At 67.2% G+C, this 43,806-nt stretch carries 42 protein-coding genes and 2 pseudogenes (1 of these 44 cut by a window edge); 16 read left to right on the forward strand and 28 right to left on the reverse strand.

What is annotated here, in order from left to right:
- Together NF4_RS18685 and NF4_RS18690 are read right to left on the reverse strand one after the other, a co-directional pair.
- Nucleotides 1-650 carry the 5' portion of a fumarylacetoacetate hydrolase family protein gene (locus NF4_RS18685; protein ID WP_063128588.1) on the reverse strand. 235 nt of this gene lie to the left of the window's left edge, so only the first 650 of its 885 coding nucleotides appear in the window; its start codon is at nt 648-650; its stop codon lies beyond the left edge, outside the window.
- Nucleotides 651-684: 34 nt separating this feature from the next.
- Entirely contained in the window at nt 685-1,902 is a 1,218-nt protein-coding gene (locus tag NF4_RS18690; RefSeq protein ID WP_063128589.1) for an FAD-dependent monooxygenase, read from the reverse strand.
- Nucleotides 1,903-1,950: 48 nt separating this feature from the next.
- Between NF4_RS18690 and NF4_RS18695 the strand changes: the two genes are divergently transcribed.
- A complete protein-coding gene (locus NF4_RS18695; protein WP_063814628.1) occupies nt 1,951-2,757 on the forward strand; it encodes an IclR family transcriptional regulator in 807 nt (268 codons plus the stop codon).
- Between the two features lie 84 nt (nt 2,758-2,841).
- On the opposite strand, the gene NF4_RS18700 is transcribed toward NF4_RS18695, so the two are convergent.
- From NF4_RS18700 to NF4_RS36605, 11 genes are read right to left on the reverse strand one after another with little or no spacing between them, the layout of a single operon-like run.
- Complete coding sequence (locus NF4_RS18700; protein WP_063128591.1) at nt 2,842-4,290, reverse strand: aldehyde dehydrogenase; 1,449 nt, start codon at nt 4,288-4,290, stop codon at nt 2,842-2,844.
- Nucleotides 4,291-4,303: 13 nt separating this feature from the next.
- Nucleotides 4,304-4,624 carry a hypothetical protein gene (locus tag NF4_RS18705; protein WP_063128592.1) on the reverse strand — a complete coding sequence of 107 codons (321 nt, stop codon included), beginning with the start codon at nt 4,622-4,624 and terminating at the stop codon, nt 4,304-4,306.
- Between the two features lie 39 nt (nt 4,625-4,663).
- Entirely contained in the window at nt 4,664-5,917 is a 1,254-nt protein-coding gene (locus NF4_RS18710) for a metal-dependent hydrolase family protein (RefSeq protein WP_063128593.1), read from the reverse strand.
- Nucleotides 5,914-6,243 carry a hypothetical protein gene (locus NF4_RS18715; protein WP_063128594.1) on the reverse strand — a complete coding sequence of 110 codons (330 nt, stop codon included), beginning with the start codon at nt 6,241-6,243 and terminating at the stop codon, nt 5,914-5,916. Before NF4_RS18715 ends, NF4_RS18710 begins: the two co-directional genes overlap by 4 nt.
- Entirely contained in the window at nt 6,240-7,514 is a 1,275-nt protein-coding gene (locus NF4_RS18720; protein ID WP_063128595.1) for an aromatic ring-hydroxylating oxygenase subunit alpha, read from the reverse strand. Before NF4_RS18720 ends, NF4_RS18715 begins: the two co-directional genes overlap by 4 nt.
- A gap of 46 nt (nt 7,515-7,560) precedes the next feature.
- Nucleotides 7,561-8,403, reverse strand: coding sequence for a TauD/TfdA dioxygenase family protein (locus NF4_RS18725; RefSeq protein ID WP_063128596.1), 843 nt, complete (start codon nt 8,401-8,403; stop codon nt 7,561-7,563).
- Between the two features lie 52 nt (nt 8,404-8,455).
- On the reverse strand, nt 8,456-8,791 hold the full coding sequence (locus tag NF4_RS18730) for a hypothetical protein (RefSeq protein ID WP_063128597.1): 336 nt from the start codon (nt 8,789-8,791) through the stop codon (nt 8,456-8,458).
- A 5-nt stretch (nt 8,792-8,796) separates the two neighbouring features.
- Nucleotides 8,797-10,065, reverse strand: coding sequence for an aromatic ring-hydroxylating oxygenase subunit alpha (locus NF4_RS18735; RefSeq protein ID WP_063128598.1), 1,269 nt, complete (start codon nt 10,063-10,065; stop codon nt 8,797-8,799).
- A gap of 1 nt (nt 10,066) precedes the next feature.
- Nucleotides 10,067-10,675, reverse strand: coding sequence for a carboxymuconolactone decarboxylase family protein (locus NF4_RS18740; RefSeq protein ID WP_063128599.1), 609 nt, complete (start codon nt 10,673-10,675; stop codon nt 10,067-10,069).
- Nucleotides 10,672-11,475, reverse strand: a complete 804-nt coding sequence (locus tag NF4_RS18745) for an SDR family NAD(P)-dependent oxidoreductase (RefSeq protein ID WP_084533227.1) — start codon at nt 11,473-11,475, stop codon at nt 10,672-10,674. Before NF4_RS18745 ends, NF4_RS18740 begins: the two co-directional genes overlap by 4 nt.
- An 11-nt stretch (nt 11,476-11,486) precedes the next feature.
- A complete protein-coding gene (locus tag NF4_RS36605; RefSeq protein ID WP_063128600.1) occupies nt 11,487-11,843 on the reverse strand; it encodes a 2Fe-2S iron-sulfur cluster-binding protein in 357 nt (118 codons plus the stop codon).
- 295 nt (nt 11,844-12,138) lie between these two features.
- Here NF4_RS36605 and NF4_RS18755 point away from each other — a divergent pair, with 295 nt between their 5' ends.
- On the forward strand, nt 12,139-12,756 hold the full coding sequence (locus tag NF4_RS18755) for a TetR/AcrR family transcriptional regulator (RefSeq protein WP_084533229.1): 618 nt from the start codon (nt 12,139-12,141) through the stop codon (nt 12,754-12,756).
- Between the two features lie 108 nt (nt 12,757-12,864).
- On the opposite strand, the gene NF4_RS40270 is transcribed toward NF4_RS18755, so the two are convergent.
- From NF4_RS40270 to NF4_RS18775, 5 genes and pseudogenes are all read right to left on the reverse strand, one after another.
- Complete coding sequence (locus tag NF4_RS40270; RefSeq protein ID WP_439956761.1) at nt 12,865-13,026, reverse strand: hypothetical protein; 162 nt, start codon at nt 13,024-13,026, stop codon at nt 12,865-12,867.
- 41 nt (nt 13,027-13,067) lie between these two features.
- Nucleotides 13,068-13,394, reverse strand: a pseudogene (locus tag NF4_RS40275) (cytochrome P450); the annotation flags it as partial.
- A gap of 260 nt (nt 13,395-13,654) precedes the next feature.
- Nucleotides 13,655-15,355: a nitric oxide reductase activation protein NorD gene (locus NF4_RS18765; protein WP_063128602.1), complete on the reverse strand. Its 1,701-nt coding sequence runs from the start codon at nt 15,353-15,355 to the stop codon at nt 13,655-13,657.
- Nucleotides 15,352-16,164 (reverse strand): CbbQ/NirQ/NorQ/GpvN family protein, encoded by an 813-nt coding sequence (locus NF4_RS18770; RefSeq protein WP_063128603.1) that lies wholly within the window; start codon nt 16,162-16,164, stop codon nt 15,352-15,354. The genes NF4_RS18765 and NF4_RS18770 overlap by 4 nt, the downstream gene beginning before the upstream one ends.
- A 1-nt stretch (nt 16,165) precedes the next feature.
- On the reverse strand, nt 16,166-17,335 hold the full coding sequence (locus tag NF4_RS18775) for a spirocyclase AveC family protein (RefSeq protein ID WP_063128604.1): 1,170 nt from the start codon (nt 17,333-17,335) through the stop codon (nt 16,166-16,168).
- Between the two features lie 215 nt (nt 17,336-17,550).
- On the opposite strand from NF4_RS18775, the gene NF4_RS18780 reads away from it, so the two are divergent.
- Nucleotides 17,551-18,153, forward strand: a complete 603-nt coding sequence (locus tag NF4_RS18780; protein ID WP_063128605.1) for a TetR/AcrR family transcriptional regulator — start codon at nt 17,551-17,553, stop codon at nt 18,151-18,153.
- An 86-nt stretch (nt 18,154-18,239) separates the two neighbouring features.
- Nucleotides 18,240-18,722 carry an NAD-dependent epimerase/dehydratase family protein gene (locus NF4_RS18785; RefSeq protein WP_157120437.1) on the forward strand — a complete coding sequence of 161 codons (483 nt, stop codon included), beginning with the start codon at nt 18,240-18,242 and terminating at the stop codon, nt 18,720-18,722.
- Nucleotides 18,723-18,743: 21 nt separating this feature from the next.
- Here NF4_RS18785 and NF4_RS18790 read toward each other — a convergent pair whose 3' ends face one another.
- Nucleotides 18,744-20,339, reverse strand: coding sequence for a GMC oxidoreductase (locus NF4_RS18790; RefSeq protein WP_063128607.1), 1,596 nt, complete (start codon nt 20,337-20,339; stop codon nt 18,744-18,746).
- A gap of 179 nt (nt 20,340-20,518) precedes the next feature.
- A complete protein-coding gene (locus NF4_RS18795) occupies nt 20,519-21,802 on the reverse strand; it encodes a lipase family protein (RefSeq protein WP_063128608.1) in 1,284 nt (427 codons plus the stop codon).
- A gap of 234 nt (nt 21,803-22,036) precedes the next feature.
- On the opposite strand from NF4_RS18795, the gene NF4_RS18800 reads away from it, so the two are divergent.
- The 3 genes from NF4_RS18800 (at nt 22,037) to NF4_RS18810 (ending at nt 25,428) form a co-directional block, all read left to right on the forward strand.
- On the forward strand, nt 22,037-22,708 hold the full coding sequence (locus NF4_RS18800; protein ID WP_063814629.1) for a TetR/AcrR family transcriptional regulator: 672 nt from the start codon (nt 22,037-22,039) through the stop codon (nt 22,706-22,708).
- Between the two features lie 478 nt (nt 22,709-23,186).
- Entirely contained in the window at nt 23,187-24,539 is a 1,353-nt protein-coding gene (locus NF4_RS18805; protein ID WP_232330541.1) for a GDSL-type esterase/lipase family protein, read from the forward strand.
- Between the two features lie 400 nt (nt 24,540-24,939).
- Nucleotides 24,940-25,428 (forward strand): STAS domain-containing protein, encoded by a 489-nt coding sequence (locus tag NF4_RS18810; protein ID WP_157120438.1) that lies wholly within the window; start codon nt 24,940-24,942, stop codon nt 25,426-25,428.
- Between the two features lie 44 nt (nt 25,429-25,472).
- Here NF4_RS18810 and NF4_RS39325 read toward each other — a convergent pair whose 3' ends face one another.
- The 3 genes and pseudogenes from NF4_RS39325 to NF4_RS40280 all read right to left on the reverse strand — a co-directional run.
- Nucleotides 25,473-26,219, reverse strand: a complete 747-nt coding sequence (locus tag NF4_RS39325) for a zinc-binding dehydrogenase (RefSeq protein ID WP_232330542.1) — start codon at nt 26,217-26,219, stop codon at nt 25,473-25,475.
- Nucleotides 26,155-26,646 (reverse strand): alcohol dehydrogenase catalytic domain-containing protein, encoded by a 492-nt coding sequence (locus tag NF4_RS39330; RefSeq protein ID WP_232330543.1) that lies wholly within the window; start codon nt 26,644-26,646, stop codon nt 26,155-26,157. Before NF4_RS39330 ends, NF4_RS39325 begins: the two co-directional genes overlap by 65 nt.
- Nucleotides 26,647-26,934: 288 nt before the next feature.
- A pseudogene (locus NF4_RS40280) lies at nt 26,935-27,033 on the reverse strand (HpcH/HpaI aldolase/citrate lyase family protein); the annotation flags it as partial.
- A gap of 118 nt (nt 27,034-27,151) precedes the next feature.
- Between NF4_RS40280 and NF4_RS18820 the strand changes: the two are divergent.
- Nucleotides 27,152-28,591, forward strand: a complete 1,440-nt coding sequence (locus NF4_RS18820) for a cytochrome ubiquinol oxidase subunit I (RefSeq protein WP_232330544.1) — start codon at nt 27,152-27,154, stop codon at nt 28,589-28,591.
- Nucleotides 28,592-28,594: 3 nt separating this feature from the next.
- Nucleotides 28,595-29,629 carry a cytochrome d ubiquinol oxidase subunit II gene (locus NF4_RS18825; RefSeq protein ID WP_063128611.1) on the forward strand — a complete coding sequence of 345 codons (1,035 nt, stop codon included), beginning with the start codon at nt 28,595-28,597 and terminating at the stop codon, nt 29,627-29,629.
- Nucleotides 29,630-29,864: 235 nt separating this feature from the next.
- On the opposite strand, the gene NF4_RS18830 is transcribed toward NF4_RS18825, so the two are convergent.
- A complete protein-coding gene (locus NF4_RS18830; RefSeq protein ID WP_063128612.1) occupies nt 29,865-31,205 on the reverse strand; it encodes a family 1 glycosylhydrolase in 1,341 nt (446 codons plus the stop codon).
- A 168-nt stretch (nt 31,206-31,373) separates the two neighbouring features.
- On the reverse strand, nt 31,374-31,526 hold the full coding sequence (locus NF4_RS37860) for a hypothetical protein (RefSeq protein WP_157120439.1): 153 nt from the start codon (nt 31,524-31,526) through the stop codon (nt 31,374-31,376).
- Between the two features lie 112 nt (nt 31,527-31,638).
- Here NF4_RS37860 and NF4_RS18835 point away from each other — a divergent pair, with 112 nt between their 5' ends.
- From NF4_RS18835 to NF4_RS18855, 5 genes are all read left to right on the forward strand, one after another.
- Nucleotides 31,639-32,853 carry a PucR family transcriptional regulator gene (locus NF4_RS18835; RefSeq protein WP_063128613.1) on the forward strand — a complete coding sequence of 405 codons (1,215 nt, stop codon included), beginning with the start codon at nt 31,639-31,641 and terminating at the stop codon, nt 32,851-32,853.
- Between the two features lie 147 nt (nt 32,854-33,000).
- Nucleotides 33,001-34,458 (forward strand): dihydrolipoyl dehydrogenase, encoded by a 1,458-nt coding sequence (gene lpdA, locus NF4_RS18840; RefSeq protein WP_063128614.1) that lies wholly within the window; start codon nt 33,001-33,003, stop codon nt 34,456-34,458.
- 9 nt (nt 34,459-34,467) lie between these two features.
- The gene (gene pdhA, locus NF4_RS18845) at nt 34,468-35,682 is read left to right on the forward strand and encodes a pyruvate dehydrogenase (acetyl-transferring) E1 component subunit alpha (RefSeq protein WP_232330545.1); all 1,215 of its coding nucleotides are present in this window, start codon (nt 34,468-34,470) and stop codon (nt 35,680-35,682) included.
- Complete coding sequence (locus NF4_RS18850; RefSeq protein WP_198165379.1) at nt 35,669-36,652, forward strand: alpha-ketoacid dehydrogenase subunit beta; 984 nt, start codon at nt 35,669-35,671, stop codon at nt 36,650-36,652. Before pdhA ends, NF4_RS18850 begins: the two co-directional genes overlap by 14 nt.
- 16 nt (nt 36,653-36,668) lie before the next feature.
- Nucleotides 36,669-37,934, forward strand: a complete 1,266-nt coding sequence (locus NF4_RS18855) for a dihydrolipoamide acetyltransferase family protein (protein ID WP_198165374.1) — start codon at nt 36,669-36,671, stop codon at nt 37,932-37,934.
- A gap of 194 nt (nt 37,935-38,128) precedes the next feature.
- On the opposite strand, the gene NF4_RS18860 is transcribed toward NF4_RS18855, so the two are convergent.
- From NF4_RS18860 to NF4_RS18870, 3 genes are read right to left on the reverse strand one after another with little or no spacing between them, the layout of a single operon-like run.
- Entirely contained in the window at nt 38,129-38,878 is a 750-nt protein-coding gene (locus NF4_RS18860) for an SDR family NAD(P)-dependent oxidoreductase (RefSeq protein WP_084533232.1), read from the reverse strand.
- On the reverse strand, nt 38,875-39,882 hold the full coding sequence (locus NF4_RS18865) for a phosphotransferase family protein (RefSeq protein WP_084533243.1): 1,008 nt from the start codon (nt 39,880-39,882) through the stop codon (nt 38,875-38,877). Before NF4_RS18865 ends, NF4_RS18860 begins: the two co-directional genes overlap by 4 nt.
- An 11-nt stretch (nt 39,883-39,893) precedes the next feature.
- Nucleotides 39,894-41,102 carry an acyl-CoA dehydrogenase family protein gene (locus tag NF4_RS18870; RefSeq protein WP_063128618.1) on the reverse strand — a complete coding sequence of 403 codons (1,209 nt, stop codon included), beginning with the start codon at nt 41,100-41,102 and terminating at the stop codon, nt 39,894-39,896.
- Between the two features lie 133 nt (nt 41,103-41,235).
- Between NF4_RS18870 and NF4_RS18875 the strand changes: the two genes are divergently transcribed.
- Complete coding sequence (locus tag NF4_RS18875; protein ID WP_063128619.1) at nt 41,236-42,165, forward strand: TetR-type transcription factor C-terminal domain-containing protein; 930 nt, start codon at nt 41,236-41,238, stop codon at nt 42,163-42,165.
- Nucleotides 42,166-42,310: 145 nt separating this feature from the next.
- Nucleotides 42,311-43,387: a hypothetical protein gene (locus tag NF4_RS18880; protein ID WP_063128673.1), complete on the forward strand. Its 1,077-nt coding sequence runs from the start codon at nt 42,311-42,313 to the stop codon at nt 43,385-43,387.
- Nucleotides 43,388-43,806 lie beyond the last annotated feature (419 nt).

Consider the following 43,806-nt stretch of genomic DNA (forward strand, 5'->3'; position numbering starts at 1 on the left):
AGCTCGGCGGTATCGGTCTGCTGGCGCAGCTCGTCGCCGACCCAGCAGCGCAGCGGCAGGTTATCGGGATCGCCGATTTCGTCCGCGGTCACGATCCACGGCCCCAGCGGAGTGAAGGTGTCGAACGATTTGCGGGTCGAACGGTCCTCGGTGGAGCGCACGGTGATATCGAGCACCCCGGTGTAACCGAAGACGTGGTCGAGCGCGTCGTCGACGCTCACGTTCCGGGCCGTACGGCCGATGACGATCGCGAGCTCGCCTTCCTGGTCGGTCCGCATATCGCGGTACGGGAGCACGACCTGCTCCCCCGGGCCGATCACCGAGGAATTGGCCTTGAGGAAGACCCCGTATTCGGCGATGGTCTTCTGCTCGTGCATCTCGACCTTGTGATCGAGGTAGTTCACCGGCGCCGCCACGATTTTGCCCGGACGCGAGATCGGCGCCCGCAGCGCGGCGCCGTCCAGCGGTTCGGCGGGGCATGTGGACAGGTCGATGCCGGCGAGGTCCGCCGCGCGACCGCCCTGTTCGAGCCACGGCAGCCAAGGTCCGCCGTAGGGGCCGGGTGAGCTGGGCAGGTGCGCGGTGACGTCGTAGACGTCGGTACCGGAGACGACGGCGGCGCGACCGCCGTCGAGAACTGCGAGACGCATGGATGAAAAGCTTTCTCTGAAAAAGTGTTCGGGCTCAGGAGTGGACCGGTTCGGGTACCGGGTCGAAGAGGGGGCCGCGGTAAACCCAATCCGCGTGGTCGTAGAGGTCGGCGGTGTCGAGCCGGTTGAGCAGTGCGTTGCGGACATCGCGGTGCACACCGCGGGCGTGGCAGATCTCGCCGAACATGCGCGCCTTGGTCTGCACCTCGGCCGTGCGCGGAATCCTGGCTTCGGTGAATCGGCGGATCACCTCCGGCCATTCGATATCGCCGGCGCCGCCCCGGAGCAGCGTTTCGAGGGTGTTCGCATCCTCGAGCGCCTGGCAGCAGCCCTGGGCCAGGTACTGCAGCATCGGATGGGCCGCGTCACCGGTCAGGACCAGGCGGTCGTGACCCCAGTCGTCGGCCGGCAACCGGTCGTAGAGCGGCCACCGGCGTTGTTTACCGATATGCGCGATCGCGGCCCACACCTGCGGATGACACTGCGCGAAGGCCGCGTCGAGTTCGTCGACCCCGCCGAACTCCGCCTCGCCGCGCAGAAAGCCCGGCGATTCGAAGACCGCGACCTGGTTGAGCATCTCCCCGGACCGCAGCCGGTACTGCACCAGATGGCAGCCGGGGCCGGCCCAGACCAGCACATCGTCGAGTTCGCGATCACCCGCGGGCACCTCGTCGACGGGGACGGTGCCGCGGTAGGCGACGTACCCGGACGGCTGGAGTTCGTCCCCGACAATGGCCTGCCGCAGGACAGAATGCAGACCGTCGGCGCCGATCGTGGCCGCCGCGGCGAAGGTCCGGCCGTCGGCGGCATGGGCAACCGTCCCGCTCTCGGTGGTGTCGACCCGTTCGATCCGCACATCGGTCAGCAGTTCGACGCCCGCTCGACGGCACGCTTCCAGCAGAATCGCGTGCAGATCGGTCCGGTGGATCACCACGTACGGGGTGCGGTAGCGGGTGCGGAACTCGGCGCCCAGCGGGAGCCGGGCGATCTCCGCACCGGAGATCGCGTCCCGCATAGCGATATTGTTCGGCACCACGCCGGCCGCCCGCACCTGGTCCAGCAGCCCCCACGAATCCAGGATCCGGGTGGCGTTCGGGCCGAGCTGCAGACCCGCGCCGATCTCCCCGAACTCGCCGGCCTGCTCGACTACCACGACTTTCCGGCCTGCCCGCACGAGGCCGAGTGCGGTGGCAAGACCGCCGATGCCTCCACCGACCACCAGGACACCGTTATCCAGGTCACACTCAATCATGCGAGAAAGCTAAAGCGCATCGCCCGATGGACGGAATAAGATTCCGCTATGCGCAACCCGCCATTGCCCGAACGTCCGTCCAGTGCGGTGGGCTCGCTCGACCGCGGACTCCGCCTGCTGCAACTGCTGCGCGATTACGGCAGCCTGCGGGTGATGGACGCCGCGGCCGATCTGGACATCTCCCGCTCCAGCGCCCACCGGCTGCTGCAAACCCTCGCCTACCGCGGCTTCGCCGTACAGGACGAATCCCACGTCTACTTCCCCGGCCCCTCGCTCGACGCCGCCCCGGCCCGGCTCGCCTGGACCAAGACCTTCCGCGCCCTCTGCCAGCCACATCTCGAGGTGCTGTCCCGGCGCAGCGGCGAATCGGCGAACCTGATGGTCCGGGTCCGCGACACCGTCCGGTTCCTCGGTACCGTCCGCGCCCAGTCCGTGTACGCCACCAACGATCGCGACGGCGTGGTGATGCCGGCGCACCGGGCGTCGGGCGGAAAGGCCTTGCTGGCGACCCTGCCCGAGGAAGAACTACGCCAGCTGTACCGCCGCTCGGGCCCGGGCGGCAACCCCGGCCTCGACGAGGACGAATTCCGTTCCCTGACGAAATCTCTCGCGCAAGTGTCGGCGCGCGGGTTCGCCGTCAACTTCGAGGAGACCGAACGCGGCGTCGCGGCCGTCGGGGTCGCGATCAACGACCGCGCCGGTCACGCCGTCGGTGCGGTGTCGCTGTCCAGCCATGCCGCCCGCTTCACCGGCCTGGTCGACCGGACCTTCATACCGTTGTTGCTCGACACCAGAACCCAGATCGAAAAAGACCTGATGATCATCGACCTGGATATCCGGGATCATTCGAAATAGCCGGTTGCCGATTCCCGGCCGGTGCGGACCTGCCCGGTCGCGAAACGCGGGCAGCAGCGCCGGTCGTGACTTCGCTTACCGGACTCATCCGCCGAGTCCGGAGATCGACTGCGTTTCCAGATACTCCGCCAGCCCTTCACGGCCGAATTCCCGGCCGATTCCGCTGGCCTTCATACCTCCGAACGGTGCGTGCGGATCCATGCTGTAGGCCTGATTGATACCGAAGGTGCCGGCGCGGATCCGGCCGGCGACCGCGCGCCCGCGGTCGGTATCCGGTGTCCACACCGAGCCGGACAGCCCGTAGGCGGTATCGTCGGCGAGTCGTACCGCGTCGTCGATATCGGTGTACTGCAGCACCGTCAGGACCGGACCGAAAATCTCCTCCTGAGCGATACTCATGGTGGAGTCGACATCGGCGAACAGAGTCGGCCGCACATACCAGCCCCTGTCCATACCTGCCGGCGGGCCCGCTCCGCCGGTGACGACACGTGCACCCTCACCGATCCCCTGCTCGATGTACCCGCGCACCCGCTCGCGCTGCCGGACGGAAACCATCGGGCCGATGCGCGTGTCCTCGTCGAACGGGTCTCCCACCGCCAGCCCGTCGACCATGGCCACCAACGCGTCCACGAATTCCGGCGCGCGGCGGCGTGGTACCAGGATCCGTGTCTGTGCGACGCAGGCCTGGCCGCTGTTCATCAGTCCGGCCACCTGCACACCGGCGGCGACAGCGGCCGGGTCGGCGTCGTCGAGGACCACGGCCGCCGATTTGCCGCCGAGTTCCAGCCCGACGCGTGTGAGCCCGGCGCCGCACGCGGCCGCGACCTGTCGGCCGGCCGCGGTGGACCCGGTGAACGAGACCTTGTCGATTCCGGGGTGGGTGACGAGATACTCGCCGATCGCACGGTCGCCCGGCAGGATCGACACGACGCCGGGCGGCACCTCGCTCTGCTCGAGCAGTTCGGCCATGAGGTGGGCGTCCAGCGGTGTCTCGGGTGATGGTTTGATCACGATGGCGCAGCCGGCGAGCAGGGCGGGGACGAGTTTGGCGACGACCATGAGCATCGGCATGTTCCAGGGCGTCACCGCCGCGACGACGCCGACGGGGCTACTGCGGACCAGGATGCCGGATCCGTAGTAGCCCGGCCGGGTCTCCTGCCACGGGTAGGTTTCGGCGAGGTCGGCCAGCGCGCGCATCATCACCCCGGGTAGCCGGGCGTGCGCCGACCGGGAGAAGGTGATCGGCGCACCCATTTCCGCGGTCACGATCCGGGCTATCTCCTCCACCCGTTCCTCGTAGCGGCGGGCGAGGTCCCGGACGATCCGGATCCGCTCGGCCGGATCGATCCGGGCCCAGGGCCCTTCGTCGAACGCCCGGCGGGCCGCCGCGACCGCGCGGTCGATATCGGCGGGCGCCGGCGCGGCGACGCGCGCGATGGGTTGTTCGGTATGCGGCGAGATCACCTCGATGGTCTCGCCGGTACTCGGTGCCGACCATTCGCCGCCGACGAAGAGCTTCGGGTATTCGTGCACGGGTGCTGCTTCCCTAGCGGGCGTGGGTGCTCAGTTCGCGGAGTAGCCGGACTGTGGGCGGCGGATCCGATTGCACCCCGATCGGTTTCGACATCGCCCCCGACCGGGCCCGCGCGCCCATCCGCGCCTGCACCGCCTCGAGATCGTCGGCTTCGATCTCGTAGAGCGCGATGAAACTGCCGTCCCCGGCGAGGGGTTCGAGCCGGCGGGCCGAGACGATTCCGTCGATTTCGAGCATCTCGCCGATATGGGTTTCGGTATACCAGCGGTGGTATTCGGCGATGTCCTCCGGCGAGCTGGGCCGGGATTCGACGTAGAGAATTCCTTTGGGCATTCGTCTGCTCCTGTAGGTCGAGGATCGGGGCGGGTCGGTTCAGGCGGCGGGTTCGTTCTTGTGGACGATTCCGTCCTTCATCACGAATCGCACGGTGTCCAGGGCGGTGATGTCGTGCGAGGGGTCGCCGGGGACGGCGATGATATCCGCGAGCAGGCCGGGGGCGAGCCGGCCCCGGTCGTCGGCGTCGATGAGCTCGGCGCTGGTGACGGTCGCCGCGCGCAGCGCCTGCATGGGGGTCATGCCGCGGTCCACCAGCGCCCAGAGTTCCTTGGCGTTGTGGCCGTGGGGTACTGCCGGCGCGTCGGTACCGCAGGCGATCTTCACTCCGGCCTCGATGGCCTTGCTCAGCATCCGGCGGGCTCTGGGGAAGACTTCCGCTGCCTTGCGGCGCAACGCCGGTGGGGCTTTCGAGGTGTCGAGGCCTTCGGAGAGATAGCTGGTCGGCACGAGGAAGGTGCCGTGGTCGACCATCATCTGCACGGTGTCATCACTGGCCAGCGACCCGTGTTCGATACAGTCCACACCGGCCCGGATACAGGCGCGGATCCCGGCGTCGCCGTGCGCGTGCGCGGCCACCTTGATACCGGCACGGTGGGCCTCGTCGACGATGGCGGCGAGCTCCGCGTCGGAGTACTGCTGGGTACCGGGGGCGGTGCTGTGGGACATCACCCCACCGGATGCGGAGATCTTGATGACTCCCGCACCGTATTTGATCTGATATCGGGTCGCCGCTTGCACTGCCGGTACACCGTCTGCCATCCCCTCCTGTATCGACATCGGCATGATGTGCGGGGCCAGCTTCTGGAACATGGTGGGATCGAGATGCCCACCGGTCGGGGTGATCGCGTGCCCGGCCGAGACAATCCGCGGACCGGGGAACCAGCCCTGTTCGATGGCCAGGTTCAGGTCCACATCGAGGAGGTAGCCGCCGGTTTTCACCATCAGCCCGAGGTTGCGGACCGTGGTGAAGCCGGCCATGAGCGTAGCCCGCGCGTTGACCGTGCCACGAAGCGTCCGGTATACGGGATCGTCCTGGACACCGTGCATCGGGTTGGGCAGACCGGTCGGGTTGTCCGGTCCCCCGATGAGCAGGTTCAGCTCCATATCCATCAGGCCCGGCAGCAGCGTGCAGTCCCCGAGGTCGAGCACCGTGGCGTCGGCGGGTGTTTCCGAAGGGTCCACCGATTCGATCAGTCCGCCCCGCACCACGATCACCGCGGGCGCGCGGACGACGCCGGCCTCGACATCGACCCAGCGCGCGGCGCGCAGGACCGTTGCGCCCGTGCTCACGGCACCGGCTCGATGACGCAGTCCATCGACGCTTCGCTCGCGTCGGGGATCCACGGCTGGTTCCACACCTCCACCGGAAAGGACACCGTGATCATCGAATACAGCAGGCGCAGCAGATTGATCGCGTCGCCGGGCATATCGTCGAGGCCGATATCGTCGAGGTAGGTCAATGCGGCTTCGGCGCGTGGGGTGATCGCGTCGTAGAACCGCTGCATCTCCGCCATGGAACTGGCCAGCCGCTCGGCGTAACGTTCTCGTTCCGAGCCCAGGCACCATTTCTCGGCGTAGGGCTCCAGGTCCGCGAATTCTTCGGGCAGCAGGTTCATTTTCCGGACACCTCCGCACGGTGCTTCTGATGGTTCTCGACCCATTGCGCAGCGGTTCTGTGCAGGTGACGGAGCAGGATCTCCTGGTCGCACAGCGGGAATCGGGTGATCGCGCGGGATTCGAGCGTCATCTGGGTGGCTTCGAGGGTGCTGGCGTCCTGCAGGCCGTACTCCTTGAATGTCACCGCCGTCATTTCGTGGGCCACGCGGTCGCGCGGCGTCTTCGCGGGCATGAAATAGAGGTTGCCCTCGAAGATATGGGTGTTGTATGAGGTCGGCCAGTAGTGATAGGTGAGATACCAGCCGCCCGACCAGATCAGGATCACGAAATTGGGGAACATCTGGAACGAATCCAGCCCCCATGGTTCGCATTTCGCCGGATTGACGCCCGCCGGGAGCCCACCGAGGTCGGGCACATCCCAGGGCCCGAAGAGTCCGCCGCGGGTGATGTCTTCCATCGGTTTACGCATGGACGGGTCGAGTTCCCAGGTCACCACACCCGAGGTGCTGACCATGCGGTGCGGCCCCTGTAGCTGATAGTGCGGCGCTTCGAAACCTGCCGCCTGCGCGGCCGCGGAGAAATTGTCCGGCGACTGATTCCCGTGCAGTACGGCGGCATGGTAGAACTCCTGGAACGCGTCCATGTACAGCTTCCAGTTGGCGCCGACCTCGGAGCGATAGGAATAGCGTTCGGTCAGCTGATCGAAGGGGTAGCCCTCCAGATCGGTGATCATCGGGCCGAGGAATTCCCGCAGTGACTGTTCCGGCTCCGGGGCGAGATTGACGAAGATGAAGCCGGCCCACACCTCGCAGTGCACCGGTGCGAGTCCGTAGTCCTGCTTGTCCAGATCGAAGAACTCCCCCTCCTGCTGGACGAATGTCAGCTCACCGTCCAGACCGTAGCGCCAACCGTGATATTTACAGGTGAACTGGCGGCAGGTCCCGGACGTCTCTTCGCGAGGGAGTTCGTTCCACACCAGTTTGTTGCCGCGGTGGCGGCAGATGTTGAAGAATGCCCGGACCTGTTTTTCGCTGTCGCGCACGATGATCACGGAGCTCCGGGCGGCGTGGATCTCCTTGGTGAAGTAGCTGCCGACGCGCGGGACCTGCTCCACCCTGCCGACATTGAGCCAGGCCTTCGTGAAGATCGCTTCCCGTTCCAGTTCGTAGACCTCCGGTGAGATGGAATCCTCGTAGGACATCGGCTCGGTGCCGAGTTCCGGATAGTGTTCGGTCCAGCTGCCTTCGGGAGGTTTGGGCCAGCGCGGCATGGTTGCTCCTTGTGATGTGGATCGGGTTCGGGCCGGGCGGCGCGGGCTACTGGATCGGTTCGTCGCCCAGCACGGTGGTGCGCAGCATTTCGCGCGGTGAGTCCTCGGGATATGGTGCGGCTCGGTGGATGACGCCTCGGTTGTCCCAGATCACCGTGTCCCCGACCGACCATTCGTGCCGGTAGACGTATTCGGGTGCGGTGCAGCGGGCGAGCAGGTCGTCGAGCAGCGCGCGCCCCTGCGCCCGGTCCATACCCACGACATGATCGGTCGAGGTGCCGAGTACCAGTGAGCGACGACCGGATTTGTGTGTCCAGACCAGTGGATGCTCGCGGGTCGGCCAGCGGCGCCAGTACTCCAGCTGCTGCGGTGTGGGATCGGCGGTCACCGGCCGCTGGGACGCCTCGAGCGAATGCAGTACACGCAGGGCGGCCAGGCGCTTCTTCTCGTCGGCGCCGAGCCGGTCGTAGGCCCGGTAGGTGCTGGCGAATTCGGTTTCGCCGCCGCGGACGGCAACGGCCTTGGCGGACAGCACGGTGGCCATCTGGGGATAGGTGTCGTCCTTGGGCGTGCATCCGTCGATATGCCAGTCGAAGGTGCCGCGCAAATAGCTCGCCGAGGAGTTCTTCGAGGTGTCGAGGCTGACCCGGTAGATTCCGTCGACCGGGTGATGGCCGGCCGAGGTGTCGATTTCCCCGAGTGTGCGGCAGAAGGCGACCTGCGCCTCGGGTTCCAGGTACAGGCCGCGGAAGACCAGGACACCGTTGGCTTCCAGGGCCTCCAGGACCGCACCGGGCACCGCATCGTCGGAGGTCATCCGGTCCGCGTCGAGGCCGATGATCTCCGCACCGATTTCATGGTTCAGTTTTTCGACGGTCAAGGTGGTCATGACTATGTCTTTCCTTCGGTCGAGGTCGGCGCCGACGCAGCGGGCCGCGGGATCACGGCCACGGCTCCTTGGTTCGGGTGAGCTCGGCATCAGCGCTGTCGACGGGCCTGGGCTGAAGGAAAATCTCGACGGCCATGGCCACCATGGACAACGAGTAGATGAGCTGGAGCAGATGCAGGACTTCCTCGGGAAGGTCGTCGAGGGGGAACTTGTCGCAGTAGGCGATCGCTTCCTCCAGCCGCGGGAAGAAGGCCGCGTAGAACTCCGTCAGCTCCTCCATCGAACTGTTCATCCGGCGTTCCCAGCGCTCGGATTCCGTGGCCAGGCACCAGACCCGGGCGAAGTGCTCGAACTCGGCGAACGCGGAGGGCAGCAGCGTGTCGCTCATTTCCGTCACACTCCCACTCGCTCGCCGCGGTAGGCCGCCACCCAGTCGGCGACCACCTTGTGGAAGTGCCGGACGAGGATCTCCTGGTCGTTCACTGGGTATTCGGTGATGCGTGCGGTGTGGTAGGCGGATTCGAGTGCGGTCTGGGTGCCGGTAAGCATCCCCGCGTCCTGCAGGGCGAATTCCTTGAACACGACCGAGGAGACCTCGTGCTCTACCCGCTCCCGAACCGTTCGCGCCGGCTGATAACACAGCGTCGCCTCGAACTGGTGGCTGTTGTACGAGGTGGGCCAGTAGCGGTAGATCAGGTACCAGCCGCGATAGAACAGAAGTTCGAGATTGGGGAAGATCTGGAAGTTGTCGATCCCCCAGGGTTCGACGCGTCCGGGGTTGATGCCCGGCGGTAGTTCTCCGATATCGGGGGATTCCCACGGCCCCACCAGACCACTGCGGGTGGCGCGCTCGATGGGATACATGTACTCCGGCGGCAGGGTCCAGCGGCGGGCGCCGCCGGTGCTCACCACCCGATGCGGCCCGTCGGTCTGGAAATGCGCGCATTCGAAGCTCGGATCAGGGTTGCGCACCTGTCCCGGCACCTGCTGGGAATGCAGGCCGGGCACGTGGTAATACTCTTGGAACGCGTCCGCGAACAGCTTCCAGTTGCTCTGGTTCTCGGCACTGAATTCGTACCATTCGGTCATGCGGTCGAACGGATAGTCCTCCAGCGCGGTAACCATCGGGCCCAGGAATTCCCGTAGTGTCTGCGGTGGTTCCGGGGCGAGGTTGACGAAGATGAACCCCGCCCACACCTCGCAGTGCACCGGAGCCAGGCCGAAATCTTTCTTGTCCAGCTCGAAGAACTCGCCCTCCTGCTGCACAAAGGCCAGCTCCCCGTCCAGACCGTAACGCCAGCCGTGATATTTGCAGGCGAACTGCCGGCACGTTCCGGAGACCTCCGCCCGCGGGACCTCGTTCCATACCAGCTTGTTACCCCGGTGCCGGCACACGTTGTAGAACGCGCGTACCCGGCGGTCGTGGTCGCGCACCAGGACCACCGAGGTGCGCGCGATCTGGATCTCTTTGGTGAAATAACTGCCGACCCGCGGCAGTTGCTCCACCCGGCCCACATTCAGCCAGGCGCGTCGGAAGATCGCTTCTCGTTCCAGCTCGTAGAACTCGGGCGAAATCGAATCCTCGAACGAGACCGGACCGGTGCCCAGCTCCGGATAGTGCTGAGTCCACGTTCCTTCCGCCGGTTTCGGCCATTTCGCCATATCAATCCTCCACTTCGGATACATCGGGTGCGGCCGCGGAGCCGGCCTCCGGGTCGGGCTGCAGGTCGACGCTGTTACATACGAGAGCAAGGCACAGGTACGAACCGACGACGAACAACAGCTCCAGCAGTTGCCGGGTATCCAGGCAGCGGTGCAGCGCGGCCCAGGTGGGGTCGGCGATCCGGTGCCGATCGAGCAGTTCGTCCGCCGCCGCGAGTATCAACCGGTCCGTTTCCGGCCAGGCGGCGGTATCGCCGCACGCGATGTCCTCGATCGTGCGCTCACCGATACCCAGCCCGCGCGCGATACGGACATGCTGCTGCCACTCGTAGGCCGCACGCGTACGCCAGGCGACCCGCAGCACCGCCAGTTCACGCAGCCGAGGTTCGAGCGCGGGCTGTTCCAGCAGCAGGCCGTTGTATGCCAGCCACGCGCCGCCCAATTCGGCGTGGTGGCCCAGGATTCCGAGGATATTGGGCATGCGCGGGGCATCGGACTCCCCGGACAGATACCGGTCCGCCGAGCGCACCCGGCCGCGCAGCATCGCGCGCGCCTCGTCCGTCCACTTCTCGGGCGGGAGCGGTTCGAGCCGCGGCGCCGGCGCGGTCATATGACGGCACCCCCGTTCACCCCGATGACCTGCCCGGTGATGAACCGGGCCTCCGCCGAACACAGGAACACGCAGGCCGCGGCGATATCCGCACCGCTGCCCAGGTAGCCGACCGGGATCGCCCGCGCCATCGTCTCGTTGTCCGGCAGCTGCCCGGCCGCCTGGGAGACCCGCGACATGGGAGTGTCGATGCCGGACGGCGGGATGGTGTTCACCGTGATACCGCAGTGCGCGTACTCGCGGGCCAAGGCTTTGGTCATCGCGATCACCGCGCCCTTGGACGCCGTGTAGTGCACCATCTTCGGCGATCCGCGCTGGGCACTGGAGGACGAGATCGTGACGATGCGCCCCCAGCCCGCCGCGATCATGTCCGGGATCACCGACTGGATGCAGTGGAACGTACCGTTGAGGTTGACGTCCAGGATTCGCCGCCAGGACTCGGCGGAGATCTCGGTGAACGGTTCGAACGCGAAAACACCCGCGCTGGTGACGAGCACCCGCACCGGCCCCCAGGCCGCGCGAACCTTGCCCACCGCCTCGTCGATCAGCGCACGATCGGTGACATCGACCTCGAAGGCCATGGCCGTACCGCCCGCCGCCCGTAACTCTTCCGCGGCGCGTTCGGCGGCGGTGCCGTCGAGGTCGAATACTGCGACACGATCCCCGCACGCGGCAAGCCGGCGGCAGACCGACAGCCCCATCCCCGAGGCGCCGCCGGTCACGATCGCCACGCGCCCCGCGGAGCCGTCGTCACCGGGTGAGACCTGCTCCGGCGCTGCCGGATTCACGGGACTGTTCATGGGAAGCTCCTCTACTCGTAGACCACGTGCAGCGAGGCACGGGTCGGCCGGGCCTGACAGGTCAGCGCCCAGCCCGCGGCGACCTCGGCGGCCGTGAGAACCTCGTTGCGCCGCATCTCGACGCCACCGCCGCCCTCGATCCGGGCCGTGCAGGCCCCGCAGTGGCCGGACTCGCAGGTCGAAGGCGGATTCATCCCGAGGAACCTCGCCGTTTCCAAGATCGTCATACCGTCGCGGTGTTCGGCGCCGGCGGTACGCCGATCGCAGCGAATCGTCACCCGGGTCGATTCGGCCGCCGCGCGGCCCGCGGATCGAGCAGCGGTACCGCGCCGGGACTCCGCCCGTTGTCCCGCTTCGATGCGTTCCACGGTTCTCCCCTTCCGGAGCCGCCGTAACGGTCTGGCACAATCGACCAGAATTATTGAGCACATGATTAATTACTCAAGTGCTTAAAGTTATACGGCCGGTACTCGAGGCCCGTCAAGAGGTGGAAAGGATCCCCCGCGAGACGCTTTCGCGCCGCGTCCCCCGGCCACGGCCCCCGGCCCGGGCGGCGGCACACCGCGGACGACGAGGTTTCTATGATCAGAAGGCCGAACCAGCACCGGTCCGCGGCAGAGCACGGAGGCGTGCCGGCTTCCAGCGGCAGCAGATGGAGGCACCATGAAGGAAAAGGAACCGAGCCACCGCGGCAGCCCGGGGAGCGCCACCGCAGACCCGGCGAGCCTTTCGACACGAAGCGCGCTGCTCGACGCGGCCGAACAGGTCATGCTCGAGGAGGGCTACGCCGCGGTGAGTTCCCGGCGGCTCGCGGCCCGCGCCGGTGTGAACTCCGCGCTCGTCCACTACTACTTCGGCACCATGGACAACCTGTTCGTCGCCCTCTTCCGCAGGGGCTCCGAACGCAGCTACCAGCGCCTCCTCGCGGCCGCCGAATCCGATCAGCCGCTCTGGGCGCTCTGGGCCGCGATCCACGATCAGTCTCGGACCTCGCTGACCATGGAATTCGTCTCGCTGGCCACCCACCGCCCGTCGATCCGGACCGAGATCACGCAGTCGTCCAAACGATTCCGGGAACTCCAACTCGAGATCGTCACCCGCGCCCTGCGAAGCCACGGGAGCACCGCCTGGACGCCGATAACCCTGGTCATGCTCATGTCCAGCGTCTCCCGGTTCCTGCGCATCGAGGAGTCGTTCGATATCGACAGCGGGCATGCCGAGATCACCACCCTCATCGAGGACTTCCTCCGCGAAGTGGAAGGCCCCGAACACACCGCGTGACATATCCCCGGCCTCGACGGCCGTCGAGGCCGGGCCCTCACGCTGTGGGGCGAGGACGCCGAACAATCCGCATCCGGTCCGACCGGTTGCCCGCCGGACCGGCGGCGATCACGACCCCGCTGTCACGGGGGCGGCGAGTTCGTGTTCGTCGATCATCCGCTCCAGTGCGACGAGAGTGTCGTCCAGACCCGGCCCGAAACGACGGCCCGGTGTGAACGTCGCCGGCAATTTACGCATCCCCTGGATCACCCCGATGGTGTCGTAGTGCACGGTCTGTTCGGGATCACACCGGAAGTCCGGCATCCGGTTGACTCGATCTTCTCGTCGAGGCAGGCGCGCACCAGCTTATCGATGAAGGGTTCCCAGCGGCGCACGGCGCTCGGCGACAGGTACGGGTTCAGTACCGCCCGGAACAGCCGATGCTCGGGATCGTCCATTTCCAGGATGCCGTTGCGCATGGGCAGCGGGGTCTCGGCGAACGGAATCGTGCTGCCGAGATAGCCCCGGCGCTCGTTCTTGTAGTCGCGATCGTTGGATACATGCGGGCACCGCGCGAGCTCGAACACCTCACGGTGACCGGCGGCGACCCAGTGACCGCCGTAGGTGTCGGTCCAGGCCACCGGGCATTTCTCGTGCATTTCCCGGGTGATCGCGGCGAATCTGCCCCGATACTCCGGGGTGTGGCGGTCGAAGTGATAGAGCGTGCGCGACCGGCCGGAGTCCGTCGATGCGTGTTGTGCGTCCACTAATTTTTCCTTTCGAGGGGAAGTCCGTTCATCTCCGCGGGCGGCGACCTGATCGGGGACTCCACCCTGTTCGGACCGCCGGCCGGGTGTGGCCGGGCAGCGCTGCCGTGCCGGAGGTCCGGGTGGCGGCCCGGGCGAGGAAAGTACTGTCTTCACCTTCCTCGTGGTTTCGGCGCGCTCAGTGCGCGCAGCGCCGCCGAGAACAACTCGTCCATGTGCGGGCTCAGGCCGGAAAGCGTCGCGGCGTTCGCGTACCCGGCCGGCCCGAAGAGACGTCCGAGTGTGTCGGGGGTGGTAGCCGCGCCGAGGGACAGGCAGAGGCAGGCGATCCCGGCGGCGTGGAGTTCGTCGACTGCCTTGCGGGTGTCGGCTTCCGCGTAGCGGCCTTCGTAGCCGTGGTCGTACGGCAACGCGTCGGACAGAACGAGGAGCAGACGATACGGTGTGCCTGCCCGGGTTTCGAGAATCCGTCCGGCACCGCGGATACCGGCACCGAGCCTGGTGTAGCCGGCGGGCCGGAGCTGCTCGAGTCGCGCCCGCTCGATGGCACCGAACCGTTGGTCGAAGGTTTTGATCGCCGGGAGGTGGACGGCGTGACGGCTGTCGGAGCGGAATGCGTGGACAGCGACGCGATCGCCCAGCTCCTCGAGTGTGGCGGCGAAGGTGGCGGCCGCCCGGCGGTGGTGCTCGTGGACCGCGAGGCCGTCCGGATCGGTATCGGTGGCGGAACCGGACACGTCGAGCAGGATGAGTACACCGAGATTCCGGGCGAGTTTCCGGGATTCGGTGTACACGTTCTCGGCCGGTGAGTAGCCCGACCATACGTCTACGACCAGATCGAGCAGGGCATCGATATCGAGTTCGTCGCCGTCCGGCCGTCGGCGCAGGGCCTCGGGCCAGAGGCCGACGCGGGCCAGGCGGCGGCGGAGCACGTCGTCGTGCGGAATGCCGGCGGCGGAGGTATCGGCGGCGGCTGTCAGCGGGAAGTCCACGACCCGGCACCAGTCGGGCCGGTACCGGTTGTCGTGAACGTCCCATTCCGGGTACCACGCTCCGCCCACCCCGGTGACGGCACCGGGTTTGCCGGCGACGACGAATGCGATCTCGGTGGGGAGCGGCCGGGTATCGCCACCGGCCATCCGGCCGCGCCGAACGGCACGAACCCGCATGCGGGCGCCGGCATCGCTGTCCCCGGGGGCACGCGAGGTGCCGAGCAGTTTCCGCAGGAGGTCGGCGAGCTTCTCCGAGTCGACCAGCGGATTCTCGAAGAGTTTCAGGATACGACCGGTGCGATGTCCCTCCGGGTTGTCGCCTTCTTCGTCCTCGGCCCCCAGCTGGTCGAGGAGATCGAATTCCAGCCGCAGGTCTTCGTCGGTCGCCCGGGCACTCGGTCCGCCGCGGGACCTCAGTAGTCGCGCGGGCTCGATGGCCCCGAACCACTCCGGCGGATCGGCTATCGCCGCCTTGCCGCCGGCGAGGGCGAGTGATTCGTCGGGAGTGGCGGTCCGTGATTCCCCGTACGGCCCCAGTGCGGCGGCGAGCGGAACACCGTGGGCCAGTGCGGTGAGCCCTCGCCTGCCCTCGAGCGCCAGGTAGCGACGCGCGACGCGCGGGCGCCCCCGTAGCCCCTTGACCAGGCGCGGATCCAGACTTCCGGCCTGGAGCAGAGCACACTGTGCCAGAACTTCACTGCGCTGATGGGCAGAGGAACGGCCCGCGGAGACGAAGACGGTGTCGCCGTCGGTGTGCGCGGCCCGGCCGGCCGGGGCCGCCGCGACGGCGACGGACCGGCCGGCGAGGAAGGTCGCGAGAAGCCGGAACCGCTCCGGACCTTCCGCGGCCGAGGGGGTCATGACGACGGCAGGACGGCGTCCGCGAGTTCGCCGAGGGCGCGGACGATATCCGGATCGTCGGACAGGGCTTGGACGACCGCGGCCCGGACGGCGGCGCGCAGGTTCAGCCCCCCTGCCACCAGGGACCCGGCCAGGATCAGCATCCTGGTCGAGGACGCCTCGCGCAGCGGCGACCCCTCCAGATTCCGGATAGCGTTACCCAGCGTGACCAGTGCGTTCGCGATCTCCGGAGCGACCGCGGCCTCCCGCGCCACCACTTCCCGCTCGATCTCGGGCGGTGGAAAGCCGAGTTCGATCGCGACGAACCGCTGGCGGGTGGATTCTTTGATGTTCTTCAGAACACTTTGATATCCGGGGTTGTAGGAGATCACCAATTGGAAGCCGGGCGCCGCAGGCACGGTGGTGCCGAGCCGATCGACGGAAAGCTCGCGGCGATGGTCGGCGAGCGGGTGGATCACCACGGTGGTGTCCTGACGCGCCTCCACGATCTCGTCCAAGTAGCAGATACCGCCCTCGCGGACGGCACGCGTCAAAGGCCCGTCGACCCACACCGTTTCACCGCCTTTGAGCAGGAACCGGCCCACCAGATCCGCCGAGGTCATATCCTCGTGGCCCGCGACGGTGATCAGCGGGCGGCCGAGTTCGTGCGCCATGGCCTCGACGAAGCGGGTCTTCCCGCAACCCGTGGGACCTTTCAACAGGACCGGCAAACCCTGGCAGGAAGCCGCCCGGAAAACTTCTGCCTCGTCTCCGACCGCCCGGTAGAACGGTGTCCGCGCCTCGGGACGACTCATGGCGGTGCTCGCCATATCAGTTCTCCCGCTCGAACGGAACGATCTTCGGGACCTCGACTCCGTCCGGAAGGACGAGTTCACCGTCCTTGTTGATATAACCGGATCCATCGCGTGGTATCGGCAGAGCGGGATCGGGGCAGGGCTTGTCCGTTCCGTCACCGCAGATGCCCCCGATGAAGTACGAACGCTCCTGGATATCGGCGGGCCAGGGATCGGCGTGCTGGCCGAACCATTGCGCGGGAACGTTGTAGAAGACGAAGAAGATAGCGCTGACCGCGGCGAAGATCGCCAGGGAACGGGTGAGCTGCTGCCGGACGACGCCACCTCGGACCTCGTCGAGTCCACGCTCCACGATCGTGCGCCCGCGATCGTCGGTGAAGAAACGCAGACAGGCCAGGCCCGCCTGCACCGCGCCCCACATCAGGCCCTCGTAGATCGGCCACTGGTAGTAGTGACCCGCGTTGAACGACACCGACTGGATCGCGCCCGGGTAGGTGTAGAGCCCGAGCGGCAACAGCATGCAGGCTTCCATGACGAAATCGAGGACGAAGGTGAACGCGAAGGTGACGCCGATCAATCGGAGGTTGCTGATCCCGGGCCGGCGCGACTTGACCTTCCGCATGAACCAACAGACGACGATCGTGATGAGCAGAACGCCCCACGCATAACCCGGGATGTTCATCAGGAGTGGTTCGGCGACCTGAGCGCCCGGCTCTTCCGGCGAATTCCAGCCCGGAACATACGGAGCCCAGGACCCCCTGTTGAACATCCAGGTGTTGTAGGTGCACCACGTGTTCAGGTAGTTCAGGAACGGGTCCTGGAAGAACATCAGGCCCATGGACACCAGCAGGATGCCGTCCAGGGTGATCCGGCGCTCGCGCCACCACGGCCGGATGATCCACCAGTAGAGGGCGAAGGGAAACCCGATCAGGACGCCGGCCGTCCAGATGCTCAGGATCGTCTTCATGAGCATCGGCGGATCGCTCGGGCCGGTGGGTACCCGCTCGAAGTAGGGGCCGGTGATCCATCTGAGCCATACATACACCTGGAGCGCCAGGATCAGCGCGCCGATGATCGCCCAGATGTATACGGTCCGGCTCGGCTGACGATTGTCGGTGCCGAGAGTCGTGGTGGAGCCGAGTATTTCGGTGATATCGGAAGACTTCTTGTTCGACAGTTCGCTCATGCAACTGCCCCTTCTGGATTGCGTTCCGCAGCACTCGCGGTTCCGACCGCCGGCAGCGGCGACTCAGCGATGCACTCGATACGACCGGCGCCGCCACGGAAGTCTGGTCCTTCGCGGCGAAATCCGCCTCCGCGCGGCAGCCGGCCCTCCGTCAAGATACCAACGGGTATCCAAAGTCACAATGGGTTTCTTAGATACATGCTAGGCTCGCTCATGTGGTGGAGCGGTGGACGAAAGAACGGCGATTGGAACGCACCCGCACGCTCCTGCTGGATGCCGCCGAGGAAGTGTTCGCCGAGAAAGGTTTCGCGGCGGCCACGCTCGATGACATCGCCCACGCGGCCGGATACACGAAAGGCGCCATCTACAAACATTTCTCCGTGAAGGAAGAACTGTTCCTGGCAGTGAGCGACCGATACTGGCGCCGCTACTTCGACAACTTCGCCGAAGTGCTCTCGACCGTCACCGCGGTGGGGCCGCACGAACTCGACCGAGTCGCCGAACGGTGGCGCCAACTCGGCCATGACCGCGGTGCCGAGCACGCCGCGCTGGGACACGAGTTCACCCTCTATCTCCTACGCAATCCCGAGGCCCGGGCACGGGTAGCGGCCAAGAGACTGGAAGTGGCCGAGGAACTCGCCGGATTCGTCGCCGAGAACCTCGAGCGCGTCGGCGGCAGCCTGACGATCACCCCCCGGGCCTTCGCCCACGTACTCATCGCCACCAGCGACTCCGTGATACTCGGAAGCCAACTCGACGATATCGACCTCTACCGGCCGATCCTCGAAATGTATCTGTCCGTCGTGAAACTCCCCTGACGATCCCCGTCGCCGGCTCGCATTCTTCCTACGACTCCGCACCAGCCGCATACGTGCTGCGCGGAGCCGGTGTGAAAGAAGGCATCATGAGCGCTCCCATCCTCATCACCGGCGCATTCGGCCAGGTCGGCAAACGCGTCACCGAACTCCTGCCGGCCCGGGGCCATACCGTGGTGGCCACCGATCTACACACCGACAGCGTCCGTGCCACCGCTGAAAAACTGGCCGAAACACCACAGCCGGGCACAGTGCGCACAACCTTCGCCGATCTGCTCGACCGCGCGGCCGTCGAGGCCCTCGTGGACGAACACCGTCCCGGCACGATCATCCATCTGGCCGCCATGTTCTCCCCGCAGTCCAATCGCAATCCGCAGCTGGCCCGGCCGCAGACGAAAGGGGAACTGTCCGACGGCCGCAAAGTACCCGCGAGCAGCATCATGATGCTGCTCATCGGGGCAGCCAACCACGACGTGAGCGTCCGCTCGCACAGTCGCACCGTGCTCACCGCCGAGGAAAAACTCGCGGCGTTCCATGCCCAGATCAGCGCGGTGGCAGGCGCGGGTAGGTAGTACGGTGCCGTCACCGCCGGCTCAGATGAGTGTGCCGACGTCCTGAGCGACGAGATTGTCCAGCGCTCGTTCGGCGACCGCCGCGATGGTCATCGACGGGTTGCAGGCGGCGGTATTGCCCGGCATCAACGCGCCGTCGAGAACATAGAGGCCGCGCTGGCCGTGCACACGGCCGTCGAGGTCACACACCGTGCCCATACTCGCGCCACCCAGCGGATGCCAGGTGGAGGGGAACAATGCGTTCGTGTCCAGCAGGGCGCTGTCGGGACCGGCGATTTTGTGCACGGCCGGCCCGATGTGCCCGTTCTGGATGACACTGTCGCCCTCGCGCGGCCAACGTAGGACCGCGTCGTCGCGCGCGGCGTCGTAGCGGAACTCCCCACGGCCGTCGCTGACGCCGTACGCGACCATCATCGTGCTGCGCGGGTCCAATGCCAGCGGCGGAATGGATGCTTGGATGACGGTGTGCGCGGTCTGCGGATCATCCCAGTTCAGACTGCCGTAGACCACCGGACCGCCCTGCGGCGCACCGAATTCCGCCGACGGGTCGGCCCATACGTAGATACGGTCGGCGTTGGTGCCCCAGCCCGTGCCGAGACCGTCCGGCAGATCGGGGATCAGCCCTTTGGCGGACGCGCGGACAAGTAACCGGGTGGTGTTGATACTGCCCGCCGCCAAGATCAGTGCGCCGGTGGTGAGCACCTTGCGCTCCACCACCGCACCGGTGGTGTCCAGACGCTGTACCCGCACGGTCCAGCGGCCGTCGGGGGCGCGTTCGATATCGGTCACCTCGTGCAGGGTCTGCACGCGCACGAGGCCGGTGGCTTCGGCGGCGGCGATATAGGTGACATCCACAGAGTGTTTACCACCGTTGTTGACACCCATCGCGCCATCACCATTGGTGTAGGAGGGCTTCATCTCGCCGCGCAACTCCGCCAGCGCGAAATCCCAGTCGATGGGCATCGGGATCTTCGACAGCGGCAGGCCCGCGCGTCGTACCCGATCGGCGAACACTCGTGCGGCGCGATAATTCTCGCTCGCGACCAGCTCGTCGGGTGCCTCGGCCAATCCCAGCATCTTCGCCACCCGCGGGTAGTGGACCCGATTCATCGTCTGCCAGTCCAACTCCTGCGGAAAATGGGCGTTGAACACCGCTTCCGCCGGTTGCAGCGACATACCCTGATAGACCAGCGACCCGCCACCCACACCCGCCGCGCACAGCGCGGTCATATTCTCCCCCGGGACCGCTTCCACCAGACCGGTATAGGGCTCGAACATCAGCGGCCGACCGAACAGATTCGGGCTGGATCGGCACCACAGCAATCGCTTGTCCGGCGCGGTCGCGCGGGGAAAGGTCTCGGAGTTCGGACCGGTGGGCCAGCGCAATCCCCGTTCGAGCACCGTCACGGGGACTCCGGCCTGTGCCAAGCGCAGCGCGCTGACACCGCCACCGAATCCGGAGCCGATCACGACCACGCGGTGCTCTTCATAGGTCAAGGGCACGTTGCCGACCTGGGCGGCAGCCGGGGCCGGCGACCCGATCGCACGCGCCCCCACGAGGGTTGCGCCTGCCACGGCAGCACCGGTCAACAGTGATCGGCGGGTCATTACCTTCATTACTCGATCCTTCGGTCGTCATCGTGTCATCGGGGACGGAGCCCCCTCGGACGGGCGGCACAGCGCATGGCTGCAGCGCGCACCACCCGGTCGGTGGTGCGCGTCGAGGCACAGTGACGCGCCTGGGCCGGAACCCGCACGACATTCCGTGCGGGCGTTATATGTCTCGGCGCCGGCTATCAGTCGATGGTGCAGCCTTGTACCGGTTTGCCGGCCAGGCGATCCAGGAGGTAGGTGACCGCGTTGTCGGGGCCGAATCCGTCGATCATCTCCGGCCCGAAATGGCCCGGGATGGTGGTTCCGGGCAGCAGGGGCGGCAGTTCGTTGGTGCGGAAGGTGACCGTCGCGCCCTTGGCGCACCAGTCGTCGGCGAGCCGGCGAGCCTGGTTGTAGGGCACGGTGTCGTCGTTGCGGCCACTGGTGATCAACACCGGCGAGGCCGGGGTCAGGGTGCCCACCCGGAGTTCGGCCAGGGCGGGAGCGGCTTCCGGGATCGCTTGCAGGTGGGTGCTGAGCGGTCGGCCGTCGATGGTCAGCGAACTGGTCTTCATGAACGGGTAGCGGGTGATGACATCACCGATACAGGCATCGCTCAACGCCACCAGGGTGTCGCGGCCGTACTGGTTGGTCACCCGGTCGACCGCCTTCTCCAGATCGGGATAGCGCGCGAGCAGCCCGTTGATGGCGAAACCGATCGCGCCACCGATCAGGGCCCCGTCGATCCGTTCGAGGATCGCGGCCAGATCGGCCACCGGACCACCGGCCCAGGTTCCTTTGAGGTTCAGTTCCGGTGCGTAGGCGGGCGCCATCTCCGCGGCCGCCGCGACCGCCCCACCGCCCTGGGAATAACCCCAGAACACCAGCGGGGTCTCGGGGCCGGCGCCCGCCAGAGTGTTGGCCGCCCGCGCACCGTCGAGGACGGCGTGCGCCTCCTCGATCCGGTTGGCGTAGGTGTGGATTCCGGGAGTGCCCAATCCGATGTAGTCGGTCACCAGCACCCGCGCACCCAGCCGGCTCCACACCGCCGAGGACGGGAGTTCCTGATTCGCCGACAGCGACGGCGACGGATCGGTGGTGAGGGTGATCCCCGTCGAGAACGCCTTCGACATCGCACACCGGTCACCCTGACCCGAGGTACCGGGACCGATCACAACCGTCGGCCGCGGACCCGCCCCCAGCCACGGGCCCGCGGCATCGATGAAGGTCCCGGTGACCGCGACCGGGGACCCGTCCTGCAGCCGGGTCGTGTACATCACGTGCTCGGCCTTACCCGGCCATCCCTGATCCGAGGGCAGAGTGGCCAGCAGCGACATCGGCCGGGTTCGGATCACCGAGCCCGGCTCGACCGGAATCTGCTCGGGCGCGGCGTAGAAGTCCTCCGGAGCGGCCGCGGCCTCGGGCTGATCTGTGGCCACCACCGCCACCGCGGCCGCACAGATTATGGCCACGGCGGCCGCAGTCATCCGAACGACCCGTGGCAGCAATCTCCGCCGATAGCCGCTCTGCCAGTGCTGTTGATGCATCGATACCTCTCCGTGAACCTCTGCCCGGGCTCCGTTGCTCTGTGTCCCGGACCACACAGCGACGGCCGTATGGAGTCGGCCACAGCTGCGATCTACCGGACAGTAACACAGTTACCAATAACCCCTGCCGAACCGCAGCGAGTAACCGATGCTCACCATCGTTACCGTGGACGCGTGAGCCGAGTACCGAAAACGCCGCCGACCGGGCAGATCATCGACGTTGTCCTCGACCTGCTGGTAACGGACGGATACGAGGCGGTCCAGCTCCGCGAAGTAGCGCGGCGCGCCCGCGTGTCGCTCGCCACCGTGTACAAGCATTTCGCCGATCGCGACGAATTGATCGTCGCCGCTGTCGAGCACTGGATGGCCACTCACAGCTACACCGCCATGCGGGGGCCGGAGCCAGGGGAAACGCTGCACGACGGATTGGTGCGAGTCCTCGGATATGTATTCCGGCCGTGGGAGCGCAACCCCCGGATGCTCGAGGCCTATCACCGGGCCCGCACCGTCTCGAGCGGGCAACGCCTGGACGCCCAGGGCATCAACGCGATGCAACCCGTTATCGCCGCGCTGTTCCACAAGGCAGACCCGACCTATATCGAAGACATCGCGCTGGTCCTGTCCAATCTGACCTACGCACTGATCGGACGATTCGCCGACGGCAATCTCGAAATCACCGAGATCCTGCCCATCCTGGAACGCGCGGTCTACCGGCTGACCCACGACAACCACGCCGACGCGGCCGCCGCGGTAGCCACCGGGACGGCCGGGAAGCGAGCCGGCGACTCGGTCGTGATCGCCTCGCTCGCCGCCCCTTTCAAGGCACCGGACCCACCACAGGCCTGAAGCCGCCGTGCGAACCGTTCGCCGCGCCGGACCGACCGTTCACCGCAGAACTCCTCGCACTCGACGACAGCGATTGCCGCACGGTCTTTTTCGCGCGTGTCGCTCGCTACTTTCTACGAGCAATGTCGTACCCCGCACAGATCTCGTAGGTGCACGCCACCACCTCGGCGTCATCCACACGACCCGGCCGACGGGAGTCACCACCCCGCTACCTTCGGCGCCCGCAGCGAGAAGCGAACATTGCGAACCCTCGGCCGCTGCACCATTTCTCTTCGAAACAGTGGCACGTTCCCGACAGGCCGGCATGGACTCCGTAGCCGCCACCAGCGCGCGGGAACCGGTGGTCACGAGTCGAGGTATGTACACGAGATCCAGCCGCTCACCGGAGAGTAGGGCAACCATGCACAGAGGCGACACACCCGCTGTCGAAGCCACACGTCCGCCGCACGCCGGTGAGCGACAGCGAGGTGAATCCACCGTGAAAACAAAGCTCCCGGGCTCACCTTTCGAACGAGCCGATTCCCTGCCGGCCGCCCTGGGCGCAGCCGTGACCGCCGCCGTCATCGCGGCAACGGTGATGACGGGCTCCACTCCCGCCACCGCGCAGCCGAATGACCAACTCTGCGGTCGCGAGCATTTCGTCGCTTCGTGGGCCGCCGCCCCCACCGATTCCCTGACCCCGTTGGACGCGGCCGGCACACCCGTACCCATGGCAGTCGACGACCAGACCTTCCGCATGGTCATCACACCGCACCTCGGCGGAGAGCAGCTGCGGCTGCATCTGACCAATCGCTTCGGACCAGGCCCGGTCACCTTCGCCGAGGTCACCGTCGGCGAACAGACCGAAGGAGCCGCCGCGACCGATATTCACCCGGTCACCTTCCGCGGCAACCGCTCGATCACCGTGCCCGCCGGCGAAGATATCGTCAGCGACCCGCTGTCGTTCACGGTCACCTCTGCACAACCGCTGGCCGTCAGCATTCACATCGCCGAATCCGCGGGCCCGCCCACCAAACACTGGAACGCCAACGCGACCTCCTACTATTCGCCCCCGGGCAGCGGCAACCTCACCGGCCGGACAGCGGCGAACCAGTTCACCTCCCGGACCGGATCCTGGTTCTACGTCCGCGCTCTGGACGTACTCGCCTCGGCCGGCACCCATTCCGTGGTCGCCTTCGGTGACTCCATCACCGACGGATTCGTCGGGAGCACCCCGATGGGCATCCCTGTCGACCGCGCGGTTGCCGATACCGACAGCCGCTACCCGGATTTCCTACAGCGCAGGCTCGACCACGCCGGTATCCCGGTCTCGGTCGTGAATGCGGGAATCGGCAGCAACCGGGTAGTGACCGGAGGTGAGCCGTTCCTGTTCGGGCCGAGTGCCGTCGCCCGATTCGACCGTGACGCGCTGAGCCTCACCGGGGTGAGCGGAGTACTGGTACAGGAGGGGATCAACGACCTCGGACTACCACCCCCTGCCACGGCCGCCCAGGTGATCGCCGGATACGAGCAGTTGATCACCGCGGCACGCCGCGCCGGGAAGAAGATCTGGCTGGGGACCGTGCTGCCCGCCTCGGACGCAATCGTCGACGGCGTCCTGCTCGCGCCCGACAGCGAGAAGCACCGGCAGGAGATCAACACCTGGATCCGCACGCAACAACTCAGCGACGGGATCGTGGATTTCGACGCCGCCCTGCGTGATCCCGGCAACCTCTCGATTCTGCGAGCCGACTATTCCAGCCCCGACAGGCTCCACCCCAACCCGGCCGGTTACCGGGCGATGGCCGACACTGTCGAACTCTCCACGATCGCGCAGCACCCGCACTGCTGACCCCACGCAGCATTGGCAAAATATGCCTTTCATGGCTGCGTAGGGGTGGTGTGTCACGGTGGGCTGCAGCCCGGTACCTCGGCGCCGAGTCGGGGCTCATTCGATATGGCGGCGTGATCGAACGGCGGATCGCGCAACGGCCGGGTTTCATGAAGCGAACATTTCCGGCGAGCTGTTGGCGTCGTGGATGCGATCGCCTAGTCTCCCAATGCGGGCCCAGAAGTCGCCTCGAGACCACCGGGGTGGGCCCTTGATGTTGCGCATGTCGACCCGATGTGAGTGCACTATGAAACCGACTGTCAGTTCTGTACAGATTCCTGCCGATTCTCCGGCGTCGACGGGCAGATCCCCTGGTGATCAGCTGATGTTCCGGACCGGGTTCCGCGGCGGAGTCGTCGTCTTGGCTGCGCGTGGCCACGCCGATGCTTTCACCCTGCCACTGTGGCGGGAACAAGTAGGCAAGGCCGCCGAGGTGGCTGCCGGCGGGGACGGCGCCTTGATCATCAACGCGACCCGGCTGGAGTTCCTGTCGCTGCGCACTCTGGCCGCGACAGCCGAGGACGCGTGCCGCTATCGGCGTGCGGGCGTCGAGGTGTATCTGGTGACTCCGGATCCGGAGATCGTTCGCCTGGCTGCGGGCGACTCCCGCACCGCCCGCCTACCGGTCCGCTCCACCGTGGTCAGTGCGCTGACAGCGATCCAGCTGCGCCGGCGGACGACACGCTTGACCGGACGGGACCCCGACCGGGCCCCGGAGATCGCCCCGGACGTACCGCGGAGCGGACAGAACGGGCGAGTGCGCTTCAGGACCGGGGACCCCGTGATAGCCATCGGTGAGTTCCGGGGCGCTGTGGCACCTACGTTGGCGCCGGGAACCGACCGGGATTGATTGTGCACACTTCCGGATCTCGATCTGGAGGCACCGTCCGCTGACTACGCGCCCCCTGTCATGGTGACCACGGTTTTCAGCCACCCTTCACGGCGCAGGTCGAACTGCTGGTAGGCGGCGATGGCCGCCACCGGCTCGGCGAGCCGGGTGATGAACCGGGTGGGGTCCAGATCGCCGCGCGCGACCCGGCCCAGCAGGCCCGGGACATAGCGGCGATGGTTGCAGTTACCTCCCTGCACCGTGAGATTGCGGTTGGTGACCGCACCGACCGGAAAGGCGTCGAAGTCCGGTGGGTATACCCCGACGATGCCGATGCTGCCGGCTTTGGCCACCGCGTTCACCGCCCAGCGCAACGCCAGGCTCGGGGCGTCGCCGACCAGCCACTGACCGTCACCGGTGTTGCCCTCGGTTGCGGCCGCGCCGCGTTCGGCTTCGAATGTCCCGGTGTCCACCGGCAGCTCCGCGGCGGCCGGGCCGGAGTGCGGGCGCTGCGCGTCGACACCGACCGCCTCGATCACCCGGTCCACCCCGATACCGCCGGTGAGCTCACGCACCGCGGACACCGGGTCCTCGACGCCGAAGTCGATCGGCTCGGCGTTCTGCGCGCGGGCGACCGCGAGTCGATCGGCATGGTCGTCGACCACCAGTACCCGCGAGGCACCCTGTCGCTTCGCCGACGCGACGGCGCACTGCCCGACCACGCCCGCCCCGAGCACCAGGACGGTGTCACCCTGGGACACCTGCGCCAGCTTCGCGCCGAACCACCCGGTGGGCAGCACATCGGACACCATGATGGCCCTGCTCGTCGGTCACCTCGTCCGGCACTTCGACCAGCGTCGTCGCGGCATAGGGGATGCGCGCGTACTCGGCCTGCAATCCGTCGACCGGTCCGGTGCTCTCCGGCCCGCCGAAGAAACTGGTGCCGGCCTGCGGGCCGTTCGGATTGGCCACGTCACATTGCGCGAAGTAGCCGGCCCGGCAGTAGGAGCAGTACCCGCAGGCCACAGTGGAACACACCACCACCCGGTCACCGGCCGCGAAGCCCCGCACCGCCGATCCGGTTTCCTCGACCACCCCGACTGCTTCGTGCCCGAGCACGGTCCCGGGCAACATGCCGGGCATGGTGCCCCGCACCAGATGCAGGTCGGTGCCGCAGATGGCGGAGGTGGTGATGCGTACGATCGCGTCGGTGGGTTCCTCGATCTTCGGATCGGTCACGTCGTCCAGGCGGATATCGCCGACGCCGTGCCATACGGCCTCCTGCCGAACAGCTGCATCGAAATGGTGTGAGGCGGGAAAATGCGCGGACCGGCGGGTGTTTATCCGGCGTCGGAATGGCTAATCCGGCCGCTGCCGGAGGTGGTTAAGCAGTCAGCTTCTCTCTGGCCCTGTCGTTGGTGGCTCGGTGGCGTGCTCGAGTGCCGGGCCGCCGGCGGTGAGGGGTTCAAGGTGCTCGACGGCCGGCCAACCCGCGGGCAGTTCCTCGGCCGGCGCCGCACGGCGTGGTTATGTGCCGAGGACGCCGTAGGCGGTGGCGAGGTGGGCGATTCGCTGTGCGCGGCCGAGACGGGGTAGGTCGCTGCCGTCGCGGATGACGCGGCCGCGCAACTGCCCGGCGCCGGATTCGTGACAGCCGCGGTCCGGTCTCCCCGACTACGCTGCGATCGAAATCGGCCGCGTGTAGGTCACGCTTCCGGCGTCCCCGGGTCGGTACCGTTCGCCGGTGACGGAAGGGGCTGTGATGGTGACGAGCACTGTGGTCGCGCTCCTCGGGGCGAGCGGAGAGCGCCCGCCGGGTTTGTTGCCCGCTCGTCAGCAGATGGCGTTCTCGTTGGGCTGGCATATCGTGCTGGCCTGCTTCGGGGTCGCCTTTCCCGCCATGATCTATGTCGTACATCGGCGCGGCCTGACCCGCGGGGACTCCGTCGCGCTGGGGTTGGCCAAGCGATGGGCGACGGTCTCGGCGATCCTGTTCGCCATCGGCGCTGTCTCCGGGACAGTACTCAGCTTCGAAATGGGACTGCTGTGGCCGGGACTTATGGGACGTTACGGCGACGTACTGGGTCTCCCATTCGCCTTCGAAGGTCTCTCGTTCTTCATCGAAGCCATCTTCCTCGGGATCTACCTCTACGGTTGGGGACGGATGCCACCGCGACGGCATCTCGCGATGCTCATCCCGATGGGGGTGGCGGGCGTGGTGGGAACGTTCTGTGTGGTCAGCGTCAACGCGTGGATGAACAACCCGACCGGTTTCCGGCTCGTCGACGGCGAGGTCACCGACGTCGACCCGTGGCGGGCGATGTTCAACGGCGGCGCGTTTCTGCAGTTCGCGCACATGTGGGTCGGTGCGTTCATGGTGGTCGGGTTCGTGGTGTCGGGCGTCTATGCCGCCGGCCTGCTGCGCGGCCGCCGCGACGACCACCACCGGTTGGGTTTCACGGTGCCGTTCGTCTTCGCGACCGTCGCCGCGCTGCTGCAACCTCTCATCGGGCATGTTCTCGGTATGCGGGTGCACGATACGCAGCCGGCGAAATTGGCCGCGTTCGAATTGGCCACCACCACCGAGGGCCCGGCTCCGCTGCGGCTGGGCGGGGTGCTGGTGGGCGGCGAGGTGCGCGGGGCACTCGATATCCCACGCCTGGGTTCGATTATCGCCCGCAACTCGCTGACCGCGCCCGTCCCGGGTCTGGACACGGTGTCCGTGCAGGACCGGCCGCCGGTCAACATCACCCACCTCGCCTTCCAAACCATGGTCGGGGTCGGCAGCCTGCTGGCACTCGCGGTAATCGTCTTCTGGGTGTTGCGGTGGCGGCGGCGTGATCTGCTGGCCCACCGCTGGTTCCTGCGGGCGGCGGTCGCGGCGGGACCGCTGGCTGTCCTCGCGCTCGAATGCGGATGGATCGCCACCGAGGTCGGCCGGCAACCGTGGACTGTGTGGCAGGTACTGCGCACCGAGGACGCCGCCAGCACCAGTACCGGACTATGGGTCGGCTATATCGGTGTGGTGCTGGTCTATCTCGGAATGACCGTGGGGGCGGTGGTCGTGTTGCGGTCGATGGCGCGACGCTGGCGCGCCGGCAGCGAAACGATCGTGGCTCCCTACGGTCCCGGGGCCTCCCCGGTCGACCAGGCGCAGCGCGCCCGCGGCACGGGAGGGCAGTGAACGATGGACCTGTCGGATGCCGTGGCGACCGCGATGTTCACCGGGGTGGTGTTGTACGCGCTGTTCGCGGGCGCGGACTTCGGGTCCGGTTTCTGGGACCTGACCGCGGGCGGGCCGCGACGTGGCGGTCGCCTGCGGGTGCTGATCGACCACAGCATCGGTCCGGTATGGGAAGCCAACCATGTGTGGCTGATCTACATACTGGTCTTCCTGTGGACCGCCTATCCCGCGGCCTTCGCGGCCATCATGACGACTCTGTTCATTCCGATGAGCCTCGCCCTGCTGGGCATCGTATTGCGCGGGGCCAACTTCGCGTTTCGTAAGTACTCCGCGACGATGACCCAGGCACGCCTGTTCGGCGCATTGTTCGCCGGGTCGTCCCTGATCACCCCGTTCTTCTTCGGGACGGTCGTCGGCGCGATCGCCTCTGGCCGTGTACCGGCGCAGGGATACGGCGACCGGGTGAGCTCCTGGGTGAACCCGACCTCGCTGGTCGGCGGCACCCTGGCAGTGGGAACCTCGGCGTTTCTGGCCGGAGTGTTTCTCACTGCCGATGCCGCGAGGTCCGGGGACCGCGGGCTCGCAGAATTCCTGCGGCCCCGCACTTTGGTAGTCGGTGGCGTGACCGGTGCGATCGCGATCGCGGCGATCACACCGATCCGGCGCGACGCACCGACCCTCGGCGACGAATTGCTCGGGCGGGCGCTGCCCCTGATCGTGCTGTCCGCGGCGGCCGGTGCCCTCGCCCTGGTGTTGGTGTTCCGCCGCCGGTTCGGGTGGGCAAGGGTTTTCGCGCTGGTCGCCGTCGCGGCGATCGTCATCGGATGGGCCGTTGCCCAGACGCCGTGGATGCTGGTCGACGAAATGCTGATCTCCGACGCCGCGGGAGCCCGTGCCACCCTGCTCGCTCTACTCGCAGTCGTGGGTATCGCGGCAGTGACTGTGTTGCCGGCACTCACCTACCTCTTCTGGCTCACCCAGTCCGACGCCTGGGTTCGTGAGGAGGCCACTCCTGCCCGCGGGAAAAGCGAACCGTGACGAGTCATTCGCCTTCGGGTCTTCTCACGGTTTGCCGCGTGCGGGGGTCTGTTCCGCGACGGCAGCGGCGCATCCCGACGATCGGCCACGCCCCGCTGCGCGTCGAAGCCCGCGGAGATCATCGCCGCGAGCCAGGCCTATGAGAGCTTCTCCTCACCGGCCGCCCCGGAGCGGCCGAGCCGATATCACCGCGTGACCTCGCGAGGTGTCCCGTAACAGCAAAGCTCGTATGCCATCAGGGTACGGCGGCAACGGGGCGTAGGCAGCTGGCCGGGGGGTCGATGAGAAAGCAGGGTGACACGCCGCGGGTGGGTCGATAGTCGCCGGGCACGCCACCTTCGGCGATGGTCCGGCTGTACGTGGCGACAGCGTCGGTCGGGCGGCGAGTGAGACTCGGGTCGGTGATGGTGTCGACGGTGTAGAGGCCGAACCGGGGACGGAAGCTGCCCCATTCGTAGTTGTCGGTGAGACTCCAATAGTTGTAGCCCATCACGTTGATACCGTCGGCCTCGGCGCGCTGGATCCAGTAGACGGTGTCCTGGAGATGGGCACTGCGAGTGAAGCCGTCGGCGCGTGGATGTCCGTTGTCGGTGGCCATCCCGTTTTCGACAATGTAGAGAGGTTTACCCGGGAAGCGGTCGGCATAGTGCCGGAGGGCGAAGTAGATCCCTTCCGGACGGATCGGAAGCTCCCAGATCGGCGGTCCGGGCGGGACCGCGGATCCGACGGCGCCGCCGAGGTATTCGATGATCGTCCGTGCCGCGTCGTATCCCCAGTAGTAGTCGATTCCGACGTAGTCGAGGCGGGCGGCGATACGGTCGACGAGGGCGCCGTTGATCCGGTCCTCGGCGCCGGCGACGTAGCCGACATTGCTGGTCACCTGAGCGTTCGGCCGGACGTGGTGGATATGGTCGTAGATTCTGTTGTGCGCCTCCGCGATCCGGTCCAGCATCTGAGCGGCGTCGGCGTTGCCGCGACCGGTCTCGTGGGCGATATAGGCGACGGGTTCGTTCACGGTGACCCACAGCGGATCCTGCGCGGCGTAACGGTCGACGACGGCACGCATATTCGCCAGCCAGTCCTCGACGATGGTCGGGCTGCGCCAGCCGCCCCGGTCGGCGATCCAACCCGGATACACCCAATGGTCGAGGGTGATCATGGGTCGCATACCGGCCCGGGCAATGCTCGCGACCACCGAGTCGTAGAAGCGGAAAGCCTGCTCGTCCCAGACCCCCGGTGCCGGCTGCAGCCGTGCCCATTCCACCCCGACCCGGAACACCCGGACGCCCAGGTCCGCGGCAAGGCGGATATCGGACTCGAAGCGGTCGTAGAAATCCACCGAATTCCCGAGGCGGTCATAGGCGGGGTTCGCCGCGATATACCGACTCCAGTTGCTGTCGGGCGCATGGCCTTCGGCCTGGAACCCGGAGGATGCCACGCCCCAGAGGAACCCGCCGTCCAATCGTGGTAGCCCGGCGGCGGATTGCGGCGCGGCGGCGGCGTGCGCACAGAACAATACGGTCGAAACAAGAACCGTGAGTGAAGCTACCCAGTACCGACGGAGCCGTGGACGCATCGCCTCAGGGTAATCCCGGCGAGCACCGGCTCGGCACAGAAACGCCGATCCCGCGGATATGACGGGCGGCGACCGGCCTCCCCGACCCGAGTGCGGGTGGGAACCCATGGCGCACCGGCGTGTTCCCGACAGAACGGCGGCGTGGTGGTAGGTGCCCCGGTATCCATCTCACCGGTCGTTGTGATTCGTCGAGACCCCGCCATCCACCGTGCGTACCGCAGCGAGATTGTCGCGTGCGATCACAGCCTGTGAGTAGTCGGGTGCCCCGAGCCGCTCGGCGTCCGCGAAGTTCTGCTCGAAATGGTCGATGGCCTCCGCCATACGCCCGGCCCGAAGTCATCCGGCGCGTGTTCTCGGCGCGTCCGTATTCTCGCGAGCCGGTCGCCCCCGGCCTCCTGCGTCCGGCGAATTGCCGCAGCGTAGCGTGGCCCGCGTGGCGGCAGAAAAGGAGTTCGGGCAGGTGGTGAGCTCGTCGGAACTCGCCGCGGCCTGCCGTAGCGTGATTCCCGAACTCACACAGCGGTTGCTGGCGGCCATCTTCACCGACAACCCCGAATGGACCGACTACTCGGCGGTGACGCACGCGGATCTGCTCGACGGCTGCCGGCGGTTCCTGACGCGGGTCCTGGACTTGCTGGGCGGCGGGACAGAGTGCACCGACCAGGACGATGTGGCCGCGACCATCGGCAAACAGCGCGCTGAGCAGGGCGTACCGCTGGAGGCCATGCTGCGCACCTTCAGGCTGGGTGGACGCATCGTCTGGGAAGCGCTGCTCGACAGGGCCGGTGAGGTGCCGCCCGCCGAATTCAGAGAGACCGGCACGGCCATGTGGGCGGTCATCGACAGGATGTCCTCGGCACTGGTCACCTCGTACCGCAGCACCGAGATGGACCGTGTACGGCGGGACGAACGCCGTCGGCACAGTCTGATCGAGGACGTACTCGCGGGCCAGGCACGAGATTCGCTGTTCGCCGCCCGCGCCGCCCGCGAACTGAACCTGCCCATCCACGGCGACTACCTGGTGGTAGTGGCCCGGGGGGACTCGCATCCTTTGCATACGGGGTCGGAAACGGCACTGAATTCGCTCGGAGTCCGCTCGGCCTGGCATGAACGAGCGGATTCCACAGTCGGCCTGGTAGCGCTCGACGGTCACGCCACCGAGCCCGTGCTGCAACAGCTTCGCCCCAAGGTGCGTGGACGGGCAGCCGTCTCCCCCGCGGTTGCCGGAATGGCCGCGATCAGCACCGCACACAGCTTGGCGGTGCTCGCACTCGATACCCTGCCCGAGGATGCCGCGGGGGTATTCATCTCGCTCGACGAGCACTATCCCGAAGCCCTGTTGCTGCGTTCACCCGATCTGACCGAGTTGCTGATCGCTCGCACCCTGGGCCCGGTCCTCGAATTGCCGGCGAAGGAACGGGAGATTCTGTTGCGCACGCTGGCCGTCTGGCTGGCCGAGAGCTGCTCCGCCGCCAATGCCGCGCCCCGGCTGCACTGCCATCGGAACACCGTGATCAACCGCCTGCAGCGCATCGCCACGCTGCTGGGCCGCCCGCTGGAGGGTCAGCGCGCCTACCTGGAGTTCTCCCTGGCGTTGACCGCGCTCGAGCTCGGCGCGACGGCCCGCGACAAAGACCACACCCGCTAGCCCGATTGGGCTCAGCGCCCAATCAGGACCACACATATCTGGACATCGAGGTCATTGTTTGTGCACCTGGTGCCCACAAGACTCGACTGGACGACCCACACCGCAACCGGAAGCGGGTCGATGGTTCGAGGATGAGGAGCACCACAAGTGCCGGAATTCGATCTGCTCGTGGTCGGTGGCGGCCCCGGCGGGTACGTGGCGGCCATCCGCGCCGCCCAACGCGGCCTGCGCGTCGGCCTGGTCGAGAAGGAGCGCCCTGGTGGTGTGTGCCTGAACTGGGGTTGTATCCCCACGAAGGCCATGCTGCGGTCCGCCGAGGTCCTCCAGACGATTCGCGACGCAGCCGATTTCGGTGTGCACACCGATGGCATTCGCGTCGACTTCGCCGCGGTGCGCGCGCGCCGGGACGCCATCGTCGGGGAACTCACCGAGGGGGTGGCAGGACTTCTGAAGACGAACGGGGTCACCGTTATCGAGGGACATGCGCGGCTCACGGGACCGACCACCGTCGAGGTGTTCGAGGTCGGCGGGTCACCGGTTTTCCCCGGCGGGCCCCGCTATGCCGCCGACGCGGCCGCCGACTCGGCTCGCACGATCAATGCGACCGATGTGCTCATCGCGACCGGCTCGGTCCCGGCGCGGCTACCTGTTCCCGGCGCTGATCTTCCCGGCGTCATCACCTCCGACGGCGCATTCGGGCTGACCGAGATCCCCGATCGGCTGGTCGTCATCGGGGGCAGCGCGGTGGGTGTGGAATGGGCCGCCCTGTTCGCGACCTTCGGTAGCGAAGTCACCGTGGTGGAGAGGCAAGATCGCCTGGTCCCCTTGGAGGACGCCGAGATCGGCATCGCGCTGGGCCGGTCGTTCGGCAAACGCGGTATCACCGTGTTGACCGGATCGACCGTCGCGGCCGTCACGCAGGCCGGGGAACGGCTGCGGGTGAGCGTCGACGGCCCGAAGGGGCGCGACCTCGATGCCGATGTGGTGCTGGTAGGCGTGGGCCGCCGTCCGAACACCGGCCAACTCGGACTGGATGCCGCGGGCATCGAGACGGACGCGCGCGGTTTCATCCGAGTCGACGACCGGCTGCGTACGAACGTCGAGCATGTCTGGGCGATCGGGGATGTCACCGGCAAGGCGCTGCTCGCGCACGTGGCCTCCCATCAGGGCCTGACCGCGGCCGACGTGATCGCCGGGCACGATGCGCACATCGACTACACCGTGATCCCGGCCGCGACCTTCACCCATCCCGAGATCGCCGGCGTCGGCCTCACCGAAGACGCCGCCCGCGCCGCCGGCCACGACGTGATCACCGCCAAGTTCCCGTTCGAGGCGCTGGGCCGGGCCAAGACCTTCGGCGACACCGAGGGCTTCGCGAAGATCGTCGCCGGGGCACGGCACAAGGAAGTTCTCGGCGTACACATCATCGGCCCGTCGGCCAGCGATCTCATTGCCGAGGGCGCACTGGCGATTTCACTGGAAGCGACCCTCGACGAGCTCACCGAGACAATCCACGCCCACCCCACCCTCGGCGAGATCGGCATGGAGGCAGCCCTGGCCGGGCTCGGCCTGCCGGTACACATCGCACCGACCCGGAAGCGTTGAGGAGACCAGGTGACGATCGGCACCACGCCGCACAAGCGCGCCCGCAAGACGACCGGCTCGACCGGCGCAGGCCACCCGGCCGAGACCGCCGAGCCCAGCACCACCGCAGCTCCGCCGCCCGGCACCGGGTCACCGGCCACCGAACCCGGAGCGAGCGACGCCATCGAGACCCGGATCGCCGCCGAGGACCCGGATACGCTACGCGGCCTGTTCCGCGACATGTTGTTCGTGCGCCGCTTCGAAGAGCGCACCGCGCAGAGCTACCAGCAAGCGAAGATCGGCGGGTACTGCCACCTCAACTTGGGTGAGGAAGCCACCGTCGTCGGCATGGGCGCGGCGATGCGCCCCACCGACTACCTGTTCACCAACTACCGGGAGCACGGCTACGCCCTGGCCAAGGGCATCGAGCCGGGCCGCGTCATGGCCGAACTCTACGGCCGTTCCACCGGCACCTCGAAGGGCTGGGGCGGTTCGATGCATATGTACGACACCGCGACGCGCTTGCTCGGCGGTTACGCCATCGTCGGCGGCCAGGTCCCGCTGGCCGTCGGCGCCGCGCTCGCCATCGACTATCGGGGCGGCGACGACGTGGTGGTGTGTCAGATGGGCGAGGGCACCACGAATATCGGCGCGTTCCACGAGTCGCTGAATATCGCCGCGCTGTGGCACCTGCCGATCGTATTCCTGGTGATCAACAATCAGACGGGTATGGGCACCACGGTCGAGAACTCCTCCGCCGAACCCGATCTGTGGAAACGCGCCGCCGCTTACCGTATGCGCGGCGAACGGGTCGACGGCACCGATGTGCTGGCCGTCCGAAGCGTGGCGGGCGAGCTGATCGAAACGGCTCGGCGCGAAGGTCGACCGGCGCTCCTGGAGACGGTCAGCTACCGGCTCAAGGGACACTCCGTAGTAGATCCCGCGAAGTACCGCACCGACGAGGATGTCTCGATCGCGCGCGACCACGATCCGATCGCGCTGTGGCAGAACCGGTTGCTCGACGCCGGCGTACTCACCGAGCAGTCGGTCTCCGATATCGAAGACGAGGTGACCGAACGGGTCGCTGCCGCCGTGGAATTCGCGGAAGCCAGTCCGCATCCGGAGCCGTCGAGCCTGTTCGACTACACCTATGCGACGCCGGTCGCGGGAGACTCCCGCCGCCTGCCGGCCGACCCCCTTTTCGCTGACCAAGGAGTTCCCTGTGGCTCTCATGACCTACCGTGAAGCGCTGCGCGAAACCCTCCGCGAGGAGATGCGGCGCGATGAAGACGTCTTCCTCATCGGAGAGGAGATCGGCATCTTCGAAGGCTCGTACAAGATCACTGCCGGCCTGCTGGCCGAGTTCGGCCCGAAACGGGTCCGCGATACTCCGATCGCCGAGGAGGGGTTCGTCGGCGCGGCCATCGGGGCCGCCATGCTCGGTCTGCGCCCGGTGGTGGAGCTGATGACGATCAACTTCTCGCTCCTGGCACTGGACCAGATCGTCAATCACGCGGCCAAGATCTATGGCATGTTCGGCGGGCAGACCAATGTACCCATGGTCATCCGCACCCCGGGCGGCGGCGGCCAGCAGCTGGGCGCGACCCACTCGCAGAACATCGAGCTGTACTACGCGTTCGTCCCCGGCCTGAAGGTCGTCGCGCCGAGCACACCGGCCGATGCGCGGACACTGCTGAAAGCCGCCATCGACGACGACGATCCCGTGCTCTTCCTGGAGAACCTCTCGCTGTACAACACCAAGGGCGAAGTGCCGGAGAGCCTGCCGGCCGCCGAGATCGGCAAAGCCGCCATCACGCGCCCGGGCAGCGATATCACGCTGATCGGCTACTCGAGAATGGCGACGGTCTGCACCCAGGTCGCCGACCGGCTGGCAGGCGAGGGAATTTCGGCCGAGGTGATCGACCTGCGCAGTCTGCGCCCACTGGACCGCACCACCCTCATCGCATCCGTACGCAAGACCGGCTGCGCTGTGATCGGTGAAGACGACTGGCTCACCTACGGTATCGGCGCCGAGGTAGCGGCCTCCATCTCCGACGGCGCCTTCGACTACCTCGACGCGCCCGTACGCCGCGTGGCCATGGCCGAGGTTCCGCTGCCGTACGCCAAGCCACTGGAACGGCTCGCTCTGCCGTCCGCCGATTCGCTGTACACCGCCGCGCTCGAAACTCTCGCGGCCGTCGGCACCCGACGCTGAAACCGGAGGAACAACGTTGCCCGAAATCACCATGCCGCGGCTCTCGGACACCATGGAGGACGGCATCATCTCTGCTTGGCTGAAGAAGGTCGGCGACCAGGTGACGCGTGGCGAGGTGCTCGCCGAGATCGAGACCGACAAAGCCCTCATGGAACTCGAAGCCTACGACGACGGCGTGCTCGAACAGATCATCGCCGAGGCAGGTGCACGCGTCCCCATCGGCGAGCCGATCGCCGTGGTCGGCGACGGAAGCCGACCGGCAGCAACCACACAGGCCCCGCCCCGAGCCACCGCCTCCGTCGCTTCCACACCGCAGCCCGTGACTCGCGGCGCACAGCCCGACGGCCGGGGTACGACCTCCGAAACCGATGCGCCCACCGGCGAATCCGGTGCACGAACGAAGTCCTCGCCGCTGGCCCGCAAGGTCGCCCGCGAGCTCGGCATCGATCTCACCGCGGTGGCCGGGACCGGACCCAACGGACGCGTGACCCGTCGAGACGTCGAAGCCGCCCACCGGGCAGGTCGTTCCGCGGCTGTGGTCGCACCCGTCGAGCCCGAGGTCGCCGCCGCGCCGACGGCCCCGGCTGCCGCCGACCACGAGGAAATTCCGCTCACCACCATCCAGCGGATCTCGGCCCAGCGCCTCACCGAAAGCAAGCAACAGGCGCCACATATCTATCTGACCAGCGCCATCGATGTGACCGACCTGCTGGGTTTGCGCGCCCGGATCAACACGACTCTCGCGGAAACGGAAGCGGGAAAGATCAGCATCAACGACCTGCTGGTCAAGGCTGTGGCCGCAACGCTGCGGGCGAACCCGACCGTCAACGTCTCCTTCGCCGGCGACAAGCTGTTGCGACACCGCGGCGTGCACCTCGGTGTCGCGGTGGCGACCCCGGCGGGCCTCATGGTTCCGGTGATCCGGGATGCCGATCGCAAGAGCGTGTCCGAGATCGCCGCGGAGTCCCGCGACAAGGCCGAACGCGCGCGTGACCGCACGCTGCGACCCGCAGAAATGGAAGGTTCCACCTTCACCATCTCCAACCTGGGCATGTTCGGTATCGAACACTTCACCGCCGTGATCAACCCACCCGAGGCCGCGATCCTCGCCATCGGCGCGGCCACCGACGAACTGCACTTGGACGGCGAACAGGTGGTCAGCCGAAAAACCCTGCGCGTCACCATGTCCGCGGATCACCGCGCCGTCGACGGGGCCGTCGCCGCCAAGTTCCTGGCCGACCTGAAGTCGCTGCTCGAACACCCCTTACGAATCGTGATCTGAGTCCCGGGAACTCCACGATCCTTTTCCGCCATCCCCGGGATCGGATGTCTCGCGGCGCGCAGGCCCGGCCGGTTCAGGATCGATTCGGGGTGCTCGCCGACGGCGGGAACGGGCCCGAGGGAGTTTCCCGGCTGTCGTCGAGCGCGGGAGGACGTGGCCTCGGCTGCCGCCGCTCGGTGACAGGTGGGCGGCTGCTACGCCCGGTAGCCGTCGGTTCCGGCCCGCGACATCACGATATTGGGGACCACGGCACGCGAGGACAATCGCAGCAGCGCATCGACCATCCCGACCACATCGTTCACGGCGAGCATCCGCTCGGGCGGGATCCGGTCGTGGATCCATGCGCTCATCTCGGTGTCGACGTAGCCGGGTGCGATCGTGGTGGCGGTGACGCCGTTCGCCGATTCCTCGGCGTTGAGAGTGGCGATCAGCGAGATGAGCGCCGCTTTCGCCGCGCCGTACACCGATAAACCGGCCTCGGCGTACACGCCGGTGATCGACGACAGCGCGATCACCTTCGCACCCCGTGCGGGCGCGGCGGCCGCACCCGCACGCAGCATCGGAAGCGCGCCCTGGATGAGCTGCAGCGGTGCACGCAGATTCACGGCGAGAGTTTTGTCGAAGCGACGCATCGAGGATTCGGCGAGCGCACCGGCAGTGCCGACGCCGGCGTTGAGGATGAGCGCGGACATCGCCCCGAAGCGGTCGGCGTGCTGGGCGAGAACCCGCTCCACACCCGCCGTATCGGCCATATCCGCGGCAACGGAAACGATATCGGCGGCGCCGGCCGCGCGCAGGTCGGCGGCGACTGTGTCGAGACGGGCGGCGTCGCGCGCAGTGACCGTCAGGGCATATCCCTGCCGCGCGAGCATTTCCGCGATACCCAGGCCGATACCGCGGGTGGCGCCGCTGACGAGCGCGACCTTTGCGTTGTCTCCGGTCAATTCCGGCCTTCCTTCAATGCGCGTAGTCCGGCCGCGATGAATTCCGGGGTCGCTTCGGCTGCGCGCGCCGCGTCGGAGCCGGCGTCGGAGCCCTGCCGCGCCCGGTGCGCGATGCCCTCACCGATCACGCCGAGTTTGAAATTGGCCAAAGCGAGATAGAAACCCCAGTTCCCGAGGTCGCGTCCCGATACTGTGGCATACGACTGCGCGAGCGCCTCGGAGGTGGGCATCCGGTCGCTGGTCCATGCGGCCCGGGTGCCGAGGATCAGGTCGAATATCGGCGTACGGTACACACACATCAGCGCGGCGTCGGTCAGTGGATCACCGAGGGTGGACAGCTCCCAGTCGACGACAGCCCGCACCCGGCCGGGACCGGACGAGTCGAGGATGGTGTTGTCGATCCGGAAATCGCCGTGCACGATCGCGGACGCCGACTCTCGCGGTACCGCCTCCGACAACGCCGCGTGCAGCGTGGCGATGTCGGGGAGTTCCCGGGTCTTGACCCGTTCCCATTGCGACGCCCAGAGTTTCACCTGGCGTGCGAGAAACCCCTCCGGCCGGCCGAAATTCTCCAGGCCCACCGCTGCCGGGTCCACCGCGTGCAATTCGGCGAGTACCCGCACCAACTCGGCGACCGCGGCGTCCACTTGCTCGTCGCTGAGAGCGGCGAGGTCGTCCTGGTCGCGGATCACGGCTCCGTCGACGAATTCGACGACGGTCATCGGCGCACCGAGCGTGGTGCCCGCCGAGTCGAACGCGACCGTTTTCGCCACGGGTACAGCGGATTTTTGCAGCGCGTCGGTCACCGTGTACTCGCGCGCCATATCGTGCGCGGAAGGGGTGAGCCCGGCGACGGGTGGTCGTCGGACCACCCACTTCGACACGTCGTCGGACGCGGCGAAGGTGAGGTTCGACCGGCCGCCGCTGATCAGTTCCACTCGTAACTCACCGTGCACATCGATGCCCTGTTCCCGCAGGAACCGTTCCAGTGCTGCGGTGTTCATGCCCGGTAGTTTCATTCACTGTCTCGCAGTGCACGTTTGGCGGCACCGACCACGCGTTTGGCGATCGCCCACCGGTGAACCTCCGACGGTCCGTCGTAGATCCGGAAGGGGCGCACCTCGCGCGAGAGCCGCGCCAGGGGGAGATCACCGGAGACGCCGAGGCCGCCACACATCTGCATACTGCGGTCGACGATCCGGAAGATCGCCTCGGCGGCGAAGGTTTTCGCGATCGAGGTGGCGTTCGCGGCCGGTTCGCCGCGATCGAGTTCCCAGCAGGTGCGGGTCAGCAGGGCGCGGGTGGCGGCGATATCGATCTCGTTGTCGGCGATCATCTTCTGGACCATGCCGAGGTCTCCCAGCCGTGCGCCGAATCCCTGGCGCCGGGCCACATGGGCCACCGCCACGTCGTGTCCACGACGGGCCGCGCCGAGCCACCGCATCACATGGGTCATCCGCGCGGGACCGAGGCGGACCTGCGCGTATTCGAAGCCTCGATCGACCTCCCCCAGCACCGCCGACTCCGGAACAAGCAAATCTTCGAAGAACACCTCGCAGTGGCCACCGACCATCGAACGATCCAAGGTGTCGAGATGCCGCCCCACCCGGATACCCGGGGTGTCCGCGGGCGCCAGGAACATTGTCGCGCCGCCACGCTGGCCGGGCTCACCGGAGGTGCGCGCCATGATGATGAAGAAGCCCGCGCCGTCGGCGCCGGTGATGAAGTATTTGGTGCCGTTGATCCGCCATCCGCCCTCGGCTCGGACCGCACGGGTGGCCAGTGCCGAGGGATCCGACCCTGCGCCGGGTGCGGGCTCGGTCATCGCGAACGCCGAGCGGACCTCACCGTGCGCGAGCGGAGCGAGGTACTGCAGTTTCTGCTCCGGGTTCGCGATATGGGCGAGCATGTGCACGTTGCCCTCGTCGGGTGCGGCGATATTCAAGGCCGTCGGCCCGAACAGGGAGTATCCCGCCTCCTCGAAGACAGGCGCCCGGTCGCACATCCCCAGCCCGTGACCGCCGTATTCGACCGGGGCGTGTGGGGCGAACACGCCCGCATCGCGGGCCGCCTGCTGCAACTGCTCGCGGAACCGGTCACCGCCCGCCGCGGCGATATCACCGTCGTGTGCGTCCTCGAGCGGCAGCACATGGTCACGGATGAACCTACCGGTGCGGTCGGCCAGAGCTTGCACCTCGGGCGGAAGGGACAGATCGATCGCCACAGGTCCACTCCTCCATCTCACTGTGCCGAACGATCGCTCGGCCATTCACTGTCACGCAGGCTCGCATACCGCGATATACGCTGTCAATTCCCGGTACGACACGAACCAATGATGTTCAGCTATCCTGAACATTATGAACGCTTCGGATTATCGGCACGCGGTGGGCGGCCGGGCGCGGCAAGCCCGGATCGCGGCCGGGCTCTCACTGCGGGCAGTCGCGCAGCGCATCGCCGTCAGCCCCGCCACGCTCAGCGCCATCGAGAACGGTCGGACCGGCGTATCCATCCCCCGGCTGCACGAGCTGGCCGCCCTGCTCGGCACCACAGTGTCATGGCTCATCGGGGAGCAGGATGCTCCCGCGACCGGCAGTCCGCGAACGGGTGGCCGCCGGGACCTCACCCCCGCACCGGACAGCGACTCGCGCCGCGCCTGGCGCGAGTTCCCCCCGCTGGACATCGACCCCGTCCTCGCCGCTGCCATCGACTCATTCGTCGAAACGGGATACCACGGCGCCACCATGCGTTCCATCGCGCGCCGCGCCGGTATGAGCGTTCCCGGCGTGTACCACCACTACCACGACAAACAGCAGCTCTTGGTGCGGGCGCTCGACCTCACCATGGATGAGTTGCACTGGCGAGTTCGCGCGGCACGACGCGAGGCCGGAACCGGGCGCGCCCGCATCGGATGTGTCGTCGAGGCACTCGCCCTGTTCCACACCCACCGCCGCGAACTCGCCTTCATCGGAGCAAGCGAGATGCGCAGCCTCACCGAGGAAAACCGGCTTCGGATCATCGCTTCCCGCGACAAAATTCAGCATCTTCTCGACGAGGACATCGACACCGCGGTTCGCGAGCAAAACCTGACCACCGGCCGCGAACGAGTCGCCGGCCGCGCCATCGCCACGATGTGCACCTCGCTACCCCAGTGGTTTCGTCTCGACGGACCCGCGACCCCCGAACAGATCGCCACCGACTACGCCGATTTCGCCCTCGGCCTACTCGGCATGCGGAACAGTGGATCCAGCGATCCCGGCCCGATCGGTAGCTCTGCGGGAGCTGGATGAGGCGTCGGCGGCCGGCGCCTTTTATTTCGACACATGTCCTGGGTGTACTGACCCGAGAGGTTGGGGACGCGGGTGCTGCCGAGTACGCGGTGATCGCGGGCAGTGTGCGATGACACGAATGCGGCACGGAATGAAGGAGATCGGAATGACGGCGGCCTGGGACGAAACGTATCTGGAGGAGCTGGCGCGAGCGCTGAAGGCGGCGGATACGGGCGGTTGGCGCGAACCGGCGCTGCGAACGGTGATCGAAGGTCTCGGCTGGCAGTGGCAAGACACCGATGCCGGACCGCTGTTGCTCCGGGGGCCTGAGCCGGAAGCGCCCGGTGGGGCACCCCGGCTGCGCCCCACCGGCCGCTTCGAAAAGGACTATGCGCACGGTGGCGAGGAGTACGTGGGGCTGTATGTGCCGGTGGCCCGGCCCGAGAGCAGTGCCGCGGGGAAAGCACAGGCCTTCCGGGCAGCCGCTGAGACCCTGACCGAGGAGTTCGGCCGCGCCCCCATCATGGGCGCGTACGGCGACCCCGGACCGTTCTACGACTCCGCGCCCACCTGGGGCAGTCCGTTCCTGCGCTGGCGTGAGCGGGAGAACACGCTGGAACTGCGCGCCGGCGAACACGGCCCCGAACTGCTGCTCCAGCCGACGGGCCCGGTGGAGAACTGGTTCTGGCGCCAGGGCCACGGCGAGCACAACGCCCTCGGTGGCTTCTTCGGCACCCGCCGCGATCCCGTCAACGCAGGCTTGAGTTTCCCCGGCGGCTGGCACACCGACGACTGGGACGTCTTCTCCCGCACCCTCGGCGCTTTCCTCCATACTCTCCCGGCCGAGACCCACTCCCTGAGCATCGACTTGGATCTGGGGTTCCACGCTCTCGTTCCCGGCACCCGCGGCCCGATCGTGTTCCACCTCGTCTGCGGCGAACGACTGGAGATCGTCTACGACACCGAAGAACTCGGCGAATCCATCACCGATCCGCGCTCTTTCGGTTGGATACCGCACACCACCCGCCCGGCCGCGCTGGACCACTGGCTCGAGTCGCCCTACCACTCCGCAGATTTCGGCATCGGCGAGGTCGACGGCCGCGCACTGGCGAAAATGATGGTCGACACCCTGCGCGACCTGGGCGTCGGCTCTCCGAAGGACCTCAGCCTGACCGACCACGCCCAGCGCGTCGGCGACTACGACGTCGAATACTACGGCCTCACGCTGCAGGAGAATCCGTAGGCGCCCGAGGGAGACCCGGTAGGTGAAACGCCATGCCCAGGCCACTGCGACACGACCGGGACGTTGCCGCGCTGTCGGGCCAGCAGTGTCGTGATGTGCAGCTTTGCGATGATCCGACTCGACACCGCCAGCTACCCGGTTCCATAACCACAGGTGGAGCGCGTGACAGGCATAGTGGTTGTGTCCGGAGGGAGAATCGACCACTACGCCCACGCGCTCACCAGGCAACACGTCCTATATATCAAATAAGGGACAGATAGACGCCTGAGCCGGGCCAGCCGATCGAAATCCGTGCTGGCTGGCAGACTTGGCTTCACCCCGCCAGGCCGGCTTCAACCACTACCTTCGGGTTCCCCCACGCCTCGAACTGCATCCCTCCTGCAATCCGGCGGCATATGCAGTCCGGACCCGCGCGCGCT

The sequence above is a fragment of the Nocardia fusca NBRC 14340 genome, from assembly GCF_001618425.1.
In the GTDB taxonomy this organism is placed as follows: Bacteria; Actinomycetota; Actinomycetes; order Mycobacteriales; family Mycobacteriaceae; genus Nocardia; species Nocardia fusca.

Excerpts from the sequence above, each read along its gene's own strand:
- NF4_RS18785 (WP_157120437.1), top strand. The coding sequence starts at position 18,240 with ATGAGCGCTCCCATCCTCATCACCGGCGCATTCGGCCAGGTCGGCAAA.
- NF4_RS18875 (WP_063128619.1), top strand. The coding sequence starts at position 41,236 with ATGAACGCTTCGGATTATCGGCACGCGGTGGGCGGCCGGGCGCGGCAA.
- NF4_RS18740 (WP_063128599.1), bottom strand. The coding sequence starts at position 10,675 with ATGACCGCGCCGGCGCCGCGGCTCGAACCGCTCCCGCCCGAGAAGTGG.
- NF4_RS39325 (WP_232330542.1), bottom strand. The coding sequence starts at position 26,219 with ATGGTGTCCGATGTGCTGCCCACCGGGTGGTTCGGCGCGAAGCTGGCG.
- NF4_RS18795 (WP_063128608.1), bottom strand. The coding sequence starts at position 21,802 with ATGACTGCGGCCGCCGTGGCCATAATCTGTGCGGCCGCGGTGGCGGTG.
- NF4_RS18865 (WP_084533243.1), bottom strand. The coding sequence starts at position 39,882 with ATGAACACCGCAGCACTGGAACGGTTCCTGCGGGAACAGGGCATCGAT.
- NF4_RS18765 (WP_063128602.1), bottom strand. The coding sequence starts at position 15,355 with ATGACCCCCTCGGCCGCGGAAGGTCCGGAGCGGTTCCGGCTTCTCGCG.
- NF4_RS18775 (WP_063128604.1), bottom strand. The coding sequence starts at position 17,335 with ATGAGCGAACTGTCGAACAAGAAGTCTTCCGATATCACCGAAATACTC.
- NF4_RS18830 (WP_063128612.1), bottom strand. The coding sequence starts at position 31,205 with ATGCGTCCACGGCTCCGTCGGTACTGGGTAGCTTCACTCACGGTTCTT.
- NF4_RS18705 (WP_063128592.1), bottom strand. The coding sequence starts at position 4,624 with ATGCCCAAAGGAATTCTCTACGTCGAATCCCGGCCCAGCTCGCCGGAG.
- NF4_RS18770 (WP_063128603.1), bottom strand. The coding sequence starts at position 16,164 with ATGGCGAGCACCGCCATGAGTCGTCCCGAGGCGCGGACACCGTTCTAC.
- NF4_RS18720 (WP_063128595.1), bottom strand. The coding sequence starts at position 7,514 with ATGCCGCGCTGGCCCAAACCTCCCGAAGGCAGCTGGACCGAACACTAT.
- NF4_RS18790 (WP_063128607.1), bottom strand. The coding sequence starts at position 20,339 with ATGAAGGTAATGACCCGCCGATCACTGTTGACCGGTGCTGCCGTGGCA.
- NF4_RS18825 (WP_063128611.1), top strand. The coding sequence starts at position 28,595 with ATGGACCTGTCGGATGCCGTGGCGACCGCGATGTTCACCGGGGTGGTG.
- NF4_RS18695 (WP_063814628.1), top strand. The coding sequence starts at position 1,951 with ATGCGCAACCCGCCATTGCCCGAACGTCCGTCCAGTGCGGTGGGCTCG.
- NF4_RS18745 (WP_084533227.1), bottom strand. The coding sequence starts at position 11,475 with ATGAACAGTCCCGTGAATCCGGCAGCGCCGGAGCAGGTCTCACCCGGT.
- NF4_RS18715 (WP_063128594.1), bottom strand. The coding sequence starts at position 6,243 with ATGAACCTGCTGCCCGAAGAATTCGCGGACCTGGAGCCCTACGCCGAG.
- NF4_RS37860 (WP_157120439.1), bottom strand. The coding sequence starts at position 31,526 with ATGGCGGAGGCCATCGACCATTTCGAGCAGAACTTCGCGGACGCCGAG.
- NF4_RS18730 (WP_063128597.1), bottom strand. The coding sequence starts at position 8,791 with ATGAGCGACACGCTGCTGCCCTCCGCGTTCGCCGAGTTCGAGCACTTC.
- NF4_RS18690 (WP_063128589.1), bottom strand. The coding sequence starts at position 1,902 with ATGATTGAGTGTGACCTGGATAACGGTGTCCTGGTGGTCGGTGGAGGC.
- NF4_RS18755 (WP_084533229.1), top strand. The coding sequence starts at position 12,139 with ATGAAGGAAAAGGAACCGAGCCACCGCGGCAGCCCGGGGAGCGCCACC.
- NF4_RS18735 (WP_063128598.1), bottom strand. The coding sequence starts at position 10,065 with ATGGCGAAATGGCCGAAACCGGCGGAAGGAACGTGGACTCAGCACTAT.
- NF4_RS18725 (WP_063128596.1), bottom strand. The coding sequence starts at position 8,403 with ATGACCACCTTGACCGTCGAAAAACTGAACCATGAAATCGGTGCGGAG.
- NF4_RS18850 (WP_198165379.1), top strand. The coding sequence starts at position 35,669 with ATGACCTACCGTGAAGCGCTGCGCGAAACCCTCCGCGAGGAGATGCGG.
- NF4_RS18880 (WP_063128673.1), top strand. The coding sequence starts at position 42,311 with ATGACGGCGGCCTGGGACGAAACGTATCTGGAGGAGCTGGCGCGAGCG.